Here is a 55,913-nt window from a genome sequence, read left to right on the forward strand (position 1 = left end):
CACGTCCCCATGTCCCATCCCCCAAGTCCCTCTATCCACATGTCTACTTGGCTGTTCCTGTGCCAGGTGTGCGGCGCCGCCGAGCGGGAACGCGCCCGCGGCCGACGAGGCCCCGGCGCGCTCCGCTGCCCGAAGGGGCGTCACCCTCCGGTCGCAGGAACCCACTTCGGCCGACCCCTTCACCTCGCCCGCGCCCCCACCCTCGGCAAAGCCGCCGACGATTAGATCACCGGCGCGTCCGGCGGGACAGACCGAGCCCGGGGACTTTGCGAAGTCTCTGCCCAGGACCCGCGACCGAGGCGGCGGGGGACCAGGGGCCGATGTGCGGGGGCCGGGCGCTCCGTAAGGTTCCGGGACGAGCGGTGCCCCGCGACCGAGCACGGTGACCCGCGTCCCTCCAGGAGGTTCCCCCGATGCCGGCAGACGCCGCGGCCCACGTACGCATCGCCCGCCCGTCGCTCGACCTCGAAGCGGCCGAACGCTTCTGGGTCGCCGGGCTCGGGCTCGCCGTCCAGTACCGGCACGAGGCGGACGGCACACCGGGCCGCCACTCGCTGCTCATGGTGGGGTGGCCCGGCGCCGGCTGGCACCTGGAGCTGGTCCACGACCCGGCGGCACCCGTCGTACCGCGCCCGACACCCGAGGACCTGCTCGTCGTCTACCTCGGCGAAGAGGTACCCGGCGCACTCGTGCGGCGGCTCGAAGAGCACGGCGGCACACGGATGCCCGCGCACAACCCGTACTGGGACACGTGGGGCGTCACCGTCCAGGACCCCGACGGCTATCCGCTGGTGCTCTCCACCCGGACGTGGCCGTGATCCGCCGCCTCGGGGCGCGCACCCGCCTGACCCGCCTCACCCGCCCACCCGTACGTCGGCCCGCCGGACCGCCGCCCCTGACCGAGGCGGAGGCCGCCGAGGCCGAGGCGCAACTCGGCATCGTCCTCCCGCCGGAGTACCGCCGTCACCTGCTGGAGGTGAGCGCGGGCGGTGAGACCTTCGTACGGCTGGAGAGGACGGCGGACGGCTGGTGGTGGACCCACAACACCGCCACGCGGCGCGATCTGCTGGCCCTGCCCTTCCCGCACCCCGACTCCTACAAGGAGGCCGACGAGGCTCTGGCCCGGCGCGAACCCCGCATCGAGGACCACCCGGACGACGAGGCGTACGCCCGCGCCATGACCGCCTGGGACGACGAAGCCGGTGAGTTCGAGGACCGCAAGACGGCCGGGGCCGTCGTCATCAAGGAACACGGCTGCGGCTTCGCCACGCTCCTGGCCGTCACCGGCCCGCTGGCCGGCACCGTCTGGTGGGACGGCCGGGCCACCTGCGACCTGATCCTCCCGCTCTCCCTGAACCACGCGACGGGCGCCCGCCCCGTCACCTTCGGCGAGTGGCTGGAGCACGGCTCCTGGAACCTGCTGCCACCGGGCTGGTGACGGGTACCCGGCTCGGTCGTGCCGCTACGCCGAGGTGTGGACGGGGCAGCGGACCGGGGCGCATGGCCGGGTGAGTGTGGCGCTCCGTTCCCTCGCCTGGCTCGTCGCCGTTCCCCCGGTCGCGGCGGCGGTGCTCAGTCTCCGGTGATGCGGCCTTACGCCCCCGTCCACGTCTCCGGAGCCCACACCCCCGACCGCTTCAGCGAGGCCGGGCAGTGGCGGTAGATCTCCTCGATCCGCACGATCAGGGCGAGCTTCGGGCGCTGGCCCTTCACCGTCATCGCGTCGAAGAACGGCCCGTCCGTGACGATGTGGGCGCGGCCGTTGACGCGCAGGACGTCCATCGCGCCCGGTATCAGGTAGAGCAGGCCCACGCGCGGGTTCGCCAGGATGTTGTGGAAGCTGTCCGCGCGGCGGTTTCCCGGCCGGTCCGGCAGCGCGATCGTGGACCGGTCCAGGACGTGGGTGAAGCCCGGGGCGTCGCCGCGCGGGGTCGCGTCGCAGTTGCCGTCCGCGTCGGACGTGGCCATCGTGCAGAACGGCGAGCGGGCCAGCATCGCCACGTCGTCGTCGGTGAGCCGGTCGTGGACCTTGTCGATCACGATCGGGTGCGGGGTCCCGAGGAGTTCGCGCAGTTCCTCCGCCGAGCCGAGGGGCACGGTCCCGGCCAGCGGATCGGCGGCGGGGGCGGTGGGTTCGGCGGCGTACGACAAGGAAAAGCTCCGGAGCTCGTGGGGTGCGGGCAGCGCAGGTCGGGCGGGCGCTGTTAGGGTGACCTTACTTTGAGCCCCCTTGTGTTCTCCCTCCGGGGTGGGCCGGTCATGCGCCCTGCCGGGGTGCGTCGGCCGCTCTTCCGGAGGTGGCGCTTCCGGGACGGACAGGGCGGATGGGCCCGGCCCGTCCGGCCGCGAGGGCGTTTCCCCTGCCGGGAGGCGTTCCCCGGAGCCGAGCGCGCCTCCCGTACCGGAGGCGTTCCCGGAGCCGAGCACATCTCCCGTACCGGAGGCGTCTCCCGTGTCCGAGGGGGCCGGCGCCGACGAACCAGCGTGAGGAACGAACAGTGCACCACCGCATTCCGGCTGCCCCGGCGGCCGGGTCGTGAGCGGCTCCGCCGTCCTGGCGAAGACGAAACCGGCCGGCGGCAAGGAGACTCGGCGCAAGCGCAGCCGGCCCGTCCTCGCCCTCGGGCTGCTCGCCGCCCTCGCCGTACTCTTCCTCACCGTCGTCGCCAGCCTCGCCGTCGGCTCCGGCGACGTGCCGTTCCGCGACGTGGTGGACGGGGTCCTCGACCCGGACACGGCCGTCAAGGGCCAGCTCATCGTCCAGGAGGTCCGCATCCCGCGCACCGTCGCCGGGCTGCTGGCCGGCGCCGCGCTCGGCCTCGCCGGCACGGTGATGCAGGGCGTCGCCCGCAACCCCCTCGCCGACCCCCAGTTGCTCGGCATCAACGCGGGCGCGTCCGTCGCCGTCGTCTGCTCGATCACCCTGCTCGGGATCACCGTCGCCAGCCAGTTCATCTGGTTCGGCTTCCTCGGCGCGCTGCTCGCCGCCCTCCTCGTGTACGGGGTCGGTTCGCTCGGCCGCGAGGGCGCGACACCGGTCAAGCTGGCCCTCGCCGGAGCCGCGACCGCCGCCGTCCTCACCTCGATCACCAGCGCCATCCTGCTCCAGGACCGCGGCAGCTACGACCAGTTCCGGTTCTGGCAGCTCGGCGCACTGACCGCACGCGGCCCCGAGGTGCTGTGGCAGGCGTCGCCGTTCATCCTCGTCGGCGCCGTCCTCGCGCTGGCCCTCGGCCCCCAGCTCAACGCCCTCTCGCTCGGCGACGACCTCGCCCGGGGCCTCGGCCAGCGCGTCGGGGCGATCCGCATGGTCTCCGCCCTCGCCGTGGTGATCCTCTGCGGCGCGGCCACGGTCGTCGCCGGGCCCATCGGCTTCGTCGGGCTCGCCGTGCCGCACGCCGCCCGCCTGATCACCGGCCCCGACTACCGCTGGGTCCTCCCGTACAGCATGGTGCTCGCCCCGATCATGCTGCTGCTCGCGGACATCGTCGGCCGGGTCATCGCCCAGCCCGGCGAGGTGCAGGTCGGCGTGGTCACGGCCGCCCTCGGCTGCATCCCGTTCATCTGGCTCGTACGGCGCAGGAAGCTGGTGGAACTGTGAGCGGGGCACCCGTCGTCGCCGAGAACGCCGCGCACCCGGACGGGGAGCGCCTCGCCGACGCCGTACGCCAGATCTCCGCCGTACGCTCCCGGGGGCTGCGGCGCTCCCTCCTCGTCAGCACCGGACTGCTGGCCGCCGTCGTCGTCGTGTTCGGCGTCTCGCTCAGCGTCGGCGACATGGTCATGCCGATCGGGAAGGTCGTGGAGACCCTGTTCGGCGGCGGCGACGGGGGATCGCGGTTCGTCGTGCTGGAACTGCGGCTGCCCCGCGCCCTCCTCGCGATCCTCATCGGCACGGGCTTCGGCCTCTCCGGAGCCGTCTTCCAGACCGTCCTGCGCAACCCGCTCGCCAGCCCTGACCTCATCGGCATCAGCGCGGGCGCCAGCGCCGTCGCCGTCACCGCCGCCCTGCTGTTCCAGGTCAGCGGGCTCGCCCTCTCGGCGGGTGCCCTCACCGGCTCCCTCGTCGCCGGGACGGCCATCTACCTGCTCGCCTGGCGGCAGGGCGTCGCCGGGCAGCGCCTGGTCCTCGTCGGGATCGGCGTCGGCATGGGCCTGTCCAGCGTCGTCTGGTACGTCATGGCCCGCTCCGACGTCACCGACGCGCAGGAGGCGTTCCGCTGGCTCGCGGGCAGTCTCAACGGCCGCTCCTGGAGCCAGGTGTGGCCGCTGCTCATCGCTCTCGGCCTGCTCGTCCCGCTGACCGTCCTCGCCGCCCACGCGCTGCGCCCCCTCCAGCTCGGGGACGACGCCGCCGCCGGGCTCGGCGCGAAGGTCGAACGCGGCCGGCTCGCGCTGCTGCTCTGCGCGACCGCCCTCGCCGGGGTCGCGACCGCCGCCGCCGGACCGGTCGGGTTCGTGGCATTCGTCGCCGCCCCCATCGCCCGCCGCCTGGTCCCCGGCCGGGGAGCGGCCCTGCCGCAGGCGGCCCTGACCGGGGCGCTCCTGGTCCTGGTCGCGGACTTCGCTGCGCAGCACGCCCTGCCGTCCGTGCAGCTCCCGGTGGGCGTGGTCACCAGCATCATCGGCGCCCCGTACCTGCTCCTCCTCCTGGCCCGCGCCAACCGCGTCGGCAGCGGGGGCTGAGATGGAGAGAACCCCGGACGTGGCGACCTACCGAGAAGACGACGAAAGGCATGGCCCTGTCGTGGCCGAACACACCGCCGAACACACTCTGGAAGCCCGGGACGTCCGGCTCGGCTACGGCGAACGCGAGATCGTCCCCGGTCTGAGCGTGGCCGTGCCGCCCGGGAAGATCACCGTCATCGTGGGCCCCAACGCCTGCGGAAAGTCGACGCTGCTGCGCGCCATGGCCCGGCTGCTCGCCCCCTCCGCCGGGGCGGTGCTCCTGGACGGCCGGTCCATCCAGGAGATGCCGACCAAGGAGGTCGCCTCCGTACTCGGCATCCTCCCGCAGAGCCCCACGGCCCCCGAGGGCATCACCGTCTCCGACCTGGTCGGACGCGGCCGCTACCCGCACCAGGGCTGGTTCCGCCGCTGGAGCGCCGAGGACGACGAGGCGGTGGCGCGGGCCCTGCTGTCGACCGACGTCCTGGAACTGGCCGACCGGCCGGTGGACGAGTTGTCCGGCGGCCAGCGCCAGCGGGTGTGGATCGCGATGGCGCTCGCCCAGCGCACGGACATCCTGCTGCTCGACGAGCCGACCACGTTCCTGGACGCCAGCCACCAGCTCGACGTCCTGGACCTGCTCACCGATCTCAACCGCGAGCGGGGCGTCACGATGGTGGCCGTGCTCCACGACCTGAACCTGGCCTGCCGGTACGCGGACCACATGATCGCGATGCGGGCGGGGCGGATCGTCGCGGAGGGCCGGCCGGTCGACATCGTGACGGAGGAACTGGTCAACGAGGTCTTCGGCATGCGCTGCTCGGTGATCGAGGACCCGGCGTCGGCGACCCCGATGGTCGTGCCGCTGGGCCGCCACCACATCAAGGACCCGGCCGCCTGAGCCGCGTACGGTCGGAGAGGTGCCGGTCGCGGGCCACGTGCGCGGACCCGTACGCCGCCACGGGTTCACCGGAACCGATACGGGCACGGACCCGTACGGGCCGCCCCGGCGACACCGTTGCCATTAGGTGAGGCTAACCTAAAGGCATGAACGCTTCCGCTCCCCGCACCCGACGCCCCCGCCGCACCCCCGTCCTCGCGGCCGGCGCCGTGGCCGCCCTGCTCCTCGGCCTCTCGGCCTGCGGCTCGTCGGACGACTCCGACAGCCCCGCGTCCGCCGCCTCGGACGGGGCGTCGGCGGGCGCCTTCCCCGCCAAGGTCGGGACGAAGTTCGGCGAGGTCACCGTCGACAAGCAGCCCAAGCGCATCGTCGCGCTCGGCTGGGGCGACGCCGAGACCGTGCTCGCGCTCGGCGGCCAGCCGGTCGGGGCGAGCGACTGGCTGCCGTTCGGCGGCGAGGGCGTCGGCCCGTGGGCCAAGGGCATGTACGACAAGAAGCCCGAGCTGATCGGCACGATGGAGCCGGAGTTCGAGAAGATCGCCTCGCTCCAGCCCGACCTGATCCTGGACACCAAGTCCAGCGGCGACCAGACCCGCTACGACACGTTGAAGAAGATCGCCCCGACCGTGGGCGTGCCCAAGGGCGGCGACCAGTACAAGATCTCGTGGGAGCAGCAGACCACGATGATCGCCGCCGCCATGGGCGTACCGGAGAAGGGCGAGAAGCTCATCGCGGAGACCGAGAAGAAGTTCGAGGCCGCCGCGAAGGCCCACCCCGAGTTCAAGGACAAGACCATCACCATCGGCTCGCGCACGTCCGAGGGCTTCGGCGTCTACGTCGGCGGCACCGGGCGCATCGACTTCGTCGAGCGGCTCGGCTTCAAGAACAACCCGAAGGCCGAGGCCCAGGCCGGCGAGGGCTTCTCCGTCTCCGTCTCCAAGGAGAACCTGGACCTGCTCGACGCCGATCTGACGGTGATGACCCCGATCGGCATCCCCGCCACGGACATCAGCGGCGACGCGCTGTACAAGGCGGTCCCGTCGGTGAAGGCGGGCCACTCCATCGTCTTCGACGACAAGGACATCTCGCAGGCGTTCGCCACGGACTCGATCCTGTCCGTCTCGTACGCGCTGGAGAAGGTCGTCCCGCTCTTCGCGGAGAAGGTCGCGAAGTAGCAGCGCCCTCGCGCACGGCGCGGAGTGCCCCCGCCCCGCGTCCGCACGACACGACACGGCACAGCGCCCCGTCCCCGGGAGAACCGGGTGCGGGGCGCTGTCGTGTGCGTGCGAGGGGCGCGAGGCGTCAGGCCGCCGGGGCCGCCGCCTTGATCGCGGAGATGTCGAAGGTCAGCTTCACCTTGTCGCTGACCATCACGCCACCGGTCTCCAGTGCCGCGTTCCAGGTCAGGCCCCAGTCGGAGCGCAGGATGTCGGCGCTGCCCTCGAAGCCGACGCGCTCGTTGCCGTAGACGTCGGTGGCGGAGCCGTTGAACTCCAGGTCGATGGAGAGCGGGCGCGTGACGTCCTTGATGGTGAGGTCGCCGGTGATCCGGTACGCCTCGCCGCCCAGCTGCTCGGCCCTGGTCGAGCGGAACGTCATGAGCGGGAACTTCTCCGCGTCGAAGAAGTCGCCGCTGACCAGGTGGCCGTCGCGATCGCCGATGCCGGTGTCCACGCTGGCGATCTTCACGTCGATGGAGGCGGAGGAGTTCGCCGGGTCCGTGCCGTCCAGCACCAGGGTGCCCTCGTGCTCGCCGAAGGAGCCGCGCACGTTGGTGACCATGGCGTGGCGCACGGTGAAGCCGATGCTGCTGTGCGCCGGGTCGACGGTGTACGTACCGGTCAGGGCGGCGAGCGCGGGGTCCACGGCGGGGGTCTCGGTGACGGCGGCGGTGGCCGGCTTGCGGTTGAACAGAGCCATGGCTCCTCCTCGGGGATGTGCTGCGGGGGACGGGGGTCAGCGGTGCCGAAGGCCGCTTTCGTTCAACCTTCAACGAGATTGACTGTAGCGCGATCTAGTTCAATGTTCAACATCTACTGGTGGGGTTCCCTGATCGGGCGCGGTCCGGCACGGTCGGGTCCCCCTCGATCGAGCGTCGTGCGTCCCCGGCGCGTTCGCCCGCATCGGCCCCCGGGGCGACGGCGCCCGCCGGTACCGGTCCGGCTCCGGCGACATCTGCGCGGACGAGGGCAACCACTGGGACGTGACCTACTGCAACTGCGGCGGCTGCTGACGGCAGTGCCCGAAGGGGCCGTCCCGTGCCGGGACGGCCCCTTCCCGCGTACGCCTACGGAATCGGGTCGGCGTCCGGGCCCTCCTGCTCCAGCAGCTCCTTGGCGAAGTCCTCCCACTGCGCGTACCGGCCCGGATGCGCCGACCGCTGGACGGCCTGGCAGGCGGCGCCCGGCTCCATCGACTCCCAGCCGTCGATCTGGAGGAGCCCCGGGTTGGCGCTCGGCGAGGGCAGCCCGTAGAAGGACTTGGACGCGGTCGGGACGTGCGTGATCTGCGCCGGAGTGCCCCAGCCCATGCTCGGGCGCTGCTGGAAGACGCCGAGCGAGTCGTTGTCGACCGGGGACGTGTAGTTGACGAACGTCGACTCCTGCATGGCCGTCATCAGGGCGATGACCTGCGCCTCCTCGGAGAGCTCCGCCCCCTTGCCGACGCCGATGACCGTACGGGCGTTGGCGAGCTGCTCCCGGCCGAGATCGGACGGCGCGGCGAAGAACGTGCGCAGCTCACCCTCCGGGGCGGTCTTGAGCAGGTGCGCGGTGGTGATGTCCACCCTGCCGGTCGCGGGCAGGCCGTAGCTCTGCTGGAAGGCGCGCAGGCCGTGCGCGCCGGCGGCCTGCGGGGCGGGGGAGCCCGCCGGGGGAGCGGGGTCCGCCTGGGCGGCGGGAGCGGCGGTCAGCAGGAGCCCGGCGGCGATCGCGGTGAGCAGTCGGCGGGGGAGTCGGTTCATTCGCATACGGCACCGTCGCGGGGCGGCCGGGCGAAGTCAAGAACGCCACACATGATGGCAATTGATGAGGTATCGGATGCCGGAACGCTTCCCGGTGACGGCGGGCCGAGTGCTCGTGTGGCCCCCCTCGGGACGCGCGTGTGCCCCCGCCGGCCGGGGCGGGGGCACACACGGGCCTGCCGGCGGGTGCGCATGCGCCTGCCGGAAGGCGTACACGGGCCTGCCGGCGGGCATGCGCGTGCCTGCCGGTGATGGCACACACGCGCCTGCCGGAAGGCGTACGCGGGCCTGCTGAAGGGCGCAGGCGCCTACCGGACGGGCGTCACGACCCCACGCTCACCGTGAAGCGGCGCGGGTTCCCATCGTGCGCCGCGCCCGAGACGTCCGGCTCGCCGTCCGGGCGGACGTCGTCGTACGGGAACGCGTAGCCGATCGGGCTGTTCGCGTGGACCACCCGGGACCAGTGGTTGGTGACCGCGCTCCTGTAGTAGTCCGACGTGGACGTGCCGTTCGGCTGGCTGGGGTGGCTCAGCATGATCGAGCGGTTGAAGCCCGCCGCCAGCCGGGCCAGGATCGCCTTCTTGTCGTCGGAGTCCGCCGGGTCGTTGGTGAACGGTCCGTGGTTGCAGGTGAAGACGTCCTTCGTCACCGGCTTGGTGAAGGTGTGGCCGCCCTCGAAGGTCAGCGTGTCCCCGCTGACCCGGCCGGCCAGGGTGCCCCGGCCGCCCTGGAGGTCGATCCGCAGGTCCTCGGAGCGGTACTTCTCCCAGACCTCGTCGATCTGCGCCTCGAACAGGCCCCGGAACGGCATCTCGTCCGGCCGGTCGAAGTACGGGGCCATGATGTTCTGCGGCGAGACGACCCGCAGCACCCTGCCGTCGTCGCCCCGGGTGATCAGCTTGTCCCACGGCTGCCCGTCGGCCGCCGCCTGGGCGGTCAGGTCCTCCGCGATCTTCTCCACCGCGCCCTCGGGGTGCGGGGCCACGACGTGGGTGGCGTCCCCCTCCAGCGTGATGCCGATCGGGAGCGCGGTGATCAGGTCCACGTAGCTGATGTTGGAGTACAGCTGCTCGGTGTTGAAGGTGAACTCGGCGAACGCCCAGGTCCGCCCGTAGTTCGGGTCCGTCGGCGTCGCGAAGGCGGGCTCCACCAGGGACGGGCCCGGGTTGAGGAAGAAGTCGAGCTTGTCGTCGCGGACGAAGTAGACCCGCGCCCCGTACATCTGCGGCAGGGTCAGCACGACCGGCCCCGCGCCCGCCGCCTTCAGCGGGATCGCGCAGTCCACGGGCAGCGGGGTCTGCGGAGCGCCGGGGGAGTCGGGGCGATAGACGCCGCCGTCCGGCTTGAGCAGCACCCAGCGGTCGGTGCCCAGCTCGTGGCCGGTCACGTACGCGTGCACCGTGCCCGGCAGCGACTTGTTCTCCAGCGCCAGTTCGCAGGTCGCGGGGGCCGCCGACGCGCGCGGGCTCAGCGCGGTGCCCCAGGCGGGGTACGTGAGCGCCGCGGCCGATGCGGCGGCGCCGGTCAGGAACATTCGGCGTGAAATCACGAAAGAACTCCCGAGGTGGTGGGGGGCCGCAGGCGGTGGTGGGGGAGGTAAGGGACCGTGGGGGTGCCTGCGGTGCGCACCACTCTCGCCAGGCCCCGCAGAAGCGTCAATAGATAGAACTGAGAGCGCTCTCACAACCTCCGAGTCTTCACAACTCGACGCCTCGAAGCGGTACTTGCCGGAACCGAGCGGGTGCGAGCCGTGACCGCACCGCCGCTCCGCCCGCCAAGAGGTGAACGTGACGCCCCCGGCGGCTTCCCCGCCACCCCCGGTGGCCCCCTCGCCACCCGCACCCGGCCGACTTGGACTAACGCACCGGGGTTGTTGGACGGAGGCGGCCCCCGGCGCCGATGTTCGTTGACGGTGTCCGGACACGGCGACTACTCAAGGGGCCATGTCGTCAAGATTCCCTCGCCCCGGCCTGGTCGCCGCGGCCTCCGCAGCCGTCCTGGCGCTCGTGGGGACAGCCCTCCCCGCCGCAGCCGCCGACCCGTCGCCCCCCGCCCCGGCCGGGACGGCGAAGGCCGCCGCATCGGCCGTCATCGGCTCCGACCGGCTCTCCGTCGCCGTCGCCGACGACTTCCCGCGCGTCCTGTCGTACACCGACCAGGCGAGCGGCGAGCAGCTGCTCGGCAGCGTCCGCCCGGTCACCGAGGTCACCCTCAACGGGACGGCCCGCCCGGTGAAGCTCAAGGGCAAGCCGAAGTTCAGCCGCTCCACCGCCCGCTACACCCTCGTCTTCGACTCCCTGCCGGGCGTCGAGCTCGACGCCTCGCTGACGGTCTCCGGCCGGACCACCACCTTCAAGGTGACCGCCGTGCGGGACACCGACGCGTTCCGGGTCGGCACCATCGACATCCCCGGCCACGACCTGATCTCCGTCGGCTCCGCCGAGCGCGGGGCCGCCACCGCGTTCACCACGCTCGACCCGGACTCCACCCGGACCGCCGACCGGTTCGCGAAGGTCACCCCCGAGACCAAGCCCGACTCCGCGCCCGTCGGGGCCAGTTACGCGATCCTCAACACCGGTTCGCTGGCCGCCGCCATCGAGTCCAACTCCTCGTACGACAAGCCCTCCGGGGCCACCGGCGGCGACGACGCCCGCTTCTGGCACCAGGCGCGGACCGAGGACGGCGGCGGCGTCCGCGTCGGCGTCTGGTCCGGCCAGTGGACCTACCGGGGCGAGGGCGCGCCGAAGCCCGAGAGCGGCGAGAACCTGCCGTGGGCCAAGGTCGTCGTCACCCCCGACGCCAACGGCGACAAGGCCGTCGACTGGCAGGACGGGGCCGTAGCCTTCCGCTCGATCGGCGTCACCGCCCCCGGCAGCGAGGACACCCCCGACCGGGTCGTCACCCACATCCCGTTCAACTTCGCCAGCCAGGCCACCCACCCCTTCCTGCGCACGCTGGACGACGTCAAGCGGATCTCGCAGGCAACCGACGGCCTCGGCCAGCTCGCCGTCCTCAAGGGGTACGGCTCCGAGGGTCACGACTCCGCCCACCCGGACTACGGCGGCAACTACAACAAGCGGGCGGGCGGACTGAAGGACCTCAACACCCTGCTCAAGCAGGGCAAGAAGTGGGGCGCGGACTTCGGCGTCCACGTCAACGCCACCGAGTCCTACCCGGAGGCCAACGCCTTCTCCGAGAAGCTCGTCGACAAGACCAAGCCCGGCTGGAACTGGCTCAACCAGAGCTACTACATCGACCAGCGCCGCGACATCAACAGCGGCGATCTGGCCAAGCGCTTCCAGCAACTGCGCGACGAGACCGACAAGAACCTCGACTTCCTCTACATCGACGTCTACTACAGCCACGGCTGGATCGCCGACAAGACCATCCAGGCCGTGCAGAAGCAGGGCTGGACCGTCGGCACCGAGTGGGCCGACAAGTTCGAGCGCGCCTCGCTCTGGTCGCACTGGGCCAACGACCTCAACTACGGCGGAGCCACCAACAAGGGCCTGAACTCGCAGATCATCCGGTTCATCCGCAACGGCGAGAAGGACGTCTGGAACAACCACCCGGTCCTCGGCCAGAGCGCCCTGGAGGACTTCGAGGGCTGGACCGGCGAGACCGACTGGAACGCCTTCACCGCCAACATCTGGCAGAAGAACCTCCCCGCCAAGTACCTCCAGCAGCAGCGGATCACCCGCTGGGACGGCAACGACATCACCTTCACCGGCGGGGTGCGCGGCACGGTCGAGAACGGCGAACGGACTTTCTACGACCACGGCCGCAAGGTGCTCAGCGGCACCGACTACCTGCTCCCGTGGGACGGCGGGAAGAAGCTCTACCACTACAGCGAGACCGGCGGCACCAGCACGTGGGAGGTGCCCGGCAAGGGCGCGTACACCCTCTACAGGCTGAGCGACAACGGCCGCGAGAAGGTCGCCACCGTCCGCCCCGCGAACGGGAAGATCACGCTGACCGCCGAGGCCGGGCAGGCGTACGTCCTGTACGCCGACCGCGCGGCCAAGGAGACCCGGGCCGACTGGGGCCACGGCACCGGCGTCGAGGACCCCGGCTTCAACGACCGCGGCCTCAAGGGATGGACGAAGACCGGCACGGTCGTCCGCGACACCGACGACCAGGGCCGCAACAGCGCGGAACTCTCGGGCACGGCCACGGCCGCGATCTCCCAGACCGTCACCGGCCTCAGGCCCGGCAAGCGGTACACCGCCTCCGCCCTGATCGAGGTCGAGCCCGGCGCGAGCCGCCGCACCACCCTCGGCATCGGCGGGAAGTCGGTCGCCGTCGAACGCTCCACGGCGAAGGACTACGTCGCCGCCTCCGACTGGCACGGCACCCACTTCCAGCGCGCCAAGGTGAACTTCACCGCCCCCGCGAACGGCCGCACCACCCTGCGCGTCGAGGCGGCGGCGGGCTCCGCGGCGAAGGTCCGCGTCGATGACGTACGGATCGTCGAGAACGCCCCCGCCACCCGGGCCGGCACCGTGGCGTACGAGGACTTCGAAGCCGTCGACCAGGGCTGGGGCCCCTTCCTCAAGGGCGACGCGGGCGGCTCCACCGACCCCCGCACCAGCATCTCCCAGCTCCACGCCCCGTACACCCAGGCCGGCTGGAACAGGAAGCTGATCGACGACGTGCTCGGGGGCAAGGAGTCCCTGAAGTCCCACGAGGAGAACACCGGGCTTGTCTACCGCACCGCCCCCTGGACCGTCCCGATGAAGGACGGCCACCGGTACCAGGTCGCGTTCGACTACCAGTCCAGCCACGCGGGCGCCTACAGCTGGGTCGAGGGCTACGACCGGGTCGCCGGCGGCAAGGCCGTCTCCACCGAGACCCGGGCCACCCCGATCGGGCAGCAGCGCACCACCGGGCAGTTCAGCCGGACCGTCACGGCGGGCTGCGGCGACACCTGGACCGGGCTGCGCAAGCTCTCCGGCGCACCCGACGGCGCGGACTTCGTGCTCGACGGCTTCACCGTCACCGACCTCGGGCCCGCCCCCGCCGGGGAGGAGGCCGTCTGCGGCACGCTCGGTGTGAGCGCCGGGGCCGAGACCCTGGAGCCGGGCGCGCCGAACACCGTGAAGGCGACCTTCGGCAACGACGAGGCGGGCCCCGCCACCGGCGTGAAGCTCGCGCTGACCGTGCCCGAGGGCTGGCAGGCCGAGCCGGCCGGCCCGGTCGCCTTCGACTCGGTCGCCCCGGGCGCGAAGGTCACCGGAAGCTGGCGGGTCACTCCGCCGGTGGACGCCCCGTACGGCACCTACGCGCTGGAGGCGAAGGCCGCGTACACCGTCGGAGGAGCCGGGCGCACGCTCGGCGCGAGCGCCTCGGTCCGCACGCTCCCGCCGCCGCCCACCCAGGACAGCTGGGCCAGTGACCTGGACTGGACCGCGTCGCAGAACGGCTGGGGCCCGGTCGAGCGCGACCGGTCCAACGGGGAGGCCGGCTCCGGCGACGGCGGCCCGCTGAAGATCGGCGGCACCGCCTACGACAAGGGCCTGGGCACCCACGCCCCGGCGAAGATCCGCTACTACCTGGGCGGGAAGTGCACCTCCTTCACCGCCGAGGTCGGCGTGGACGACGTCCAGACCAGCCGGGGCAGCGTCCGGTTCGCGGTCACCGCCGACGGTACGGAGAAGGTCGCGTCCCCCGTGCTCGGGGCGGCCGACCCCGCCTGGAAGCTCACCGCCGACGTCACCGGAGCGAAGTACGTCGAGCTGATCGTCCAGGACGGCGGCGACGGCAATGGGAACGACCACGCCGACTGGGGCAACGCCCGCTTCCACTGCGGTAGTTGAACCTCCGCGGAACGGATTCCGCAGCGCGGTGGAGCCCGGCTGAACAGTGCTGGGCCATACTGAGGGGGCCTTCGGGCCCCCTCAGTGTCGTGTGGCCCACCGCACATCCGCTCGTTTGTGGGGTCTCCACAACCAGAGGCAGCGTTTCGCTGGTGGATCGCCTGCATGGCGTCGCGGTTCTGTTGACTCCCACCACGAATCCGGGCAGGAGACTGTACGGAACCGACGGCGCGGTTTCCGGGTCGGGGTTCGTAGGGTCGATACATGACCGTTGTGGACGAAACCCAGGGCGAGCCGACCGACGCCCGTGGCCGGGTGGCCGAACTGCTGGCCCTGCGCGAGCAGGCGCGGCGCGGACCGAGCGAGCGGGCGACCGAGGCGCAGCACGCCAAGGGCAAGCTGACCGCACGGGAGCGGATCGAGCTGCTGCTGGACGCGGGTTCGTTCAAGGAGGTCGAGCAGCTGCGTCGGCACCGGGCGACCGGCTTCGGCCTGGAGGCGAAGAAGCCCTACACCGACGGCGTCATCACCGGCTGGGGCACGGTCGAGGGCCGCACGGTCTTCGTCTACGCGCACGACTTCCGGATCTTCGGCGGCGCGCTGGGCGAGGCCCACGCCACGAAGATCCACAAGATCATGGACATGGCCATCTCGGCCGGCGCCCCGCTGGTCTCCCTGAACGACGGCGCCGGCGCCCGTATCCAGGAGGGCGTCTCGGCGCTCGCCGGATACGGCGGCATCTTCCAGCGCAACACGCGCGCCTCGGGCGTCATTCCGCAGATCAGCGTGATGCTCGGCCCGTGCGCGGGCGGCGCGGCCTACAGCCCCGCCCTCACCGACTTCGTCTTCATGGTCCGCGAGACCTCGCAGATGTTCATCACCGGCCCGGACGTCGTCAAGGCGGTCACCGGCGAGGAGATCACCCAGAACGGCCTCGGCGGCGCGGACGTGCACGCCGAGACCTCCGGCGTCGCGCACTTCGCGTACGACGACGAGGAGACCTGCATCGCGGAGGTCCGCTACCTCATCGGGATGCTGCCCTCCAACAACCGCGAGAACCCGCCGACGGTGGAGAGCGACGACCCCGCCGACCGGCGCGGCGACGTCCTGCTGGACCTGGTCCCGGCCGACGGCAACCGCCCGTACGACATGCACAAGGTGATCGAGGAGCTCGTCGACGACGGCGACTACCTGGAGATCCACGAGCGCTGGGCCCGCAACATCATCTGCGCGCTGGCCCGCCTCGACGGCCAGGTCGTCGGCATCGTCGCCAACCAGCCGCAGGCGCTGGCCGGGGTCCTCGACATCGAGGCGTCCGAGAAGGCCGCGCGCTTCGTCCAGATGTGCGACGCCTTCAACATCCCGATCATCACCCTTCTGGACGTCCCCGGCTTCCTCCCGGGCGTCGACCAGGAGCACGGTGGGATCATCCGCCACGGCGCCAAGCTCCTGTACGCCTACTGCAACGCCACCGTGCCGCGGATCTCGCTGATCCTGCGGAAGGCCTACGGAGGCGCGTACATCGTCATGGACAGCCAGTCCATCGGGGCCGACCTCACCTACGCCTGGCCCACCAACGAGATCGCCGTGATGGGCGCGGAGGGCGCGGCCAACGTCATCTTCCGCCGCCAGATCGCCGACGCCGAGGACCCCGAGGCCATGCGCACCCGCATGGTCAAGGAGTACAAGGCCGAGCTGATGCACCCCTACTATGCGGCCGAGCGCGGTCTCGTCGACGACGTCATCGACCCCGCCGAGACCCGCGAGGTGCTCATCGCCTCGCTCGCCATGCTCCGCACCAAGCACGCCGACCTGCCGTCCCGCAAGCACGGCAACCCCCCGCAGTAGTCGCACCCGGGCGGCGCGATCCGCCGCACGGTCCACGACAGCCTGCCGAGAAGACGGAGAAACCCCACCATGAGCGTCACCCCCGCCGAGTCCGTCCTGCGCGTCGAGAAGGGCCACGCGGCGCCCGAGGAGCTGGCGGCCATCACCGCCGTCCTGATGGCCCGCGCCGCCGCCCAGCCCGCCGCCCCCGCCCGCCGGGGCCGCGACACCGCCGGCTGGCGCCGCCTGGAGCGCACCCCGGGCTTCCGCGCCCCGCACAGCTGGCAGGGCTGAGACTCCCCGCCCCGTACGGAGAAGGGCCCCGCACTCACGAGGAGTGCGGGGCCCTTCCGCGTACGGCCGGTACCCTCGGCCCGCAGGCCGGTGTGGTCGGGCCGGTTCGGGGCGCACCCTCAGGGTCCGCCCCGAACCGAACCGAGAACACCTCTCAGCGCAGGCGTGCCATCAGGGCGTGCTCGACCAGCGTGATCAGCGCGCTCTTGGCGTCCGCGCGGTGGCGGGCGTCCGTCGTCAGGATCGGGGTGTCCGGTCCGATCTGGAGCGCTTCGCGCACCTCGTCGGGGGTGTAGGGCTGGTGTCCGTCGAAGCCGTTGAGGGCGATGACGAAGGGGAGTCCGCTGTTCTCGAAGTAGTCGACGGCGGGGAAGCAGTCGGCGAGACGGCGGGTGTCGACCAGGACGACGGCGCCGATGGCGCCGCGGACCAGGTCGTCCCACATGAACCAGAAGCGGTCCTGGCCCGGCGTACCGAAGAGGTACAGGATCAGGTCCTGGTCGAGCGTGATGCGGCCGAAGTCCATGGCCACCGTCGTGGTGGTCTTGTCCCCGGTGTGGGTCAGGTCGTCGATGCCCGCCGAGGCGGACGTCATCACGGCTTCGGTGCGCAGCGGGTTGATCTCCGACACGGCCCCGACGAACGTGGTCTTGCCCACGCCGAAGCCGCCCGCCACCACGATCTTCGCCGAGGTGGTGGCGCGGCCCGAGCCGCCGTTAGAGCTTGCGAAGTCCACTGAGCACCCTTTCGAGCAGTGTCACATCCGGCGCGCCGCCGGCCTCTCCGTTGCCCGGCTGGTGGATGGCCACCATGCCGGCTTCCGCCAGGTCCGCCACCAGGATCCGCGCGACGCCGAGCGGCATCGACAGCAGCGCCGAGACCTCGGCCACCGACTTGACCTCGCGGCAGAGGTGGCAGATCCGCTGGTGCTCGGGGAGCAGGGTCCCCAGGTGGGCGGGGTCTGCCGTCGTGCTGACCAGTGCCTCTATCGCGAGCTGGTAACGCGGCCGGGTCCGGCCGCCGGTCATGGCGTAGGGGCGAACCAGCGGCTGGTCGCCTTCACCGTCGTACGACGCGTGGTGCAGAGCGCCGTACGGATCGGGTGAGGCGGGTGGCGGGGTCATGAATCCTCCGGGCGTGACAGCAGGTTCTCGGCTTGCCGTCTGCAAGGGCCGGTGACGGGACTAAAGCGGCCTGTCGGGTGAGGGTTGTGGGCATTACCTGGGGGGATCGTGTCGGGAATCCGCTGCGAGGCCGTCTAGTGGAGCAGACTGCCTTGGAGCTCGGCGCGCAGATCGGGCGTGAGCACGGTTCCCGCACGGTCGACCAGGAGGGCCATCTCGTATCCGACCAGACCGATGTCGGCGTCCGGGTGGGCGAGAACGGCCAGTGACGAACCGTCGGAGATGGACATGAGGAAGAGGAATCCCCGCTCCATCTCCACAACCGTCTGACTGACGGCGCCGCCCTCGAAGATGCGGGACGCACCCGCGGTCAGCGAGGTGAGGCCCGACGCCACGGCGGCGAGCTGGTCGGCGCGGTCGCGCGGGAAACCTTCGGACATCGCCAGCAGCAGGCCATCCGCGGAGACCACGACCGTGTGGGACACCCCTGGGGTGTTGTCCACGAAGTTGGTGATCAGCCAGTTCAGATTCTGCGCGGCCTGACTCATGGGGCTCAACTAACGCTCCTGCTGGTGAGTGGGGCCGAGTTGGAAACTGCCGGTCTGCGAGCCGTTGTTGTTGGCCTGCCGACCCTGCTGGATGCCCCGGCGGAGATTGGTCAGACGACCGCGTACGTCATCGGGCGCACGCGACACCTGGGGTCCGGACTGGTGATTCTGCTGCTGAGCGGTCCCCGGGACCAAATTGGCGCGGGGAACGCGGCGGGGCAGCCCGGAAGTGGTGACCCCGCCGGCAGCAGGCTTCTTGACCCGTTCGGCCTGGCGTACGAGTTCGTCGTTGGGCGAGGCCCGCCAGGAACTGGTGACCGAGGGGTCGTTCTCGCCGCGCTGCGGCAGCGGCGGGACCGGCGTACCGGGCGCCTCCGGAGCCACCGGCTCCGGCGTCTGCGGTGCGGCGGGCTGCTGCTGACCGCCCTGCCCGGGACCATGGAACCAGTTGGTCTCCAGGGTGTCGTACAGCGGCGTACGACCGTCCCCGGGCCCGGCCGACGGCAGCGGGTCCGGCTGCTGCTGGGACTGCTGCGGCAGCGCGGGCCGGAACGGGGCCTCGCCCGCCGGGGAGGCGGGCGGACGCGGCGCACCGAAGTCGTTGCCGCCCTCCGGGCCGCGCGGGCGCGGCGCGGGCAGCTGCCGGCCCTGGTCGTACGCGTCGTGACCCTGCTGGCCCTGCTGGTACGGGTCCGGCTGCTGGGGAGCGCCGAAGTCCGGGCGGGCGAACTGCGCGGTGCTCGCCGGGTCCTGGCCCTGCGCGGGGCCCTGCGGGAACGAGGCGTTCTGCGGTGCCTGCGGCGCGGAGAAGTCGGGCCGGGCGAACTCGGCCGTCGCGGCGGGACCCTGCTGGTCGCCGGTCGGCCAGTCGTCGGCCGGCCGCTGGTTCCGCGGGGCGTCGAGCGGGTTCTGGCCGAGGCCGGCCGGGCGGGCGAACTGCCCGGTCGCCTCGTGCTCCTCGTGACCGCGCGGGGTCTCGCCGCCCCAGCTCGGGGTCGCGGGCCGCTGCGGCTGGGGGGTGCCCCCGGGCAGTTCGGCGCGCGGGCCGCCGGGCGGCGGGAGCTGACGGCCGGGGCCGCCGGGCTGCTGGAAACCGCCCTGCGCGGGGCCGCCGTGGGGCTGCTGTGCCCCGGGACCCTGCTGGTTCGAGGGACCCTGCTGCTGGTTCTGCCAGCCGGACGGGCCCTGCTGGTTCTGCGGTGCGAACGGAGCGTTGCGACCGTTCTGCCCGGGGGAGGCCGGAGCGCCGTGGCCGAACAGGTTCGTCTGGCCGGCCCCGTCGTTCTGGCCGCCCTGGCCACCGCGGGCGCCGAGGCGCGCGCCGTTGCCGAAGGCGCCGGCGAGACCGCCGCCGCCCTGGCGCTGGGGAGCCGGGCCCGGGAAGTCCTGGCCGGGGCCGTTGTCGGGCTGCCCGCCCTGCGGCCGGCCCGCTCCGCCGTCCCGGGACGGCAGCGCCGCCCGGGGGCCGGAACCGGCGCCGACCTGGCCGCGCTGGGCGCCGGGTCCGCCGCCGAGGCTCTTGGCGCCGGGGCCGCCCGGTCCGCCGCCCAGGCCCGCGCGCTGGCCGTTGCCCGCGCCGTTCCCGTTGCCGGCGAGGAGGCCGCCCGGAGCGCCGCCGGGCTGCTGGCCGGGGCCCTGCTTGGACGGGGGCTGCTTGCCGCCGTGGGCGACGTCGACGGGCAGCATGACCAGCGCGGTCGTGCCACCGGAGTCGGAGGGGCGCAGCTGGATGCGGATGCCGTGACGCAGCGAGAGCCGGCCGACCACGAAGAGGCCCATGCGGCGGGAGACGGAGACGTCCACCGTCGGCGGCTGCGCGAGCCGCTCGTTGATCGCGGCGAGGTCCTCGGGGGAGAGGCCGATGCCGGTGTCGTGGATCTCGACGAGGACACGGCCGTCGGGCAGCGCGTGACCGGTGACCTTGACCTTCGTCTGCGGCGAGGAGAACGAGGTGGCGTTCTCCAGCAGCTCGGCGAGGAGGTGCACGAGGTCGTTGACGACCCGGCCGGCGACCTCGGTGGCGGGCACCGCGGAGAGTTCGATGCGCTCGTACTGCTCCACCTCGGAGGCGGCGGCGCGGAGCACGTCGACCAGCGGCACGGGCCGCGTCCACCGGCGTCCCGGCTCCTCACCCGCGAGGACGAGGAGGTTCTCGCCGTTACGGCGCATACGGGTCGCGAGGTGGTCGAGCTTGAAGAGCGAGGAGAGCTGGTCCGGGTCGGCCTCGCGCGACTCCAGCTCGGAGATGAGCGAGAGCTGGCGCTGGATGAGGCCCTGCGAACGCCGCGAGAGGTTGGTGAACATCGCGTTGACGTTGCCCCGGAGGAGGGCCTGCTCGGCGGCGAGGCGGACGGCCTCGCGGTGCACGTCGTCGAAGGCCGCAGCCACCTGGCCGATCTCGTCCCGGGAGTGCACGCCGACGGACTCGACGGAGGTGTCGACGTCCTGCGGGTCGGTCTCGGAGAGCTGCTTGACGAGCTCGGGCAGCCGGTCCTGGGCGACGCGGGTGGCGGTGTCCTGGAGGCGGCGCAGCGAGCGGATCATGGAGCGGGCCACCACGAAGGCGCCGACGAGCGAGACGCCGAGCACGATGAGGATGACCGCACCGTTGACGATCGCCTCGCGCTGGGACGCCTGGCGCAGCTCGCGCGCCTTGGCCTCCATGTCGCTGAGGAGGGTGGCCTCGATCGTCTCCATGGCCTTGATCTTGATGGTGCTCTGGTCGTACCAGTCCAGGTACGACCGGACCTGCTTGCCCTCGATCCCGTTCGTGGTGTCCAGGATGCGCTTGGCGTACATGTTCCCGGCGTTGATCTCCGGGTTGCCGTTGTCCAGGGGCGCCATGAGCTCCTCGGCGCTCTCCCCGGTCGTCGCGTAGATCTGCTTGAACGAGGTGAGGGCGCGCGACTCCTTGGCGAGCGCGTTGGAGCCGAACTGCCGGTCGTTCGGGTTGAGGTGCGGCTCCTTGACCGAACCGCCGGGCAGCGCCGCGGCGATGATCGCGCGCTGGACCGAGGCGTACTCCTTGGCGGAGGAGAACGCCGCCAGGGCCCGGGTCCGCTTGATCATGTCGGGGTTGCTGGTCGCCTGCGCCATGTCCTGCGAGAGGCTCAGCAGCGAGGTGATCAGCTGGTTGTACTGGTCGATCGTGTTGAGACTCGGCGAGCCCTCCTCGTACGCCGTCTTGCGGATCGTACGGATGGTGCCGAGCTGGGACGCGATCGACGAGATGCTCGCGTGGATGCTCTCCAGGGACTCGTCGCCCTCGGAGTCACCGATCGTGTCGGTCTCCTTGAGGAAGGCGTCCTTGGCGCGGTCGGTCTTGTCCCGGGGCCCGGCGACCTTGTAGTCGGTGGGCTTGGACTTGTTCGACAGCGGACCGGCCGACTGGTCGCGCTCCACCTGGAGCGCCTGGGCGAGCGAGGTCGCCTGCTTGGTCATCTTGGTCAGCAGCTGCATGTGCTCCAGCTGCTGCATGTCGGTCATGGACTCGTTGATCCGGAGCCCGCCGAGGGTGGTCGCGGCGACCACGGGGAGGGCGAGGAGCGAGACCAGTCGCGTGCTGATGCGCCAGTTACGGAGCGCTATGCGCGAGCCGGTGTCGGACGGCCCGCGGGTCGGCGCCGGCGTTCCGGCCTCCGGCGCCTCGGCCGTCGGGGAGCCCGGGCGCTGCGCACGGTCGCTGTTGTCGCCGGCTGCGGCCGGCCCGGGGTTCTGGGCGTGCTGGGGCGAGGAACCGCGGTCGGTCCCGCCGCGCGGCTCCTGTTCCGCCGGAGCGCTGCCATCCCTCTTGAAACGTCCCTGCACTAGCGTCGCAACCTCTGGACCAGGCGTTCCGCCCGCGTGTGCGGACGGGAACGGTGTCGGCGTAGTGGAGCGCTGGACGCGCCCCATGGTGGTCGTGTGAACGACCGGCGTACTTCCCCTCCCGCCGCTACTCGGCGCTGCTCTGCGCCCCTGCGCGCCGGTCTGAAACCGCGGCGGTGCGTGGAATTCCAGCACAGTGGCGGATCTCCAACAAGGGCCGTGTGCGGGGCCGTGATCCGAGTGACGCGATGTGACGGCCGAGTGACAAGCGGTGCAACTCGATCATGGGCAAAACGGGCAGGAGTGAATCATTCGCCAGGGTGTCATGGGTGTCCCAGTCGCGATGATCGGGAGCGGAATGGTGGATTCAGTGATGCAATGTCCGTTTTCTGGATCAAGGTCGGAGGTCCGATCTGGGTGAATTGTCGAATAGTTCGTGAGCAAACTCACATGATGATCGTCGACTCTTCCCCCCTTCGGTGGGGAATCGGATGTTTAGCCTGGCGCTTTACAGGGATGGCGCATCCGACAAGCCGGCGCCGCGACGAGCGACGCCCTCACCGACAGGGTCCTGACCGCACATGAAGACGACGACGATGTTCCGCAACACCGCCAACCCCCGGCGCACCACGCTGGCGCACCTCACGGACGCCGCGGAGCTGCAGACGCCGCCCCGGCCGGAGCACGCCGCCGAACTGCCGAACGTCACGGCCAACCCGCGCCGCACCATCCTCATGGAAGCCCCGGTCACGACCGCCCCGTAGCGCGCCGCGGCACCCCGCGATGCGCACGGCGGCACCCCTCGTCCGAGCCGGGCGAAGCGCTAGCCTGGAGCGTCAGTCTTCAGCCAGCAAGCAAGTGAGGGGCGACAGCATCCCGTGCGCATCGCCAGGTTCTCCATCGACGGCAATGTCGCCTTCGGCGCCGTCGAGGGGCAGGGCACCGTGGAATCCGGTGACCTCGTCCTCGACATCATCAAGGGCATCCCGTACGCCGACTTCGAGCTCTCGGGCACCAAGGTCCCGCTGAACAAGGTCCGGCTGCTGCCCCCGGTGCTCCCCAACAAGGTCGTGGCCGTGGGCCGCAACTACGCGGAGCACGCGGCCGAACTCGGCCACGAGGTCCCCGAGGCGCCGATCACCTTCTTCAAGCCCACCACCTCGGTGATCGGCTCCGGCGACGCGATCGAGTACCCCTCCTTCTCCGAAGAGCTGCACCACGAGGCCGAGCTGGCCGTGGTCATCGGCCGCATGTGCCGCGAGGTGCCCCGCGAGCGCGTGCGTGACGTCGTCCTCGGCTACACCTGCGCCAACGACGTCACCGCCCGCGACGTGCAGCGGCGCGAGAAGCAGTGGGCCCGCGCCAAGGGCTTCGACACCGCCTGCCCGCTGGGCCCCTGGGTGGAGACCGACGTGGACCCCCACGACCTCACCATCCAGGCGACGGTCAACGGCGAACAGCGCCAGCTCGGCCGTACGAGCGACATGATCCGCTCCGTCGAGGACCTGGTCGTCCACATCTCGGAGGCGATGACGCTGCTCCCGGGCGACGTCATCCTCACCGGCACCCCCGCAGGGGTCGGGCCCCTGCACGTCGGCGACGAGGTCGCCGTCACCATCGAAGGCATCGGCACTCTCACCAACAAGGTGATCAAGCGTGGCTAACGCACCCGTACGCGTCCGTTTCTGTCCCTCCCCGACCGGCAACCCCCACGTGGGCCTGGTCCGGACGGCGCTGTTCAACTGGGCCTTCGCCCGGCACCACCAGGGCACCCTGGTCTTCCGGATCGAGGACACCGACGCGGCGCGCGACTCGGAGGAGTCCTACCAGCAGCTGCTCGACTCGATGCGCTGGCTCGGCCTGGACTGGGACGAGGGCCCCGAGATCGGCGGCCCGCACGCCCCCTACCGCCAGTCGCAGCGGATGGACCTGTACAAGGACGTCGCCGAGAAGCTCCTCGCCGCCGGGTACGCCTACCCCTGCTACTGCACCACCGAGGAGCTGGACACCCGCCGCGACGCCGCCCGCGCCGCCGGGAAGCCGTCCGGCTACGACGGCCACTGCCGCGACCTCACCGCCGAGCGGAAGGCCGCGTACGAGGCCGAGGGCCGCACCTCGATCATCCGCTTCCGGATGCCCGACGAGGCCATCACCTTCACCGACCTGGTCCGCGGCGAGATCACCGTCCAGCCGGAGAACGTCCCCGACTACGGCATCGTCCGCGCCAACGGGGCCCCGCTCTACACGCTGGTCAACCCGGTCGACGACGCGCTGATGGAGATCACCCACGTCCTGCGCGGCGAGGACCTGCTCTCCTCCACCCCGCGCCAGATCGCCCTGTACCGGGCGCTCATCGAGCTGGGCGTCGCCAAGGACACCCCGGCCTTCGGCCACCTCCCGTACGTCATGGGCGAGGGCAACAAGAAGCTCTCCAAGCGCGACCCGCAGGCATCCCTCAACCTCTACCGCGAGCGCGGCTTCCTCCCCGAGGGGCTGCTCAACTACCTCTCGCTGCTGGGCTGGTCGATCGCCGAGGACCGGGACATCTTCTCGATGGACGAGCTGGTCGCCGCGTTCGACATCGAGGACGTCAACGCCAACCCCGCCCGCTTCGACCTCAAGAAGTGCGAGCACATCAACGCCGAGCACATCCGCATGCTCGACGTGAAGACCTTCACCGAGGCGTGCGGCCCCTGGCTGAAGGCCCCCTTCGCCCCCTGGGCCCCCGAGGCGTTCGACGCGGAGAAGTGGACCCGCATCGCCCCGTACGCCCAGACCCGGGTCACGGTCCTCTCCGACATCACCGACAACGTCGACTTCCTCTTCCTCGACGAGCCGGTGGAGGACGAGGCGTCCTGGGCCAAGGCGATGAAGGGCGAGCCGGCGGCCCTGCTGACCACGGCCCGCGCCCATCTGGAGGCGGCCGACTGGAGCGACCCGGAGTCGCTGAAGAACGCCGTCCTCACCGCCGGCGAGGCCCACGGCCTCAAGCTCGGCAAGGCCCAGGCCCCGGTCCGCGTCGCCGTCACGGGCCGCACCGTCGGCCTGCCGCTCTTCGAGTCCCTGGAGATCCTGGGCCGCGACAAGAGCCTGGCCCGCATCGACGCGGCCCTCGCCAAGCTGGCCGCGTAACCGCACGGGACGCCCCTGAGAAGGGCCGCAGCCGACCGGCTGCGGCCCTTCTCGGCGTTCGCCCTCCAGGGGCTCCCCGGCCCGGCTAGCGTGAGGCCCATGCCGATCCGCGCAGTGCTCTGGGACATCGACGACACGATCTTCGACTACGCGGGCGCCGCCCGCACCGGGATGCGGCAGCACCTGGAGCGCGAGGGCTTCCCCGGGACGTACGTCTCGATGGAAGGGGCCCTCGACGCCTGGACGGAGCTGAGCGTCCGGCACTGGGAGCGCCTGGCCGCCGGGGAGACGGACTTCGCCGGGCAGCGCCGGGACCGGGTGCGGGAGTTCCTCTCGCGGGACCTCCGGGACGCCGAGGCCGACGAGTGGTTCGATCGCCACGCGGCCCACTACGAGGCGGCCTGGGCGCTCTTCCCGGACGTGCTGCCCGTGCTCGACCTGCTGTCCCGCGACTACCGGCACGGGATCCTGTCCAACGCGAACACCGACCACCAGCACCACAAGCTGACCGCGCTCGGCGTCCGGGACCGCTTCGAGGTGATGGTCTGCGCGGTCGAGCTGGGGGTCTCCAAGCCGGAGGCCGGAGCCTTCCACGCGGCGTGCGAGGCGCTGGCGCTGGACCCGCGCGAGGTGGCGTACGTGGGCAACGAGCCCGACATCGATGCGAGCGGGGCCGTCGCCGCCGGCCTGACGGGCATCTGGCTCGACCGGCTGGGGAGAGGCGGCAGGCCCGATCTCGTGACGATCACGGGGCTCGACCAGCTCCCCGGCCTGCTGGCGGGCGATACCCGTTTTGGAGCGCCGGAGACCTTCGGGTAATGTTCTTTCTGCGCCGCCCGAGCGGGCCGAAAGATCCGGCCGGGAAGCGCAGACAGAAGTGAAGCCCCCACCAGGGGTTGCATTTCAGTGGGCTATGGTGTAATTGGCAACACTACGGTTTCTGGTACCGTCATTCTAGGTTCGAGTCCTGGTAGCCCAGCGCAGTACAAGCAAGACCAGCAGGACAAGCCCCCGTTGTGTAGCGGCCTAGCACGCTGCCCTCTCACGGCAGTAGCGCCGGTTCGAATCCGGTCGGGGGTACAGATCCTTCCCGCGAGAACATCTGGGTCGCACCCACGTTCTCGATGCAGGATCGCTAGGGCCCCCGTTGTGTAGCGGCCTAGCACGCTGCCCTCTCACGGCAGTAGCGCCGGTTCGAATCCGGTCGGGGGTACTTGTCTCACCATGGGCTATGGTGTAATTGGCAACACTACGGTTTCTGGTACCGTCATTCTAGGTTCGAGTCCTGGTAGCCCAGCGCAAGTCAGCAGTAACCACGCCCCCGTTGTGTAGCGGCCTAGCACGCTGCCCTCTCACGGCAGTAGCGCCGGTTCGAATCCGGTCGGGGGTACCACAGCAGGACGGAAAGGCCCTCCACCCCGGTGGAGGGCCTTTCCGCTGCTCCGGCGTCTCACAGGCCGTACCGGCGGGCGGACTCCTCGCTCTGCGCCAGCCTCCGCAGCGACATCAGCAGCGGTTCGTACAACACCGCCGACGCCACCGCCTTCTCGACCTGCTCGGCCTCCGACCCGTACGTCTCCATCTCGTCCAGATCGTGCACGGCCGCCTGCTCCATGATCCGCGCCTGACGCGTCAAGTAGCCGATGTCACACGGGTATCCGAGCCGCACCAGCGAGGCGACCGACGCGACCAGGGACCGGTGCACGGGGGAGAGGTCGCCGAGCTCCAGCGCGGTCGACCACCCCAACTCCGTGAGGAGCGCCGCCACATGGGCGCGTGCCTCGGCGGTCTCCGGGGCGTCCTCGTCGGGCGAGGGGCCGTGCGGCAGAGCCCACAGCGCCGCCCCCAGCCGGATCGTGCGGCCCAGCGACTCGTCGTCGACATGCGTGAGCACTTCGCGGGCCGTGGCCACCGGGAGGCGCCCCACCTGGATCAGCGCCCGCACCAGCCGCAGTCGCCGTAGGTGCCCCTCGTCGTACTCCGCCTGCGTGGCGCTGACCCGCAGCCCGGCCGGGATCAGCCCTTCCCGCAGGTAGTACTTGATCGTCGCCGTCGAGACGCCGCTCCGCTCACTGAGTTCCGAGAGTCGCATGCCGTGCCTTCCCTTGCGCCCCGTCTTGGACAGTGCCACTATCCCACCATTGGATAGCGCAACTCTCCAACCAAACGGGGGTTATGACGTGTTCGCGAAACCTGTACCGGGCCGGATGACGGCGGCGGCCGAGGGCGATGTGGTCATCCTGCTCATCGGGATGCGCATCAACCACTTCCGGGGCGTGCACCACTGGCTGCCGGTTCTCGCCGCGATGCCGCGCATGCTGCGGGAGTTGGGGCGGTACAAGGACCGCGGGCTGCTCGGCCACGTCCTGCTCACCGGTTCGCCCCGCACGTACTACGTCGTCCAGTACTGGGAGTCGAAGGAGAAGCTGTACGCCTACGCGGCCGCTCCCGACATGTTCCACCGCCGGGCCTGGGCGATCATCAACCGCAAGGAGAAGAAGTCCCGGCAGCACGTGGGGCTGTGGCACGAGACCTATGTCGTGCCCGAGGGTGGCTACGAGTCCATCTACGCCGACATGCCGCCGTTCGGCCTGGGCGCGGCCACCGGCGTGCTGCCGATCGCGTCGCGCGGCCGCCGTGCGGCGGACCGGCTCGCCCACCGGTCGTCCGGGAAGAAGAAGACGGCCGCCACGACACTGGGGCGGCCTGCGGAAGGGGCGGGGGAGTAGCGAGAGGGGAAGGGGCGGCGCGCCCGCCCGTACGGGAGCGGCGCGTCGTGCCGTACGCCGGGGAGGTCAGCCGCTGCGGCGCAGGGCCTCGCTGAGTCGGGCCGCCGAGTCGATGACCGCCTGGGCGTGCATCCGGCCAGGGTGACGCGTCAGCCGCTCGATCGGTCCGGAGACCGAGACCGCGGCGACCACCCGGTTCGACGGCCCGCGCACCGGGGCGGAGACCGAGGCGACGCCCGGTTCCCGCTCGCCGATCGACTGGGCCCAGCCCCGCCGCCGTACGCCGGAGAGCGCCGTCGCCGTGAACCGGGCGCCCTGGAGGCCCCGGTGCAGGCGCTCCGGCTCCTCCCAGGCCATCAGGATCTGCGCGGAGGAGCCCGCCTTCATCGTGAGCGTGGAGCCGACCGGCACCGTGTCCCGGAGTCCGGACAGCCGTTCCGCCGCCGCCACGCAGATGCGCATGTCGCCCTGCCGGCGGTAGAGCTGCGCGCTCTCGCCGGTGATGTCGCGCAGGTGGGTGAGCACCGGTCCGGCCGTGGCCAGCAGGCGGTCCTCGCCCGCCGCCGCCGCCAGCTCCGACAGCCGGGGGCCGAGGATGAACCGGCCCTGCATGTCCCTCGCCACCATCCGGTGGTGTTCCAGTGCCACGGCCAGTCGATGGGCCGTGGGCCGTGCGAGCCCGGTCGCCGCGACCAGCCCGGCGAGGGTGGCCGGACCGGACTCCAGGGCGCTCAATACCAGAGCCGCCTTGTCGAGAACGCCGACGCCGCTAGAGTTGTCCATACGACGATACTCCCGTCTCACTCTGTGAAACGCAAGTTCAATTTTCCGAGGAAGTTGCGAACCTGTACCGGCGGCCGCACAACGGCCCGCGGCCACCGCCCCGCACGGGGGTCCGGACGGAGGCGCACCGAATCTCTAGTTGGGCCGGCGACGACGCCGGCCGGAGGGAAAGCGATGGGTAGGACACTCGCGGAAAAGGTCTGGGACGACCACGTCGTCCGGCGCGCGGAGGGCGAGCCCGACCTTCTCTTCATCGATCTGCACCTGCTGCACGAGGTGACCAGCCCGCAGGCGTTCGACGGACTGCGCCAGGCCGGACGGCAGGTACGCCGCCTCGACCTCACCATCGCCACCGAGGACCACAACACCCCGACCCTCGACATCGACAAGCCGATCGCCGACCCGGTCTCGCGCGCCCAGCTGGAGACCCTGCGCAAGAACTGCGCGGACTTCGGCGTCCGGCTGCACCCGCTGGGCGACGTCGAGCAGGGCGTCGTGCACGTGGTCGGCCCGCAGCTGGGCCTGACCCAGCCCGGCACCACCGTGGTCTGCGGCGACTCCCACACCTCCACCCACGGCGCGTTCGGCGCGCTGGCGTTCGGCATCGGCACCAGCCAGGTGGAGCACGTCCTGGCCACCCAGACGCTGCCGCTGGCCCGCCCGAAGACCATGGCCATCACCGTCGAGGGCGAACTGCCCGACGAGGTCACCGCGAAGGACCTGATCCTGGCGATCATCGCCCGGATCGGCACCGGCGGAGGCCAGGGCTACATCCTCGAATACCGCGGCCCCGCCATCGAGAAGCTCTCGATGGAGGCCCGGATGACCATCTGCAACATGTCGATCGAGGCCGGCGCCCGCGCCGGCATGATCGCCCCGGACGCCACCACCTTCGACTACCTCCGGGGCCGCGACCACGCCCCCGAGGGCGAGGACTGGGACGCCGCCGTCGCGTACTGGAAGACCCTGCGCTCCGACGACGACGCCGTGTTCGACGCCGAGGTCGTCATCGACGCCGCCGAACTCGCCCCGTTCGTCACCTGGGGCACCAACCCCGGCCAGGGCGCCCCCCTGTCGGCCAGCGTCCCCGATCCCGCCTCGTACGAGGACGCCTCGGAGCGCCACGCCGCCGAAAAGGCCCTGGAGTACATGGGGTTGACCGCCGGCCAGCCGCTGCGCGAGATCAACGTGGACACCGTCTTCGTAGGTTCGTGCACCAACGGCCGCATCGAGGACCTGCGCAACGCCGCCTCCGTGCTGGACGGCCGCAAAGTCGCCGACGGCGTACGGATGCTGGTCGTCCCCGGCTCCGTCCGGGTCGCCCTCCAGGCCGTCGCCGAGGGCCTGGACAAGGTCTTCACCGAGGCCGGCGCCGAATGGCGGCACGCGGGCTGCTCGATGTGCCTCGGGATGAACCCCGACCAACTGGCCCCCGGCGAGCGCTCCGCCTCCACCTCGAACCGCAACTTCGAGGGGCGGCAGGGCAAGGGCGGCCGCACCCACCTGGTCTCGCCCCAGGTCGCCGCGGCCACCGCGGTGCTGGGCCGTCTGGCCTCGCCCGCCGACCTGTCCGACACCCGTACCCCCGCCGGAGTGCGATAGCCATGGAAGCGTTCACCACCCACACCGGCCGGGCCGTTCCGCTGCGCCGCAGCAACGTCGACACCGACCAGATCATCCCCGCCCACTGGCTGAAGAAGGTCACCCGCGACGGGTTCGAGGACGGCCTCTTCGAAGCCTGGCGCAAGGACGAGAACTTCGTCCTCAACCGCCCCGAGCGCCAGGGCGCCTCGGTCCTGGTCGCCGGTCCCGACTTCGGTACGGGCTCCTCCCGCGAACACGCGGTCTGGGCCCTGCAGAACTTCGGCTTCAAGGCCGTGATCTCCTCCCGGTTCGCCGACATCTTCCGCGGCAACTCGCTCAAGAACGGCCTGCTCACCGTGGTCCTGGAGCAGCCGGTCGTCGACGCCCTGTGGGAGCTGACGGAGGCCGACCCGACCGCCGAGGTGACCGTCGACCTGGAGGCGCGCCAGGTCCGCGCCGAGGGCGTCACCGCCGACTTCGAGCTGGACGAGAACGCCCGCTGGCGGCTGCTCAACGGGCTCGACGACATCAGCCTCACCCTCCAGAACGAAGCGGACATCGCCGCGTACGAGGCGGCTCGGTCGGCCTTCAAGCCGCGTACCATTACGGCCTGAGCAGCACGTTTCCAGGACTGCGCCCCCTGCCTCCCGGCAGGGGGCGCAGTCGCTTGTTGAGACCCCGTCGGGCGACAACTCGCCCCAGATGGCACAATCGGTGCATGGAACGCGACAGCCAACTCAAGCTCTACGGCAAAGTCGCCGACCAACTGAAAGAAGCGCACGCGAAGGTGCGTGCACTGCAAGTCCCGGAGAGCGTACGGATGGCGCTGAACCGGAAGCTGCTGGTCGTCACGGCCGCGGCGAAGCACGATCTCCCGGACGCGGCAAGGCGTCTGGACCGGTTGATGAAGGACCTCGATGAGGGCCGATTCCCCGAAGGTGACTGACACGTGGAACTGCGCATCGGTCGACTTCGTTGCGGCACTAGGGTGATTAGCCCGTTTCGTGTTTGATTTGCGGTATATATCTGCCTAACGTGCGAAAAAGCTTGAACACTTTCGTTCTGGCAATGTCTCCGAAGGGGAAGACGTGAACAAGGCGCAGCTCGTAGAAGCGATTGCCGACAAGGTCGGCGGCCGTCAGCAGGCCGCGGACGCGGTCGACGCGGTGCTCGACGCGATCGTGCGTGCCGTGGTCGCCGGGGACCGTGTCTCGGTCACCGGCTTCGGCTCGTTCGAGAAGGTCGACCGCCCGGCCCGGTACGCCCGCAACCCGCAGACGGGTGAGCGCGTCCGGGTCAAGAAGACCTCGGTGCCCCGCTTCCGCGCGGGTCAGGGCTTCAAGGACCTGGTGAGCGGCTCGAAGAAGCTCCCCAAGAACGACGTGGCCGTCAAGAAGGCCCCCAAGGGCAGCCTCTCGGGCGGGTCTTCCGCCGCCCGTACGACGGTGAAGGCCGCCGCCGCCAAGAAGTCGGCCGCCAAGAAGGCCACGGCGAAGAAGACCACCGCCAAGAAGGCGACCCCGGCGAAGACCGCGGCCGCCAAGAAGGCCACCGCCAAGAAGACGACCGCGACGGCGAAGAAGACGTCCGCGGCCGCGAAGAAGGCGACCCCGGCCAAGAAGACCGCCACGAAGGCCGTCGCCGGCAAGACCGCGCCCGCCAAGAAGGCCACGGCGAAGAAGGCGCCCGCGAAGAAGACCACCGCGCGCAAGACCACGGCCAAGAAGGCCACCGCACGCAAGAAGTGAGAACCGGGCACCCGCCCGCTCCTCACGACGCGCCGGGCCGGGCTCCCCTCCGGGGGAGCCCGGCCCGCGGGCTGTCCGGGCCCGTTCGGCCCAGCGGCGGCGCACCCGGTTCGGGCCGGTCGCCCCATCAGTTCGCCGGCACCACCACCGGCAGACCGCGACCTCGGCGCCGGCGCCCGTCGGACGGGCGCCCCGGCGGGGCCGGTCGCCGGATCAGAACGTCTGCAGCGTCACCAGCGAGATCCGCAGGGCCGCGCCCTCGCCCGTACCCTCGATCCGCACCCGCTGCCCCGGCCGCAGGAGCAGCAGACCGCCCGCGTCGAAGGCCGCGGCGTCGAACTCCACCGGCGTGCCGTCGTCCAGCAGCACACTGCCGCACCGGGTCACGGGGTCGTACGTGTACGAGGTCGCCTGCATGGGCGGCAGCCTATCGGTCGCCCGCGCAGGCGGCGGCGGCCGCGATCCGCGCCGTGCGCGGACCCACCCCCAGGGCCAGGGCGGCCCGCAGGTCCTCGCCCGTGTCCACGTCCCGGCGCACCGAGTCGACGCCCGACAGCGGTATTTCGACCGCCCCCGACGCCAGGTGCCGGGACCCGGACGGCCCACCGAAAGCCGGACGGAATTCCGCACCGGCGGCAGCGGACAGAAATGTCGTACCGATTCCGGCCGCGTCCCGGAGAAAAGCGCTGGGAAAAGCGGAGGCGAATTCGAGCACGCGCGCCAATTCGCCGGTGCGCAGCGCGGGCAGATCCGCGTTGAGCGCCGCCACCGGTGCGGCCGCCCGCAGCGCCCGCGCGGAGCGCGCCCCGTGCGCCAGCGCCGCGTTGAGCCCGGCCCCCGGAGCGTCCGGCACGATCCGGGCTCCGAGCTCCGCGAGAGCCGCCGCGGCCACCGGGTCGTCCGTGACGACCACCACATCCCGCACCCGGGCGCAGTCCAGCGCCGCCGCCACCGTGTCCTGGGCGAACGCCAGCGCCAGCCGGGGCCGCGCGTCCTCGCCCGCCGCCCGTCCCAGGCGGCTCTTGGCCCGCGCGAGCGGCTTCAGGGGGACGACCAGGGACCAGCCCCCGGCCGGATCGGTGTTCGTGGCGGTCTCCCTCTCCGTGCGCATGAGGACCTATTGTCGCCTGCCGGTACGACAACCCGGGGGACCGCTACCGAACGTGAGGCGTACGGTGTTCTCGACAGTGCAGGGGTCCGGGGCGGGACGCGACCGTCCGCGGCCCGGCCGGCCAGCCCACATGCCTAAGGAAGGTGTCCGAGTGCCCCGCCGCAGAATCGGCTTCTGGTACCGCCTGGCGGCGGTCATCACCAAGCCGCCGCTGGTGGTTCTGTTCAAGCGCGACTGGCGGGGGGCGGAACACATTCCGGCCGACGGCGGATTCATCACCGCCGTCAATCACAACTCCTACCTGGACCCGCTCGCCTACGGCCACTTCCAGTACAACACCGGCCGGGTGCCCAGGTTCCTGGCGAAGGCGGGCCTCTTCCGCACCCCGTTCGTCGGGATGATGCTGCGAGGCACCGGCCAGATCCCCGTCTACCGCGAGACCAGGAACGCCCTGGACGCCTTCCGGGCCGCCGTGGACGCCATCGAGCGCGGCGAGTGCGTCGCCTTCTACCCCGAGGGCACCCTCACCCGCGACCCGGAGATGTGGCCGATGGCCGGCAAGACCGGGGCCGCCCGGGTGGCGTTGAAGACCAGGGCGCCCGTGGTCCCCGTCGCGCAGTGGGGCGCGAACGAGGCGATGCCGCCGTACGCCAAGGAGAACAAGTTCCGCCTGTTCCCGCGCAAGACGCTGCGGGTGCAGGCCGGGCCGCCCGTCGACCTCAGCCGCTTCTACGGGCTGGATCCGACCCCCGAGGTGCTGCGCGAGGCGACCGAGGCCATCATGGCGGCCGTCACCCGTGAGCTGGAGGAGCTGCGCGGCGCGAAGGCGCCCGCCGAGCTCTACGATCACCGCACAGCCCGTGCCGAACAACAGCGCAGGGCCCAGGGAAAGGGATCCACGTGACGCACCCCGCAAAAGTGGCCGTCTTCGGAACCGGCTCGTGGGGTACGGCCTTCGCCGTGATCCTCGCCGACGCGGGCTGCGAGGTCACCCTCTGGGGCCGCCGCCCCGAGCTCGCCGAGGCCGTCAACACCACGCACACCAACCCGGACTACCTCCCGGGCATCGCGCTCCCCGAGACGATCCGCGCCACCACCGACGCCGCCGAGGCCCTGCGCGGCGCGGAGTTCGCCTTCCTCGTCGTGCCCTCCCAGACGCTGCGCGCCAACCTCGCCGACTGGGCCCCGCACCTGGAGCCGGAGACCGTCCTGGTGTCCCTCATGAAGGGCGTCGAGCTGGGCACCGCCGAGCTGATGAGCGAGGTGATCGCGGACGTCACCGGGGTCTCCGCCGACCGCATCGCCGTCGTCTCCGGACCCAACCTCGCCAAGGAGATCGCCGAGCGCCGCCCCGCCGCCGCCGTCGTCGCCTGCGCCGACGAGTCCGTCGCCCAGCGCCTCCAGGCCGCCTGCCACACCGCGTACTTCCGCCCGTACACCAACACCGACGTGGTCGGCTGCGAACTCGGCGGAGCCGTCAAGAACGTCATCGGCCTCGCCGTCGGCATCGCGGACGGCATGGGGCTCGGCGACAACACCAAGGGCTCCCTCATCACCCGGGGCCTCGCCGAGACCACCCGACTGGGCGTCGCCATGGGCGCGGACCCGCTGACGTTCTCCGGACTCGCGGGCCTGGGCGACCTGGTGGCCACCTGCTCCTCGCCGCTCTCGCGGAACCACACGTTCGGGACCAACCTCGGGCGCGGGATGACGCTCCAGGAGACGATCGCCGTCACCAAGCAGACCGCCGAGGGCGTCAAGTCCTGCGAATCGGTCCTCGCCCTGGCGCGCAGGCACGGTGTCGACATGCCCATCACGGAAACCGTCGTCTCCATCGTCCACGAGGGCAAGTCCCCGGTCGTCGCGGTCAAGGAGCTGATGTCGCGCAGCGCCAAGGCCGAGCGACGCTGACGCCGCTCTTACCAGCAGGTACGCTCATCGCGATATGAGCAGCGAGAACCTCCCCCAGAGCCCTGAGCGCGCCGAGAGCACGCGGCCGCAGCGTTCCAAGCCCCGTGTGGCTGTCGTGTTCGGCGGCCGCAGCTCCGAGCACGGCATCTCGGTCGTCACGGCCGGCGCCGTCATGAAGGCCATCGACCGGACGAAGTACGACGTCCTGCCGATCGGCATCACGACGGACGGCCGCTGGGCGCTCACCGCCGACGAGCCCGAACGCATGGCCATCACCGACCGCCGGGTCCCCGACGTGGACGGGCTCGCCGAGTCGGCCGAGGGCAGCGTCGTGCTCTCCGTGGACCCGGGCAGCCGCGAGGTCGTCCACACGGAGCCCGGTTCGGTGCCCAAGGCGCTGGGCGAGGTCGACGTCGTCTTCCCCGTGCTGCACGGCCCGTACGGCGAGGACGGCACGCTCCAGGGGCTGCTCGAACTCTCCGGCGTGCCCTACGTCGGCGCGGGCGTCCTCGCCTCGGCCGTCGGCCAGGACAAGGAGTACATGAAGCGCGTCTTCATCTCCTTCGGCCTGCCGGTCGGACCCTACGAGGTCGTCCGGCCCCGCGAGTGGGACCACGACCCCTCCGCCGTACGCAAGCGGATCGTGGACTTCGCCGGGGAGCACGGCTGGCCGCTGTTCGTGAAGCCCGCCCGGGGCGGTTCCTCCATGGGCATCACCAAGGTCGACGACCTCTCCGGCCTCGACGCGGCGATCGAGGAGGCCCGCCGCCACGACCCCAAGTTCCTCGTGGAGTCGCTGCTGCGCGGCCGGGAGATCGAGTGCGGCGTGCTGGAGTTCGAGGACGGACCGCGCGCCAGCGTGCCCGCCGAGATCCCGCCGGTCACCGCCCACGACTTCTACGACTTCGAGGCCAAGTACATCGACTCGGCCACCGGTCTGGTGCCGGCCCCGCTCACCGAGGAGCAGACCGCCGAGGTGCAGCGCCTCGCCGTCGCCGCGTTCGACGCGGTCTCCTGCGAGGGGCTGGTGCGCGCCGACTTCTTCCTCACCGAGGACGGCACGTTCGTCATCAACGAGATCAACACCCTGCCGGGCTTCACCCCGATCTCCATGTACCCGCGCATGTGGCAGGAGAGCGGCGTCAGCTACCCGGAGCTGGTCGACCGGCTCATCCAGGCGGCGCTGACCCGCTCCACCGGACTGCGCTGACGAAGCCCGCGGCCGGGTTCAGAACTTGCCGGGCACCGTCTTCTCGACGGGTCCTGCGAACGCGGCCAGCGGCGTGATGTCGTGGGCGTACGCCGAGGAGAGCGTGACCTCGACGTACGCCTTGCGGTACGTGGTGGTGAACCGCGGACCGGAGCCCTCGGACTCCTCCAGCATCCACTGCACCCCGTCCGCCTCGACCCCCTGGGCCTGTGGGTCGTCCATCTTCGCGGGCCGGGGGACCCCGCAGCGCAGTACGATCGCCCCGTCCCCCCAGCCGGCGGTCAGCTCCGAGTCCGGGGAGGGGTCGCTGCGTTCCTGGTCGAGGACGGTCTCCGGAAGCTCCTCGTGCAGGGACGCGCAGTACGCGGCCGCCTCCGACGACGGTGTCGGCACCGGGACCGGGGGCTGCGCGTCGCTGAGGGAACAGCCCGCCGCGGCCAGCACGAGCACGGCAGCGGACGGACCGAGGAACATCGAGCGGGGGGACCGGCGGGCGGATGACGTCACCGGCCCAGCCTAGACGGGGGTCAGAGGTGGACGATCGGGCAGGTCAGCGTCCGTGTGATGCCGTCCACCTGCTGGACCTTGGCGACCACCATGCGGCCGAGTTCGTCGACCGTGTCCGCCTGGGCGCGCACGATCACGTCGTACGGGCCGGTGACGTCCTCCGCCTGGATGACTCCCGGAATCTTGGAGATGGTCTCGGCGACGATCGACGCCTTGCCCACCTCGGTCTGGATGAGGATGTACGCCTGTACCACGGAACCTCCAGAGCGGCCACGAGGATCATGTGGGGGAAAGGGACGCCACGTTATCGCGTCGCCGAGGGTCACGGGGAGACCTTCGGCCCGTACGACGTCCGCAGCGTGGCGTACCGGGCGCGGAAGTTGACGTATCTCTTGACGGTACCGACAGCACAGACGGCTCGCGACCGGGGGCCCGGACGGGTGTCCGGGGCGATAAAGGAGAGGTGAGACTCGGTGAAGGGAACCGTGGGCGAGTTGGGGGAGTTCGGGCTCATCAGAGAGCTCACGTCCCGGCTCACCACCACTCCGGCGGTACGGCTGGGACCCGGCGACGACGCCGCGGTCGTGGCAGCCCCCGACCGCAGGGTCGTGGCCAGTACGGACATCCTGCTGGAAGGGCGGCACTTCCGCCGCGACTGGTCGACGGCGTACGACGTCGGCCGCAAGGCCGCCGCGCAGAACCTCGCCGACATCGCGGCGATGGGGGCCGTGCCCACCGCGCTGCTCCTCGGCCTGGTCGTCCCCGCCGACCTGCCCGTCACCTGGGCCGCCGAGCTGATGGACGGGCTGCGCGACGAGTGCCAGGTGGCCGGGGCGGCCGTGGTGGGCGGCGACGTGGTGGGCGGCGACACCATCACCGTCTCCATCACCGCCCTCGGCGACCTGCGCAACCACGAACCCGTCACCCGGGCCGGCGCCCGCCCCGGGGACGTCGTCGCGGTCACCGGCTGGCTCGGCTGGTCCGCCGCCGGATACGCCGTGCTCTCCCGCGGCTTCCGCTCGCCCCGCGCCTTCGTCGAGGCCCACCGCCGCCCCGAACCGCCGTACCACGCGGGCCCCGCGGCCGCCGGGCTCGGCGCGACCGCGATGACCGACGTCAGCGACGGCCTCGTCGCGGACCTCGGCCACATCGCGGAGGCCAGCAGCGTCCGCATCGACCTGCGCTCCGGCCTCATCGACATCCCCACGCAGATGTCCGACATCGGCCAGGCCGTCGGCGTCGACCCGCTCCAGTGGGTGCTGACCGGGGGTGAGGACCACGCGATCGTCGCGACCTTCCCGCCCGACGCGAAGCTCCCCGCCCGCTGGAAGGTCATCGGCGAGGTCCTCAACCCCTCCGCCCTGCCCCAGGTCACCGTCGACGGGGCGCCCTGGACCAGCAAGGGCGGCTGGGACCACTTCGGCGCGATCGAGGACACCCACCCGCCCCGGTGACCGTTAGATTGCTCCGCATGCCCATACGTACCGCTGTACCGCCCCGCGTGCTCACCGTCGCCGGCTCCGACTCCGGCGGCGGTGCGGGGATCCAGGCCGACCTGAAGACCATGCTCGCCCTCGGCGTGCACGGCATGAGCGTGCTCACCGCCGTCACCGCGCAGAACTCCCTCGGCGTCCAGGGAGCGTGGGAACTCCCGGTGGACGCGGTACGCGCCCAGTACCGCAGCGTGGTCGACGACATCGGCGTCCAGGCCGTGAAGACCGGCATGCTCGCGTCGGCCGCCCTCGTGGAGACCGTCGCCGAACTCCTCGCCGCCACCGACGCCCCCGTCGTCGTCGACCCGGTCGGCGTCTCCAAGCACGGCGACGCCCTGCTCGCCGCCGAGGCCCTCGACTCGGTCCGCACGAAGCTCCTGCCCGTCGCGACCGTGGCCACCCCGAACCTGGACGAAGTGGCGCAGCTCACCGGCGTCGTGGTGACCGACGAGAGCGGAATGCGCCGGGCCGCCGAGGAGATCCTCGGCTTCGGGCCCCGGTGGGTGGTGATCAAGGGCGGTCATCTGCCGGGCGAGGCGGTGGACCTGCTCACCGACGGGAGCGCGGAGCACTGGCTGCGCGCCCCCCGGCACGACAACCGCCACACTCACGGCACCGGCTGCACCCTGGCCTCCGCCATCGCCTCCGGGCTCGCGCTGGGCCAGGACGTGCCCACGGCGGTACGGGGCGCGAAGACGTACGTCACCGGCGCGATCGAGGCGGGCTTCCCGCTCGGCGGCGGCATCGGACCGGTCGACCACGGCTGGCTGACCCGGCCGCCGCGCTGACGGACGGCTTCTGAGCGCGGGGACTCCCGCGCTCAGGGGCTACCGGGCGCCGGGGGCCCCGGGGCCCGACCGCTCCCGAGCACAGCAAAAAGCCGGTCCACCGAGGTGGACCGGCTTTTTGGGCAACCGGAAGGCTGCGCTACGACGGGGACGTCAGCGCGCGACCTTGCCGGCCTTGATGCACGAGGTGCAGACGTTGAGCCGCTTCGGCGTCCGACCGACCACGGCACGCACGCGCTGGATGTTGGGATTCCAGCGACGGGACGTACGGCGGTGCGAGTGCGAAATGCTGTTGCCGAAGCTCGGCCCCTTGCCGCAAACGTCGCAGTTGGCAGCCACGGGTCACTCCAAAGACTTCAGATGCACTTACAGTGAATTCCGGCGCGCCGGAATCAGCGGACTGAAGTGGCGGTACCGGAGGATTGGCCCGACTTTCATCGGGCAACCGGAGCAGCATACAACGCCTGCTTCGGAGATACGAAACTACCATGGGACGGACCCCCGCTCTCCCGCCCCCGGTCCGGGCCGGGACCCCGACGAGCGGGCTAACCTGCGGTACAGCCCGTCGCCACGGCCGACCAGGAGGACCATCGGTGCCGCAGCTCCCCGACGATCTGGACGCCGTCGCGGTACGCACATGGTGCTCACTGGCCCTGGAGGCCCTCGGGCGGGAGCGCGCGGAGATCGACGCGATCAACGTCTATCCCGTCGCGGACGGTGACACCGGCACCAACCTCTATCTGACCTTCGAGTCCGCGGCCGCCGCCGTCGAAGCCGTCTTCGCCGCCCACGAGACCGGCACCACCGCACCCGCCACCGCCGACGCCGTACGCGCCATGGCGCACGGAGCCCTGATCGGCGCGCGCGGCAACTCCGGCACGATCCTGGCCCAACTGCTGCGCGGCATGGCCGGGGTGCTCGCCGACGGGGGCGGGGCGGACCGGCTGCGCCTCGCCCTCGCGAGCGCCGCCGACGCCGCCCGGCAGGCCGTCGCCCACCCCGTCGACGGCACGGTCCTCACCGTCGCCGCGGCCGCCGCCGACGCCGCCCGCGACGCGGGCCCCGGCCTGCGGGCCGTGGTCACCGCCGCCTACGACGGGGCGCTCGCCGCCCTCGTACGGACCCCGGAACAGCTCGCCGTCCTCGGCCGGGCGGGCGTGGTCGACGCCGGGGGCCGGGGGCTGGTGGCCGTCCTGGGCGCCCTGGTGGAGACCGCGACCGGGCAGGCGCCGGTACGGAGTCGCGGCACCGGACCCGGGAAGGCGCCCGTACCCGTGGACGGGGGGTCCGTGGTGGGGCTGCCGGTCGGCGGGACGCCGGTGCCGGACGCGCTCGACTGCCCCGAGGGCGGCGGCGGGCCCGCGTTCGAGGTGATCTACCTCCTGGAGGCCGGCGACGCGGAGGTCGCCCGGCTGCGCACCCGCCTCGACGCCCTCGGCGACTCCCTCGTCGTGGTGGGCGGCGACGGCCTCTTCCACGTCCACGTGCACGTCGACGACGCCGGAGCGGCCGTGGAGGCGGGTGTCGAGGCCGGGCGGCCGTACCGCATCCGGATCACCCACTTCGCCACCGAGAGCGGCCACGACGTCCGCGTCCAGGCCGAACCCGCGCGGCGCGCCGTCGTCGTCGTGGTCCCCGGCGACGGACTGGCCGGCCTCTGCACCGAGGCCGGGGCCACCACGGTGATCGCCCGCCCCGGCGAACCGCCCGCCAGCGGCGAACTGGTCGACGCCATCCGCCGCGCCCACGCCCGGGAGGTGGTGCTGCTGCCCAACGACGCGGCCCTGCGCCACACCGCTGCCGCCGCCGCCGAGCAGGCCAGAACCGAGGGGGTCCGGGTCGCCCTCGTCCCCACCCGCGCGGCCGTCCAGGGCATCGCCGCCCTGGCCGTCCACGAGCCCGACCGCGGCTTCGACGAGGACGTGGTCGCGATGACCGCCGCCGCCGGGGCCACCCGCTACGCCGAACTGGCCGTCGCCGAGCACCGGTCGTGGACCACGGCCGGGGTCTGCCAGGCCGGGGACGTCCTCGGGCTGATCGACGGCGACGTCGCGGTGATCGGCTCCGACGTCCCGGCCACCGCCCGCACCGTGCTCGACCGCATGCTGGCGGCCGGCGGCGAACTGGTCACCCTCGTCCTCGGCGAGGACGTCCCCGACACGCTCGCCGACGCCCTGGAGGAGCACGTACGGGAGGGGCACCTCGCCGTGGACACCGTGGTCTACCGGGGCGGACACCAGCGGGCCCCGCTGCTGATCGGCGTCGAGTAGCCGCGCGGACCGCGCGTGCCCACCGGAGGGCTGTCAGTGCCGTGGTGTGCAATGGAGGGCGTGTCCTCGCTCGATGAACCTCTCAAGAAGCTGCTCGGCGGAGCCACCGCGAAGGTGATGGCCGAACACCTCGACCTGCACACGGTCGGGGATCTGCTGCACCACTACCCGCGGCGGTACGAGGAGCGCGGCAAGCTGACCGCGCTCACCGACCTGCCGCTGGACGAGCACGTCACGGTCGTCGCCCAGGTCGCCGACGCCCGGATCCTGACGTTCAACAACGGCCGGGGCAAACGCCTGGAGGTCACCCTGACCGACGGCAGCGGCCGCCTCCAGCTGGTCTTCTTCGGCCACGGAGTCCACAAGCCGCACAAGGAGCTGCTCCCGGGCCGCCAGGCGATGTTCGCGGGCAAGGTCTCCGTCTTCAACCGCAAGATGCAGCTGGCCCACCCCACGTACCAACTGCTCGACGCCTCCGACGCCGACGAGGCGTCCGAGGCAGTGGACGCCTTCGCGGGCCGGCTGCTGCCCATCTACCCGGCCTGCAAGCAGCTCGACTCCTGGCGGATCGCCAAGGCCGTCGACGCCGTGCTGCCCAGCGCCCGGGACGCGGTGGACCCGCTGCCCGCCTCCCTGCGCGAGGGACGCGGCTTCACACCGCTGCCCGAGGCGCTGCTCAAGGTGCACCGGCCGCAGACCCGAGCGGACATCGAGGACGCCAAGGCCCGGCTGAAGTGGGACGAGGCGTTCGTGCTCCAGGTCGCCCTGGCCCGCCGCCGCTACGCCGACACCCAGCTCCCCGCCGCCGCCCGCCGGCGCGTGGCGGACGGCCTGCTGGACGCGTTCGACGCCAAGCTCCCCTTCACCCTCACCGAGGGCCAGGAGAAGGTCAGCAAGGAGATCTTCGACGACCTGGCCACCGAGCACCCGATGCACCGCCTCCTCCAGGGCGAGGTGGGCAGCGGGAAGACCATGGTGGCCCTGCGTGCCATGCTCGCCGTGGTCGACGCGGGCGGACAGGCCGCGATGCTCGCCCCCACCGAGGTCCTCGCCCAGCAGCACCACCGCTCGATCACCGAGATGATGGGGGAGCTGGCGGAGGGCGGCATGCTCGGCGGCTCGGACCGGGGCACCAAGGTCGTCCTGCTCACCGGCTCGATGGGCGCGGCCGCCCGCAGGCAGGCCCTGCTCGACCTGGTCACCGGCGAGGCCGGGATCGTCATCGGCACCCACGCCCTCATCGAGGACAAGGTCCGGTTCCACGACCTGGGCCTGGTCGTCGTGGACGAGCAGCACCGCTTCGGCGTCGAACAGCGCGACGCCCTGCGGTCCAAGGGCAAGCAGCCGCCCCACCTCCTCGTCATGACCGCCACCCCCATCCCCCGTACGGTCGCGATGACGGTCTTCGGCGACCTGGAGACCTCCGTCCTGGACCAGCTCCCGGCCGGCCGCTCCCCGATCGCCAGCCACGTCGTGCCCGCCAAGGACAAGCCGCACTTCCTCGCCCGCGCCTGGGAACGCGTCGCCGAGGAGGTGGAGAACGGCCACCAGGCGTACGTGGTCTGCCCCCGCATCGGCGACGACGCCGAGGAGGCGGAGGGCCGGGGCGGCAAGAAGGCGAAGGCCAAGAAGGCGGCCCCCGAGGAGGACGGCGAGAAGCGGCCGCCGCTCGCCGTCCTGGAGATCGCCGACCAACTGCGCGGGGGCGCGCTCTCCGGGCTGAGCGTCGAGGTGCTGCACGGGCGGATGCACCCCGACGAGAAGGACGACGTCATGCGCCGGTTCGCCGCCGGGGACGTCGACGTCCTGGTCGCCACCACCGTCATCGAGGTCGGGGTCAACGTCCCCAACGCCACCGCCATGGTGATCATGGACGCGGACCGCTTCGGCGTCTCCCAGCTCCACCAGCTCCGCGGCCGCGTCGGCCGCGGCTCCGCGCCCGGCCTCTGCCTGCTGGTCAGCGAGGCCCACGAGGCGAGCCCCGCCCGCGCCCGGCTCTCCGCCGTCGCCGCCACCCTCGACGGCTTCGAGCTCTCCCGGATCGACCTCGAACAGCGCCGCGAGGGCGATGTGCTCGGCCAGGCCCAGTCCGGGGTGCGCTCCTCCCTGCGGATGCTCACCGTCATCGACGACGAGGAGGTCATCGCCGCCGCCCGCGAGGAGGCCGTGGCGATCGTCGCCGCCGACCCGGAGCTGGAGCGCCTGCCGGAGCTGCGGACGGTGCTGGCGGCGCTGCTGGACAAGGAGCGCGAGGAGTACCTGGACAAGGGGTGAGCCCCGGGGCCGCCCTGCCGGTGCTCGCCGTACGCCATATCGTGGACGCACGGCGCGCGCCCGTGCGCACGCGCCCGACGGACGCCCCGCCCCCGACCCCGAGGACCTCACACCCATGACCCGCGTGATCGCCGGCTCGGCCGGCGGACGCCGCCTGGCCGTCCCGCCCGGCACCGGCACCCGCCCCACCTCCGACCGTGCGCGCGAGGGCCTCTTCTCCACCTGGCAGGCGCTCCTCGGCACGCTGGAGGACGTCCGGGTCGCCGACCTCTACGCCGGCTCCGGGGCCGTCGGCCTCGAAGCGCTCTCCCGGGGAGCCGCCCACGCCCTGCTCGTCGAGGCCGACCCCAAGGCGGTCCGGACCGTCCGCGACAACGTCCGCACCCTCGGCCTCCCCGGCGCCGAGGTACGGGCCGGCAGAGCGGAGCAGATCGTGACGGGACCGGCCCCCGCCGACCCGTACGACATCGTCTTCCTGGATCCGCCGTACGCCGTCACCGACGACGATCTTCGCGAGATCCTGCTCACACTCCGTGCTCAGGGGTGGATCGGCGACGATGCGCTCGTCACCGTGGAACGCGGCACGCGGGGCGGGGAATTCGGCTGGCCCGCCGGATTCGAGCCACTGCGCTCCCGTCGCTACGGCGAAGGGACGCTTTGGTACGGTCGCGCCGCCGCTACGTGCGAAGACGCACGATGACCGGACCGGAGAGCGAGGGAATCACAGTGCGCCGCGCCGTCTGTCCGGGGTCGTTCGACCCCATCACCAACGGACATCTCGACATCATCGGACGAGCCTCGAAGCTGTACGACGTGGTGCACGTCGCGGTGATGATCAACCAGTCCAAGAAGGGGCTGTTCACCGTGGACGAGCGGATCGAGCTGATCCGCGAGGTCACCGCCGGCTTCGGCAACGTCGAGGTCGAGTCCTTCCACGGCCTGCTGGTCGACTTCTGCAAGCAGCGGGAGATCCCGGCGATCGTGAAGGGCCTGCGGGCCGTCAGCGACTTCGACTACGAGCTGCAGATGGCCCAGATGAACAACGGCCTCTCCGGCGTCGAGACGCTCTTCGTGCCGACCAACCCGACGTACAGCTTCCTGTCGTCCTCGCTGGTCAAGGAGGTGGCGACCTGGGGAGGCGACGTCTCCCACCTGCTGCCGCCTACCGTCCACGCGGCCCTCGTGAAGCGGCTCGGCGAGCGCTGAGCCGCTGACGGGACGTCACCCGGTGTCGGGCGGCGGCCGACTGGCCTTACAGTCGTCCCGTCCGTCTCCAACGGAGCAGCAGCTTCAACAGAGCAGCAGAGAGTGGCGAGCACACGGTGGACGTGCAGAAGAAGCTCGACGAGATCGTCGAAGCGGTCGGGACCGCCCGATCCATGCCCATGTCGGCCTCGTGCGTGGTCAACCGCGCCGAGCTGCTCGCCATGCTGGAAGAGGTGCGCCAGGCCCTGCCCGGCTCCCTCGCCCAGGCCCAGGAGCTGCTCGGCGGCCAGGAGCAGTTCGCCGAGCAGGCCCGGCAGGAGGCCGGACGGATCATCGAGTCCGCCCACGCCCAGCGCGCCACGCTGATCTCCGAGACCGAGGTCGCCCGCCAGTCCCAGGCCGAGGCCGACCGGATCCTGTCCGAGGCCCGCCGCGAGGCCGACGAGGTCCGGGCCGAGGCCGACGACTACGTCGACAGCAAGCTCGCCAACTTCGAGGTCGTCCTCACCAAGACCATCGGCTCCGTGGACCGGGGCCGCGAGAAGCTCCTCGGCCGCGGCCAGGGCCTCGACGAGCAGGGCTACGAGGACCCTGACTACACCGAGGCCCCCGAACGCAGCGCCGACCCGGAGACCCTGCGGCAGCGGGCGGACGCGTACGTCGACGCCAAGTTCGGCGCCTTCGAGGCCGTGCTCGCCAAGACGCTGGAGGCGGTCGGCCGCGGCCGGCAGAAGCTGCACGGCCGGGTCGCCACCGACGACCTCGGCGCGCACATCGCCGCCCAGGACGCCGCGGGCAGCCAGGGCCACACCAGCGACGCCGACTACCTCGCCGGCCTCGCCGAGCTCGCCACCCCGGAACCGCGGCAGGCGCCCCAGCCGCCCGCCCAGCCCGCCTACCCGGCCCAGCCGCAGGCCGAGCCGGACTACGCGCAGCCGGCGTACGGCTACCAGGAGCAGCCGCTCCACCAGGGCGTCCAGGACGCGTACGGCTACCAGCAGCAGCCCGACCCGTACGCCGCCTACCCGCAGCAGGGCGGCTACGACCCGAACGGCTACCCGCCCCAGCCGACCGGGCAGCCCGACTACGGCTGGCCCCAGCAGTCCCCTCAGCCCCAACAGTCCCAGGCGTCCGACCAGCACGGCGGTGGAGCGCTGGACGAGACCAGCCTCTTCGACACCAGCATGATCGACCTGGAGCAGCTGCGCCGGTACGAGCAGGGCCGCTGACCGAGGGGGCCCGCGGCCCGACTGCCCCGATTGGGTGCTCAGCGGTCCGTCAAGTATCCTGAATCCTCGGTCGCACATGGATCCGCAGTTCCGGCTGCCCGTTTCGCCCACGAATCGGGGCCATGTGACTCCGGACCGCAGACGGCCACTCCCTCGCCGTACGACACCCATGATTCGAAAGCAGGAAAAGCCCTGAACGGCCACCTCGACCACCGCAACCCCCTCGTGTTCGATACGCACGAGCTGGGCCGGCGTCCCGGTGCCATGAAGCGGCTGTCCCGCTCGGTGGAAGCACCCGGTTCACCGGTCCTGGGCATCGACGGCGTCATCGGCGTACCGGAAGGCGCGCCCGTGGAGCTGGACCTCCGCCTCGAATCGGTCATGGAAGGGGTGCTTGTCACAGGCACCGCCCGTGCCACCGCCGAGGGGGAGTGCGTAAGGTGTCTGGAGCCGCTGACCGTAGAGGTCGACGCGGACTTCCAGGAGATGTTCTCGTACCCTGACGCCGATGACCGGGGCCGCCCCACAGCGGAACCGGCCGACGACGCCGAGGACGACGAGGACATGTTCTTTCTCGAGGACGGCCTGTTCGACCTCGAGTCAGTGCTGCGTGACGCGGTAGTGCTCGCACTGCCCATGCAGCCGGTGTGCAAGGAGACCTGCGCCGGTCTGTGTTCCGAGTGCGGAATCAGGCTGGACGAGAATCCCGATCACCACCACGACGCCGTCGACATCCGTTGGGCGGCACTGCAAGGACTCGCCGAGACCGTTCAGGACGGCGAGAAGGACAACATGGGCGGCGCCGAACCTGGCGTCGACGAGAAGCAGGAGAAGTAGCCGTGGCTGTTCCGAAGCGGAAGATGTCGCGCAGCAACACGCGCCACCGCCGGTCGCAGTGGAAGGCTGCGGTCCCCACCCTGGTTTCGTGCGAGCGTTGCCAGGAGCCCAAGCTCCAGCACATTGCGTGCCCGAGCTGCGGCACCTACAACAAACGCCAGGTCCTCGAGGTCTGAGCGGCTGGTGAGAGGCCCGATGTCTGAGTTGTCCAGCGCCAAGAAGCAGGCAGACAACGTCAACACAGCCTCGTCCCACACGCTTCTGGAAGGGCGGCTCGGGTATCACCTCGAGTCCGCCCTTCTGGTGCGTGCGCTGACCCACCGTTCGTACGCGTACGAGAACGGCGGTCTGCCCACCAACGAGCGGCTCGAATTCCTCGGGGATTCGGTGCTCGGCCTGGTGGTCACGGACACGCTGTACCGCACCCACCCCGACCTGCCCGAAGGCCAGCTGGCCAAGTTGCGGGCCGCGGTGGTCAACTCGCGTGCGCTTGCGGAAGTGGGCCGCGGCCTCGAACTCGGCTCCTTCATCCGGCTCGGCCGCGGTGAAGAGGGCACGGGAGGCCGGGACAAGGCGTCCATCCTCGCCGACACACTGGAAGCAGTGATCGGCGCGGTCTATCTCGACCAGGGCCTCGGCGCGGCCTCGGAGCTGGTCCACCGGCTCTTCGACCCGCTGATCGACAGGTCCTCCAACCTCGGTGCCGGCCTGGACTGGAAGACCAGCCTCCAGGAGCTCACCGCGAGCGAGAGCCTCGGAGTCCCCGAGTACATCGTCACGGAGACCGGCCCGGACCACGAGAAGACCTTCACTGCTGCCGCCCGCGTCGGTGGTGTCTCGTACGGCACCGGCACCGGCCGTAGCAAGAAGGAAGCGGAGCAGCAGGCGGCCGAGTCCGCCTGGCGCGAGATCAGCGCCGCCGCAGAGGCACGGCAGGCCGCGGAGAAGTCCGCGGCCGACGGAGGGGCCGCCGACACCCCTGCCGAACCGTCGCCGAGCACGGACGCCGCTCCGGCCTGACGCGACAGAGGAACCCCTCGGTGCCACGCGCGCCGGGGGGTTCTCCCTGTCCCGGGAGCGGCCGGCCGCGGCCTCCGCGCCTCAGCTCCCGCCCCCGCCCCTACTGCCGTCGACGTGTCTGGAGTGGTCCACCGTGCCCGAGCTGCCCGAGGTCGAAGTCGTCCGCCGGGGCCTGGAACGCTGGGTCGGCGGCCGTACCGTCACCGAGGTCGAGGTCCTGCACCCGCGCTCGGTCCGCCGCCACCTCGCGGGCGGCCCGGACTTCGCTGCCCGGCTCCGCGGCGCCCGCTTCGGTACGGCGATGCGGCGCGGCAAGTACCTCTGGCTGCCGATCGAGGAGGCATCCGCCTCGCTGCTCGGCCACCTCGGCATGAGCGGCCAGCTCCTGGTGCAGCCGGCGGACGCGCCCGACGAGAAGCACCTGCGGATCCGCATGCGGTTCGACGACGCGCTCGGCACGGAACTGCGCTTCGTCGACCAGCGGACCTTCGGCGGGCTCTCGCTGCACGACAACACCCCCGACGGCCTGCCCGACACGATCGCACACATCGCCCGGGACCCGCTCGACCCGCTCTTCGACGACGCCGCGTTCCACACCGCGCTGCGCCTGCGCCGTACGACGGTCAAGCGCGCCCTGCTCGACCAGTCGCTGATCAGCGGGGTCGGCAACATCTACGCGGACGAGGCGCTCTGGCGGTCCAAGCTCCACTACGACCGGCCGACCGCGACACTGACCCGCCCCAAGTCGGCCGAACTGCTCGGCCACGCCCGCGACGTCATGAACGCCGCGCTCGCCCAGGGCGGCACCAGCTTCGACAGCCTGTACGTCAACGTGAACGGGGAGTCCGGCTACTTCGACCGGTCGCTCGACGCGTACGGCCGGGAAGGCGAGCCCTGCCACCGCTGCGGCACCCCGATGCGCCGCCGCGCCTGGATGAACCGCTCCAGCTACTTCTGCCCGCGCTGTCAGCGCCCGCCGCGCGCCTCGTCGTAACGGGACCGAGCGGCCAGGACCTCGTCCATCCGCCCCTCGACGCAGTGGATCAGCCCGAGCAGCTTCTCCGCGACCTCGCGGCCGAACGGCGTGAGCTCGTAGTCCACCCGGGGCGGATTGACCGGCTGCGCCTCCCGCAGGACGAGCCCGTCCCGCTCCAGGGCGTGCAGGGTCTGGGAGAGCATCTTCTCGCTGACCCCGTCGACCCGCCGGCGCAGCTCGTTGAACCGCAGACTCTCCTCGTACAGCGCGCCGAGCGTCAGACCGCCCCACCGCCCGGTGACATGCTCCAGCGTCGAACGCGAGGGGCACTCCCGGGAGAACACGTCGAACGCGAGCCTGTCGAAGCTGTCCGTATCGGCCATACCACCAGCTTACTCCCGCACAGCGCTCGCCCAGGGGGAGCGCTGTGCGGGAGCGTGCGCTGCTGTCGAGCGCGCCCCCGCGGGGTCAGAAGCCGAAGTTCTGGACCCACCAGGGGCCGCCCGAGCCCTCGTGGATGCCGATGCCGATCGTCTTGTAGTCGCAGTTGAGAATGTTCGTGCGGTGGCCCTCGCTGTTCATCCAGGCGTCCATCACCGCCTGGGCGTCGGACTGGCCGCGGGCGATGTTCTCCGCGCCGAGGCCCTGGATGCCCGCTTCCGCCGCGCGGTCCCAGGGGGTGTCGCCGTCCGGGTCCGTGTGGTCGAAGAAGCCGCGGGCCGCCATGTCCTCGCTGTAGTTCTGGGCGAGCGAGGTCAGCGGGGCGCTGGTGGAGAGCGGGGAGCAGCCGACCTTGGCGCGCTCCTGGTTCACCAGGGCCAGGACTTCCGAGCGTGCGGAGGCATCGGTCGGGGAGGGCATCGGCTTCTTGGTCGGCGTCGGGGCGGCGGAGGTCTTCGTCGGGGCCGGCGCCTTGCTCGCCGGGGGCCTGCTCGTCTTCGGGGCGGTGGGCGCCTTGGCCTTCTCGGACGTCCGGGACGGAGTGCCGACCGGCTTCTCCGAGGCTGTTTCGGACGGCGAGGCCGACTTCGCGGAGGTCTTCGACGGGCTCGCGGAGGGAGCCGCGCTCTTGGACGGCGCCTTGCCCGGCGCCTCCGGACGCTCGCTGCCCCGGCTGGTGGGGGCGGTGGACCGGTCGGCGGGCGCGGTGGAGCTGCCGCCCTGCGTCAGCAGATCGGGGGCGGCGCCGCCGGAGCGCACCTGGTCGGAGGCGGTGGTGTTGCCGGAGGAGGAGTCGCCGCCGGGAAGCAGTCCCGAGGCGACCGCGACCGCGCCGACGGCCACAGCGGCCGAGACGCCGAGGAGTCCGGTGCGGATCGGCACGGAGGACTTCTTCCGGCGCGTGCCCCGGTGCCGGGACGCGGCGCCGGCCGCCGGTTCGCGGGATGCGGTGCCGGACGCCGGTTCGTCAGCGGCGGGGCCTGCGGCGGATCGTCGATGGCGTCCCATGCGCTGTGCCTTCCTCGTGCTTCGGACGCCCTGACGGCGTCGATCGATTCCCCCTGTTGCCGCCCATTGATCGAATTCGGCCGTTCGCGGATCGCGTCCCGCTTGATCGACTTTCCGGCGATCTCCGTCCGATACTCACCCGATCGAGTGAGGCTGCTGCGACGGGACTGTAGCCGATGGGGAATGGGGCCGACGTGCTTCACGCGTAATGGGCCGGTTAGCGTTCGGGCATGGATGAAGAAGCGCGTCTCGTCGTGTGGGTACGCGGCCGAGTACAGCAAGTAGGGTTCCGCTGGTTCACCAGGGCAAATGCCCTGGAGATCGGCGGGCTCATCGGGTTCGCCCTCAATCTCGACGACGGCCGGGTGCAGATCGTGGCCGAGGGGCCACGTGACAATTGCCACCGTCTGCTGGAGTGGCTGCGGTCCGACGACACACCCGGACGCGTGGACGGAGTCACTGAGATCTGGGACACCCCGCGCGGCGGCTACGACGGTTTCGTCATCCGCTGATACGGCCGGGCCGCGCCCCTGCCGCTCCGCCCGCCTGCCGGTCCGCTCCCCACCGTCACGGTGTCGCCGGCCCGAACCGCGCACCCGAAGTGACCTGCGACGGGAGCGTCGGCGATGGATGGTTGCCAGATTCCGCGTGTCGTGCAAGGCTGCGGGATCGACGAAGATCCGCACACCCCTCGGGGTCCCGCAGGAGAGCCGCGCCGCATGATCGTCCGGCCGCGCGCCCCCGGGACACCCGGGCCCACAGGGTGTGATCGTGTTGACCGTCAAACTTTTTGGTGAGACGCTGAAAACCCCGCGCACCTTAGCTGTTCGGTGGAGCTGTCAGCAGCAGAACCGCAGTGGTGACCATGCCCTGCCGAGCTCCGCGGGTGCGACCCCCTGACGACCCACACCGCATCGGTCGGTCACTCATTGTGGAGGACCATCCATCATGGCAAAGGCGCTTCTCGGTTACGTCGGCGGTTCCGACCCGCGACTCCTCGCCGAGATGCGACGGCTCCAGCAGCGCGTCCAGGACCTGGAATCCGAGCTCACCCGGATCCAGAGCGAGAACGACGCGCTCAACGCCGCCGCTCAGCACCAGGAGTCGCTGCTCGACAGCATCGACATCGACGTACCCCAGGGCGAGCCTGCGCTGACCTGACCGCGAGGCCCCTTCGGGGCCGGTCGGGCCGGGCACGCTCAGTAGCCTCGGAACATCTCTGATCCGTCCTGCGTCACGGATCGCCGCCCCCGGACACCGGGGTCCCCGCAGCGCCGGGGATGCCGTCGTCCGGTCTTCCGGCGATGCGTCCCGCAGGACCACCGCCGAATCCGCGTGAACACCGGCGCGGACCCACCGGCAAGATTCACAGGGACGCTTCGGCGTCCCTTTTTCTTTGTCGGGCCCCCACCCCCGGACGTACCGGCCTTCGCTTACCGTCTGATGTGCCCTGCACCTTCATCAGCGAAACCGAGAGGGAAAGGTAGAGTCCGGCGGCGTGCACCTCAAGGTCCTGACCCTGCGTGGTTTCAAATCGTTCGCGTCCGCCACCACCCTGCGGTTCGAACCGGGGATCACCTGCGTCGTCGGCCCCAATGGATCGGGAAAGTCCAATGTGGTGGACGCGCTCTCCTGGGTCATGGGGGAGCAGGGTGCGAAATCCCTGCGCGGCGGCAAGATGGAAGACGTGATCTTTGCCGGGACGACCGGGCGGCCTCCGCTCGGTCGCGCCGAAGTGTCGCTGACCATCGACAATTCCGACGGCGCACTGCCCATCGAGTACGCCGAAGTGACGATCACGCGGATCATGTTCCGCAATGGCGGCAGCGAGTACCAGATCAACGGCGACACCTGCCGGCTGCTGGACATCCAGGAACTCCTCTCCGACTCCGGCATCGGCCGCGAGATGCACGTCATCGTCGGCCAGGGCCAGTTGGACTCCGTGCTGCACGCCGACCCGATGGGCCGCCGGGCCTTCATCGAGGAGGCCGCGGGTGTGCTCAAGCACCGCAAGCGGAAGGAGAAGGCGGTCCGGAAGCTGGACGCGATGGGCGCCAACCTGGCCCGCGTACAGGACCTCACCGACGAACTGCGCCGCCAGCTCAAGCCGCTCGGCCGGCAGGCCGCCGTCGCCCGCCGGGCCGCCGTCATCCAGGCCGACCTCCGCGACGCCCGGCTCCGCCTCCTCGCGGACGACCTGGTGACCCTGCGGGACGCGCTGCGCGACGAGATCGCCGACGAGGCGGAGCTGAAGAAGCGCAAGGAGGCGGCGGAGGCCGAGCTGCGGACCGCGCTCGCCCGCGAGGCCGAGCTGGAGGGCGAGGTGCGCCGCCTCGCGCCCCGGCTCCAGCGTGCCCAGCAGACCTGGTACGAGCTGTCGCAACTGGCCGAGCGGGTCCGGGGCACGGTCTCGCTGGCCGACGCCCGGGTCCGCAGCGCGTCCGAGGCCCCCACCGAGGAACGTCGGGGCCGCGACCCCGAGGACATGGAGCGTGAGGCGGCCCGGATCCGCGAGCAGGAGGCGGAGCTGACGGCGGCCCTGGAGGCGGCGGAGCACGCGCTGGAGGACACCGTCGCCCACCGCGCCGACCTGGAACGCGAACTGGCCGTCGAGGAACGCCGTCTCAAGGACGTCGCCCGCGCCATCGCCGACCGCCGCGAGGGACTCGCCCGGCTGAACGGCCAGGTCAACGCGGCCCGCAGCCGGGCCGGTTCGGCGCAGGCGGAGATCGACCGGCTGGCCGCCGCCCGCGACGAGGCGCGGGAGCGGGCGGCGAGCGCCCAGGAGGAGTACGAGCGGCTCAAGGCGGAGGTGGATGGGCTCGACGCGGGCGACGAGGAGCTGGCCGCCCGCCACGAGGCCGCCAAGGAGGCGCTGGCCGAGGCGCGTTCGGCGCACAGCGAGGCCCGCGAGGAGGCCACCGCCGCCGAGCGCCGGCGTGCGGCGGTGGCGGCCCGGCACGAGGCGCTGGCCCTGGGGCTGCGCCGCAAGGACGGCACCGGCGCGCTGCTCGGGGCCCGGGACCGGCTCGCCGGACTCCTCGGCCCGGCCGCCGAACTGCTCACCGTCGAGCCCGGCTACGAGGTCCCGGTCGCCGCCGCCCTCGGCGCGGCGGCGGACGCGGTCGCCGTCACGGACCCGGCCACGGCCGCCGCCGCGATCCGGCTGCTGCGCGAGCGGGACGCGGGGCGTGCGGCCATGCTGCTGGGCGGCGCGGTGACCGACGGCCCGACCGTCGCGGACGCCCCGGGCGCGGAGGTGCCCGCGCCCGCCGGCCCTCCCGCGCCTGCGGAGTCGTCCGCGCCTGCCGGTCCTTCCGCGCCTGCGGAGTCGTCCGCGCCCGCCGGTCCTTCCGCGCCTGCGGAGTCGTCCGCGCCTGCCGGTCCTTCCGCGCCTGCGGAGTCGTCCGCGCCCGCCGTGGCGCCCGGCCCTGGCTCGGAGGTGCCCGCGCCCACGGAGCACGCCGCGCCCGCCGTACCCGCCCCCGGTGCGGAGGCGCCCGGACGCGCCGCGACGCCTTCGGACTACCGGCCCCGCCCCGTACCGGAGCAGCCCGGGGAACAGGTGCCCGTACGAGAAGGGGCCTCGTCCGCAGCGGGCGCCGGGGCGGCCGTACTGCCCGGCCAGGGCGGCGCCCCCGACGTGACCGCTTCCGCCACACGTCTCGGGATCGGGATCGCCACCGCCACCACGGCCACCGCCCTCGCCGCACCCGCCGTCGCCGGCCTGGTGCGCGGGCCCGCCGCGCTCGTCGGGGCCGTACGCCGTCTCGTACCGGACACGGTTGTCGTCCCGACCCTGGAGGACGCCGAGGCGCTGGTCGCCGCGCACCCCGGGCTGACCGCGGTGACCGCCGACGGGGACGTGCTCTCCGCCCACTTCGCGCACGGCGGGTCGGCCGGAGCGCCCAGCCTCCTGGAGGTGCAGGCGTCCGTCGACGAGGCCGCCGCCGAACTGGACGCCCTCGCCGTGCGGTGCGAGGAGCTGGCGGAGGCCCAGCGGCTGGCGGGGCAGCGGCGTACGGAGCAGACCGCGCTCGTCGAGGAGCTGGGGGAGCGCCGCCGGGCGGCCGACCGGGAGAAGTCCGGCTTCGCCCAGCAGCTCGGGCGGCTCGCCGGGCAGGCCCGGGGGGCGGCAGGGGAGGCCGCGCGCATGACCGCCTCCGCCGCCCGCGCCCAAGAGGCCCTGGAGCGGGCGACGGAAGAGGCCGAGGAGCTGGCGGAGCGGCTGCTGGTCGCCGAGGAGGCCCCCGCCGACGAGGAGCCCGACACGTCCGTACGGGACCGGCTCGCCGCCGACGGGGCCAACGCCCGCCAGACCGAGATGGAGGCCCGGCTCCAGGCCCGTACGCACGAGGAGCGGGTCAAGGCGCTGGCCGGGCGGGCCGACGGGCTGGACCGGGCCGCCCGCGCCGAACGGGAGGCGCGCGCCCGTGCCGAGCGGCGCCGGGCCCGGCTGCGGTACGAGGCCGAGGTCGCCTCCGCCGTCGCATCGGGCGCCCGTCAGCTCCTGGCGCACGTGGAGGTGTCCCTCGTACGGGCCGACCAGGAGCGGACAGCGGCCGAGGCGGCGAAGGGCGAACGCGAGCGCGACCTGGCCGTCGAACGCGACCGGGGGCGGGGGCTCAAGGGCGACCTGGACAAGCTCACCGACTCGGTCCACCGGGGCGAGGTGCTGGGGGCGGAGAAGCGGCTGCGGATCGAGCAGGTGGAGACGAAGGCCCTGGAGGAGCTGGGCGTGGAGCCGGCCGGGCTGGTCGCCGAGTACGGGCCGGACCAGCTCGTGCCGCCGTCGCCCGCCGCGGAGGGCGAGGTGCTGCCCGAGGACCCGGAGGACCCGCGCAACCAGCCGAAGCCCTACCGGCGGCCCGAGCAGGAGAAGCGGCTGCGGTCCGCCGAACGGGCGTACCAGCAACTCGGGAAGGTGAATCCGCTCGCCCTGGAGGAGTTCTCGGCGCTGGAGGAACGGCACAAGTTCCTGTCCGAGCAGCTTGAAGACCTGAAGAAGACCCGGGCCGATCTGCTCCAGGTGATCAAGGAGGTCGACGAGCGGGTCGAGCAGGTCTTCACGGAGGCGTACCACGACACCGCCCGGCAGTTCGAGGGCGTCTTCTCGCGCCTCTTCCCGGGCGGCGAGGGGCGGCTCGTCCTGACCGACCCGGACAACATGCTCACCACCGGCGTGGACGTGGAGGCGCGTCCGCCGGGCAAGAAGGTGAAGCGGCTCTCCCTGCTGTCGGGCGGCGAGCGGTCCCTGACGGCGGTGGCGCTGCTGGTCTCGATCTTCAAGGCCCGGCCCAGCCCGTTCTACGTGATGGACGAGGTCGAGGCCGCCCTCGACGACACCAACCTGCAGCGGCTGATCCGGATCATGGAGGAACTCCAGGAGAGCTCCCAGCTGATCGTCATCACCCACCAGAAGCGCACGATGGAGGTCGCCGACGCGCTGTACGGCGTGTCCATGCAGGGCGACGGGGTCTCGAAGGTCATCAGCCAGCGGCTGCGCTGACCCCCGGCCGGAAGCCGGCGCCTACGCTGACCCCCGGCCGGAAGCCGCCGGCTGCGCTGACCCCCGGCCGGAAGTCGGCGGCCGCGCTGACCCCTTCCGGCCGGAAAGGAGCGCGCCGACCACCTGCCGGAAGCCGGCGTCTGCGCTGTCCCCGGCCGGAAGCCGGCGCCGACCAGCCGCAGGTCCGCACCGACCGCAGG

Annotated in this window: 52 protein-coding genes and 5 tRNA genes; 40 read left to right on the forward strand and 17 right to left on the reverse strand. The window is 71.9% G+C overall.

Going from position 1 to position 55,913, the window contains the following annotated elements:
- The first annotated feature begins 413 nt into the window (after positions 1-413).
- Positions 414-818 (forward strand): VOC family protein, encoded by a 405-nt coding sequence (locus IF19_RS0122845; protein ID WP_030117130.1) that lies wholly within the window; start codon positions 414-416, stop codon positions 816-818.
- Positions 809-1,438, forward strand: a complete 630-nt coding sequence (locus tag IF19_RS0122850) for an SMI1/KNR4 family protein (RefSeq protein ID WP_234310682.1) — start codon at positions 809-811, stop codon at positions 1,436-1,438. Before IF19_RS0122845 ends, IF19_RS0122850 begins: the two co-directional genes overlap by 10 nt.
- 155 nt (positions 1,439-1,593) lie before the next feature.
- Here the strand turns inward: IF19_RS0122850 and IF19_RS0122855 are convergent, their stop codons facing one another.
- Positions 1,594-2,151, reverse strand: a complete 558-nt coding sequence (locus IF19_RS0122855) for an MSMEG_1061 family FMN-dependent PPOX-type flavoprotein (protein ID WP_030117128.1) — start codon at positions 2,149-2,151, stop codon at positions 1,594-1,596.
- A gap of 385 nt (positions 2,152-2,536) precedes the next feature.
- Here IF19_RS0122855 and IF19_RS0122860 point away from each other — a divergent pair, with 385 nt between their 5' ends.
- From IF19_RS0122860 to IF19_RS0122875, 4 genes are all read left to right on the forward strand, one after another.
- Positions 2,537-3,601: a FecCD family ABC transporter permease gene (locus tag IF19_RS0122860; RefSeq protein WP_030117127.1), complete on the forward strand. Its 1,065-nt coding sequence runs from the start codon at positions 2,537-2,539 to the stop codon at positions 3,599-3,601.
- The gene (locus IF19_RS0122865) at positions 3,598-4,686 is read left to right on the forward strand and encodes a FecCD family ABC transporter permease (protein WP_030117126.1); all 1,089 of its coding nucleotides are present in this window, start codon (positions 3,598-3,600) and stop codon (positions 4,684-4,686) included. Before IF19_RS0122860 ends, IF19_RS0122865 begins: the two co-directional genes overlap by 4 nt.
- Before the next feature lie 19 nt (positions 4,687-4,705).
- Positions 4,706-5,569, forward strand: coding sequence for an ABC transporter ATP-binding protein (locus tag IF19_RS0122870; protein ID WP_030117125.1), 864 nt, complete (start codon positions 4,706-4,708; stop codon positions 5,567-5,569).
- Positions 5,570-5,715: 146 nt separating this feature from the next.
- Positions 5,716-6,744 (forward strand): iron-siderophore ABC transporter substrate-binding protein, encoded by a 1,029-nt coding sequence (locus IF19_RS0122875; protein ID WP_030278072.1) that lies wholly within the window; start codon positions 5,716-5,718, stop codon positions 6,742-6,744.
- A 127-nt stretch (positions 6,745-6,871) separates the two neighbouring features.
- Here the strand turns inward: IF19_RS0122875 and IF19_RS0122880 are convergent, their stop codons facing one another.
- The 3 genes from IF19_RS0122880 to IF19_RS0122890 form a co-directional block, all read right to left on the reverse strand.
- The gene (locus tag IF19_RS0122880; RefSeq protein ID WP_030117122.1) at positions 6,872-7,489 is read right to left on the reverse strand and encodes a YceI family protein; all 618 of its coding nucleotides are present in this window, start codon (positions 7,487-7,489) and stop codon (positions 6,872-6,874) included.
- Between the two features lie 367 nt (positions 7,490-7,856).
- Entirely contained in the window at positions 7,857-8,537 is a 681-nt protein-coding gene (locus IF19_RS0122885; RefSeq protein ID WP_030117121.1) for a peptidoglycan-binding domain-containing protein, read from the reverse strand.
- 316 nt (positions 8,538-8,853) lie between these two features.
- Complete coding sequence (locus IF19_RS0122890; RefSeq protein ID WP_030117120.1) at positions 8,854-10,065, reverse strand: glycoside hydrolase family 64 protein; 1,212 nt, start codon at positions 10,063-10,065, stop codon at positions 8,854-8,856.
- Positions 10,066-10,474: 409 nt separating this feature from the next.
- Here IF19_RS0122890 and IF19_RS0122900 point away from each other — a divergent pair, with 409 nt between their 5' ends.
- From IF19_RS0122900 to IF19_RS0122910, 3 genes are all read left to right on the forward strand, one after another.
- On the forward strand, positions 10,475-14,347 hold the full coding sequence (locus tag IF19_RS0122900) for an endo-alpha-N-acetylgalactosaminidase family protein (protein ID WP_030278071.1): 3,873 nt from the start codon (positions 10,475-10,477) through the stop codon (positions 14,345-14,347).
- A gap of 264 nt (positions 14,348-14,611) precedes the next feature.
- Positions 14,612-16,195, forward strand: coding sequence for an acyl-CoA carboxylase subunit beta (locus IF19_RS0122905; protein ID WP_030117117.1), 1,584 nt, complete (start codon positions 14,612-14,614; stop codon positions 16,193-16,195).
- Between the two features lie 69 nt (positions 16,196-16,264).
- The gene (locus IF19_RS0122910; protein ID WP_030117116.1) at positions 16,265-16,468 is read left to right on the forward strand and encodes an acyl-CoA carboxylase subunit epsilon; all 204 of its coding nucleotides are present in this window, start codon (positions 16,265-16,267) and stop codon (positions 16,466-16,468) included.
- Positions 16,469-16,622: 154 nt separating this feature from the next.
- Here the strand turns inward: IF19_RS0122910 and IF19_RS0122915 are convergent, their stop codons facing one another.
- The 4 genes from IF19_RS0122915 to IF19_RS0122930 form a co-directional block, all read right to left on the reverse strand.
- The gene (locus tag IF19_RS0122915) at positions 16,623-17,204 is read right to left on the reverse strand and encodes a GTP-binding protein (protein ID WP_030290082.1); all 582 of its coding nucleotides are present in this window, start codon (positions 17,202-17,204) and stop codon (positions 16,623-16,625) included.
- Entirely contained in the window at positions 17,185-17,592 is a 408-nt protein-coding gene (locus IF19_RS0122920; RefSeq protein WP_003966010.1) for a DUF742 domain-containing protein, read from the reverse strand. The genes IF19_RS0122915 and IF19_RS0122920 overlap by 20 nt, the downstream gene beginning before the upstream one ends.
- Before the next feature lie 134 nt (positions 17,593-17,726).
- Positions 17,727-18,140 (reverse strand): roadblock/LC7 domain-containing protein, encoded by a 414-nt coding sequence (locus IF19_RS0122925; RefSeq protein WP_006127850.1) that lies wholly within the window; start codon positions 18,138-18,140, stop codon positions 17,727-17,729.
- 9 nt (positions 18,141-18,149) lie between these two features.
- Complete coding sequence (locus IF19_RS0122930; RefSeq protein WP_030277555.1) at positions 18,150-21,947, reverse strand: sensor histidine kinase; 3,798 nt, start codon at positions 21,945-21,947, stop codon at positions 18,150-18,152.
- A gap of 581 nt (positions 21,948-22,528) precedes the next feature.
- Here IF19_RS0122930 and IF19_RS0122935 point away from each other — a divergent pair.
- From IF19_RS0122935 to IF19_RS0122975, 9 genes are all read left to right on the forward strand, one after another.
- Positions 22,529-22,711 carry a hypothetical protein gene (locus IF19_RS0122935; RefSeq protein ID WP_030117112.1) on the forward strand — a complete coding sequence of 61 codons (183 nt, stop codon included), beginning with the start codon at positions 22,529-22,531 and terminating at the stop codon, positions 22,709-22,711.
- Between the two features lie 114 nt (positions 22,712-22,825).
- Entirely contained in the window at positions 22,826-23,611 is a 786-nt protein-coding gene (locus IF19_RS0122940; protein ID WP_030117111.1) for a fumarylacetoacetate hydrolase family protein, read from the forward strand.
- Positions 23,604-25,079: a glutamate--tRNA ligase gene (gene gltX / locus IF19_RS0122945; protein ID WP_050493954.1), complete on the forward strand. Its 1,476-nt coding sequence runs from the start codon at positions 23,604-23,606 to the stop codon at positions 25,077-25,079. The genes IF19_RS0122940 and gltX overlap by 8 nt, the downstream gene beginning before the upstream one ends.
- A gap of 99 nt (positions 25,080-25,178) precedes the next feature.
- On the forward strand, positions 25,179-25,898 hold the full coding sequence (locus IF19_RS0122950) for an HAD family hydrolase (RefSeq protein ID WP_030117109.1): 720 nt from the start codon (positions 25,179-25,181) through the stop codon (positions 25,896-25,898).
- 88 nt (positions 25,899-25,986) lie between these two features.
- Positions 25,987-26,058, forward strand: a tRNA-Gln gene (locus tag IF19_RS0122955).
- A gap of 28 nt (positions 26,059-26,086) precedes the next feature.
- Positions 26,087-26,159 (forward strand) — tRNA-Glu (locus IF19_RS0122960).
- Between the two features lie 60 nt (positions 26,160-26,219).
- A tRNA-Glu gene (locus IF19_RS0122965) sits at positions 26,220-26,292 on the forward strand.
- Between the two features lie 12 nt (positions 26,293-26,304).
- Positions 26,305-26,376, forward strand: a tRNA-Gln gene (locus IF19_RS0122970).
- 20 nt (positions 26,377-26,396) lie between these two features.
- Positions 26,397-26,472: transfer RNA gene (locus IF19_RS0122975), tRNA-Glu, on the forward strand.
- A gap of 57 nt (positions 26,473-26,529) precedes the next feature.
- Here IF19_RS0122975 and IF19_RS0122980 read toward each other — a convergent pair.
- Positions 26,530-27,171: a MerR family transcriptional regulator gene (locus IF19_RS0122980; protein WP_030117697.1), complete on the reverse strand. Its 642-nt coding sequence runs from the start codon at positions 27,169-27,171 to the stop codon at positions 26,530-26,532.
- Positions 27,172-27,259: 88 nt separating this feature from the next.
- On the opposite strand from IF19_RS0122980, the gene IF19_RS0122985 reads away from it, so the two are divergent.
- On the forward strand, positions 27,260-27,808 hold the full coding sequence (locus IF19_RS0122985) for a DUF4188 domain-containing protein (RefSeq protein ID WP_050493953.1): 549 nt from the start codon (positions 27,260-27,262) through the stop codon (positions 27,806-27,808).
- 66 nt (positions 27,809-27,874) lie between these two features.
- Here IF19_RS0122985 and ndgR read toward each other — a convergent pair whose 3' ends face one another.
- Complete coding sequence (ndgR, locus tag IF19_RS0122990; RefSeq protein WP_026237628.1) at positions 27,875-28,591, reverse strand: IclR family transcriptional regulator NdgR; 717 nt, start codon at positions 28,589-28,591, stop codon at positions 27,875-27,877.
- Positions 28,592-28,765: 174 nt separating this feature from the next.
- Here ndgR and leuC point away from each other — a divergent pair, with 174 nt between their 5' ends.
- From leuC to IF19_RS0123010, 4 genes are all read left to right on the forward strand, one after another.
- On the forward strand, positions 28,766-30,193 hold the full coding sequence (gene leuC, locus IF19_RS0122995; RefSeq protein ID WP_030117699.1) for a 3-isopropylmalate dehydratase large subunit: 1,428 nt from the start codon (positions 28,766-28,768) through the stop codon (positions 30,191-30,193).
- Positions 30,194-30,195: 2 nt separating this feature from the next.
- On the forward strand, positions 30,196-30,789 hold the full coding sequence (gene leuD / locus IF19_RS0123000) for a 3-isopropylmalate dehydratase small subunit (RefSeq protein ID WP_030117700.1): 594 nt from the start codon (positions 30,196-30,198) through the stop codon (positions 30,787-30,789).
- Positions 30,790-30,893: 104 nt separating this feature from the next.
- The gene (locus IF19_RS0123005; RefSeq protein WP_030117701.1) at positions 30,894-31,121 is read left to right on the forward strand and encodes an SCO5555 family protein; all 228 of its coding nucleotides are present in this window, start codon (positions 30,894-30,896) and stop codon (positions 31,119-31,121) included.
- Between the two features lie 142 nt (positions 31,122-31,263).
- Entirely contained in the window at positions 31,264-31,923 is a 660-nt protein-coding gene (locus IF19_RS0123010; protein ID WP_030117702.1) for an HU family DNA-binding protein, read from the forward strand.
- Between the two features lie 213 nt (positions 31,924-32,136).
- Here the strand turns inward: IF19_RS0123010 and IF19_RS0123015 are convergent, their stop codons facing one another.
- Both IF19_RS0123015 and cofC read right to left on the reverse strand, forming a co-directional pair.
- On the reverse strand, positions 32,137-32,340 hold the full coding sequence (locus IF19_RS0123015; protein ID WP_030117703.1) for a hypothetical protein: 204 nt from the start codon (positions 32,338-32,340) through the stop codon (positions 32,137-32,139).
- Positions 32,341-32,350: 10 nt separating this feature from the next.
- Positions 32,351-33,034: a 2-phospho-L-lactate guanylyltransferase gene (gene cofC / locus IF19_RS0123020; RefSeq protein ID WP_030117704.1), complete on the reverse strand. Its 684-nt coding sequence runs from the start codon at positions 33,032-33,034 to the stop codon at positions 32,351-32,353.
- A gap of 151 nt (positions 33,035-33,185) precedes the next feature.
- Between cofC and IF19_RS0123025 the strand changes: the two genes are divergently transcribed.
- The 3 genes from IF19_RS0123025 to IF19_RS0123035 are packed head-to-tail and all read left to right on the forward strand — an operon-like array spanning position 33,186 to position 36,155.
- Positions 33,186-33,938 carry a lysophospholipid acyltransferase family protein gene (locus IF19_RS0123025; protein WP_030117705.1) on the forward strand — a complete coding sequence of 251 codons (753 nt, stop codon included), beginning with the start codon at positions 33,186-33,188 and terminating at the stop codon, positions 33,936-33,938.
- On the forward strand, positions 33,935-34,945 hold the full coding sequence (locus IF19_RS0123030; RefSeq protein ID WP_030117706.1) for an NAD(P)H-dependent glycerol-3-phosphate dehydrogenase: 1,011 nt from the start codon (positions 33,935-33,937) through the stop codon (positions 34,943-34,945). Before IF19_RS0123025 ends, IF19_RS0123030 begins: the two co-directional genes overlap by 4 nt.
- 34 nt (positions 34,946-34,979) lie before the next feature.
- Positions 34,980-36,155 (forward strand): D-alanine--D-alanine ligase family protein, encoded by a 1,176-nt coding sequence (locus tag IF19_RS0123035; protein ID WP_030117707.1) that lies wholly within the window; start codon positions 34,980-34,982, stop codon positions 36,153-36,155.
- Positions 36,156-36,173: 18 nt separating this feature from the next.
- On the opposite strand, the gene IF19_RS0123040 is transcribed toward IF19_RS0123035, so the two are convergent.
- Together IF19_RS0123040 and IF19_RS0123045 are read right to left on the reverse strand one after the other, a co-directional pair.
- Entirely contained in the window at positions 36,174-36,662 is a 489-nt protein-coding gene (locus IF19_RS0123040) for a DUF3515 domain-containing protein (protein WP_078580747.1), read from the reverse strand.
- Positions 36,663-36,682: 20 nt separating this feature from the next.
- Complete coding sequence (locus IF19_RS0123045) at positions 36,683-36,916, reverse strand: Lrp/AsnC family transcriptional regulator (RefSeq protein WP_030117709.1); 234 nt, start codon at positions 36,914-36,916, stop codon at positions 36,683-36,685.
- 219 nt (positions 36,917-37,135) lie between these two features.
- Here IF19_RS0123045 and IF19_RS0123050 point away from each other — a divergent pair, with 219 nt between their 5' ends.
- Positions 37,136-38,116 carry a thiamine-phosphate kinase gene (locus IF19_RS0123050; RefSeq protein WP_030117710.1) on the forward strand — a complete coding sequence of 327 codons (981 nt, stop codon included), beginning with the start codon at positions 37,136-37,138 and terminating at the stop codon, positions 38,114-38,116.
- 17 nt (positions 38,117-38,133) lie between these two features.
- The gene (thiD, locus tag IF19_RS0123055; RefSeq protein ID WP_030277559.1) at positions 38,134-38,943 is read left to right on the forward strand and encodes a bifunctional hydroxymethylpyrimidine kinase/phosphomethylpyrimidine kinase; all 810 of its coding nucleotides are present in this window, start codon (positions 38,134-38,136) and stop codon (positions 38,941-38,943) included.
- 153 nt (positions 38,944-39,096) lie between these two features.
- Here the strand turns inward: thiD and rpmB are convergent, their stop codons facing one another.
- On the reverse strand, positions 39,097-39,282 hold the full coding sequence (gene rpmB, locus IF19_RS0123060) for a 50S ribosomal protein L28 (RefSeq protein ID WP_003965989.1): 186 nt from the start codon (positions 39,280-39,282) through the stop codon (positions 39,097-39,099).
- Positions 39,283-39,536: 254 nt separating this feature from the next.
- Between rpmB and IF19_RS0123065 the strand changes: the two genes are divergently transcribed.
- From IF19_RS0123065 to mutM, 9 genes are all read left to right on the forward strand, one after another.
- Positions 39,537-41,213 (forward strand): DAK2 domain-containing protein, encoded by a 1,677-nt coding sequence (locus tag IF19_RS0123065; RefSeq protein WP_030277561.1) that lies wholly within the window; start codon positions 39,537-39,539, stop codon positions 41,211-41,213.
- 51 nt (positions 41,214-41,264) lie between these two features.
- The gene (gene recG, locus IF19_RS0123070; protein WP_030117714.1) at positions 41,265-43,487 is read left to right on the forward strand and encodes an ATP-dependent DNA helicase RecG; all 2,223 of its coding nucleotides are present in this window, start codon (positions 41,265-41,267) and stop codon (positions 43,485-43,487) included.
- A gap of 115 nt (positions 43,488-43,602) precedes the next feature.
- Entirely contained in the window at positions 43,603-44,187 is a 585-nt protein-coding gene (rsmD, locus tag IF19_RS0123075; RefSeq protein ID WP_030121783.1) for a 16S rRNA (guanine(966)-N(2))-methyltransferase RsmD, read from the forward strand.
- Positions 44,188-44,213: 26 nt separating this feature from the next.
- Positions 44,214-44,693 carry a pantetheine-phosphate adenylyltransferase gene (gene coaD, locus IF19_RS0123080; RefSeq protein ID WP_170757444.1) on the forward strand — a complete coding sequence of 160 codons (480 nt, stop codon included), beginning with the start codon at positions 44,214-44,216 and terminating at the stop codon, positions 44,691-44,693.
- Between the two features lie 116 nt (positions 44,694-44,809).
- The gene (locus IF19_RS0123085) at positions 44,810-45,922 is read left to right on the forward strand and encodes a F0F1 ATP synthase subunit B (protein ID WP_030117716.1); all 1,113 of its coding nucleotides are present in this window, start codon (positions 44,810-44,812) and stop codon (positions 45,920-45,922) included.
- A gap of 225 nt (positions 45,923-46,147) precedes the next feature.
- On the forward strand, positions 46,148-46,759 hold the full coding sequence (locus IF19_RS0123090) for a YceD family protein (RefSeq protein ID WP_050490988.1): 612 nt from the start codon (positions 46,148-46,150) through the stop codon (positions 46,757-46,759).
- 2 nt (positions 46,760-46,761) lie between these two features.
- A complete protein-coding gene (gene rpmF, locus IF19_RS0123095; protein WP_003965982.1) occupies positions 46,762-46,935 on the forward strand; it encodes a 50S ribosomal protein L32 in 174 nt (57 codons plus the stop codon).
- A 19-nt stretch (positions 46,936-46,954) separates the two neighbouring features.
- Positions 46,955-47,779: a ribonuclease III gene (gene rnc / locus IF19_RS0123100; RefSeq protein WP_030197549.1), complete on the forward strand. Its 825-nt coding sequence runs from the start codon at positions 46,955-46,957 to the stop codon at positions 47,777-47,779.
- 133 nt (positions 47,780-47,912) lie between these two features.
- A complete protein-coding gene (gene mutM, locus IF19_RS0123105) occupies positions 47,913-48,773 on the forward strand; it encodes a bifunctional DNA-formamidopyrimidine glycosylase/DNA-(apurinic or apyrimidinic site) lyase (RefSeq protein ID WP_030117720.1) in 861 nt (286 codons plus the stop codon).
- Here mutM and IF19_RS0123110 read toward each other — a convergent pair.
- Both IF19_RS0123110 and IF19_RS0123115 read right to left on the reverse strand, forming a co-directional pair.
- Positions 48,746-49,138 carry a winged helix-turn-helix transcriptional regulator gene (locus IF19_RS0123110; RefSeq protein ID WP_030117721.1) on the reverse strand — a complete coding sequence of 131 codons (393 nt, stop codon included), beginning with the start codon at positions 49,136-49,138 and terminating at the stop codon, positions 48,746-48,748. The genes mutM and IF19_RS0123110 overlap by 28 nt on opposite strands.
- A gap of 85 nt (positions 49,139-49,223) precedes the next feature.
- A complete protein-coding gene (locus IF19_RS0123115) occupies positions 49,224-50,204 on the reverse strand; it encodes a CAP domain-containing protein (RefSeq protein ID WP_030117722.1) in 981 nt (326 codons plus the stop codon).
- A gap of 230 nt (positions 50,205-50,434) precedes the next feature.
- On the opposite strand from IF19_RS0123115, the gene IF19_RS0123120 reads away from it, so the two are divergent.
- The 3 genes from IF19_RS0123120 (at position 50,435) to IF19_RS0123130 (ending at position 55,713) form a co-directional block, all read left to right on the forward strand.
- The gene (locus tag IF19_RS0123120) at positions 50,435-50,716 is read left to right on the forward strand and encodes an acylphosphatase (protein ID WP_030117723.1); all 282 of its coding nucleotides are present in this window, start codon (positions 50,435-50,437) and stop codon (positions 50,714-50,716) included.
- 436 nt (positions 50,717-51,152) lie between these two features.
- Positions 51,153-51,365, forward strand: coding sequence for a hypothetical protein (locus IF19_RS0123125; RefSeq protein WP_030117724.1), 213 nt, complete (start codon positions 51,153-51,155; stop codon positions 51,363-51,365).
- Between the two features lie 337 nt (positions 51,366-51,702).
- A complete protein-coding gene (locus IF19_RS0123130) occupies positions 51,703-55,713 on the forward strand; it encodes an AAA family ATPase (RefSeq protein WP_030277563.1) in 4,011 nt (1,336 codons plus the stop codon).
- Positions 55,714-55,913 lie beyond the last annotated feature (200 nt).

This window comes from Streptomyces californicus, from assembly GCF_000717645.1.
GTDB classification, from domain to species: domain Bacteria; phylum Actinomycetota; class Actinomycetes; order Streptomycetales; family Streptomycetaceae; genus Streptomyces; species Streptomyces californicus.

What these genes read in the sequence shown, in the direction of transcription:
- IF19_RS0122845 (WP_030117130.1), top strand. Translation starts at nt 414, where the DNA reads ATGCCGGCAGACGCCGCGGCCCACGTACGCATCGCCCGCCCGTCGCTC.
- IF19_RS0122875 (WP_030278072.1), top strand. Translation starts at nt 5,716, where the DNA reads ATGAACGCTTCCGCTCCCCGCACCCGACGCCCCCGCCGCACCCCCGTC.
- IF19_RS0122880 (WP_030117122.1), bottom strand. Translation starts at nt 7,489, where the DNA reads ATGGCTCTGTTCAACCGCAAGCCGGCCACCGCCGCCGTCACCGAGACC.
- IF19_RS0122885 (WP_030117121.1), bottom strand. Translation starts at nt 8,537, where the DNA reads ATGCGAATGAACCGACTCCCCCGCCGACTGCTCACCGCGATCGCCGCC.
- IF19_RS0122890 (WP_030117120.1), bottom strand. Translation starts at nt 10,065, where the DNA reads ATGTTCCTGACCGGCGCCGCCGCATCGGCCGCGGCGCTCACGTACCCC.
- IF19_RS0122900 (WP_030278071.1), top strand. Translation starts at nt 10,475, where the DNA reads ATGTCGTCAAGATTCCCTCGCCCCGGCCTGGTCGCCGCGGCCTCCGCA.
- IF19_RS0122905 (WP_030117117.1), top strand. Translation starts at nt 14,612, where the DNA reads ATGACCGTTGTGGACGAAACCCAGGGCGAGCCGACCGACGCCCGTGGC.
- IF19_RS0122910 (WP_030117116.1), top strand. Translation starts at nt 16,265, where the DNA reads ATGAGCGTCACCCCCGCCGAGTCCGTCCTGCGCGTCGAGAAGGGCCAC.
- IF19_RS0122920 (WP_003966010.1), bottom strand. Translation starts at nt 17,592, where the DNA reads ATGACCCCGCCACCCGCCTCACCCGATCCGTACGGCGCTCTGCACCAC.
- IF19_RS0122925 (WP_006127850.1), bottom strand. Translation starts at nt 18,140, where the DNA reads ATGAGTCAGGCCGCGCAGAATCTGAACTGGCTGATCACCAACTTCGTG.
- IF19_RS0122935 (WP_030117112.1), top strand. Translation starts at nt 22,529, where the DNA reads ATGAAGACGACGACGATGTTCCGCAACACCGCCAACCCCCGGCGCACC.
- IF19_RS0122950 (WP_030117109.1), top strand. Translation starts at nt 25,179, where the DNA reads ATGCCGATCCGCGCAGTGCTCTGGGACATCGACGACACGATCTTCGAC.
- IF19_RS0122980 (WP_030117697.1), bottom strand. Translation starts at nt 27,171, where the DNA reads ATGCGACTCTCGGAACTCAGTGAGCGGAGCGGCGTCTCGACGGCGACG.
- ndgR (WP_026237628.1), bottom strand. Translation starts at nt 28,591, where the DNA reads ATGGACAACTCTAGCGGCGTCGGCGTTCTCGACAAGGCGGCTCTGGTA.
- leuC (WP_030117699.1), top strand. Translation starts at nt 28,766, where the DNA reads ATGGGTAGGACACTCGCGGAAAAGGTCTGGGACGACCACGTCGTCCGG.
- leuD (WP_030117700.1), top strand. Translation starts at nt 30,196, where the DNA reads ATGGAAGCGTTCACCACCCACACCGGCCGGGCCGTTCCGCTGCGCCGC.
- IF19_RS0123005 (WP_030117701.1), top strand. Translation starts at nt 30,894, where the DNA reads ATGGAACGCGACAGCCAACTCAAGCTCTACGGCAAAGTCGCCGACCAA.
- IF19_RS0123015 (WP_030117703.1), bottom strand. Translation starts at nt 32,340, where the DNA reads ATGCAGGCGACCTCGTACACGTACGACCCCGTGACCCGGTGCGGCAGT.
- cofC (WP_030117704.1), bottom strand. Translation starts at nt 33,034, where the DNA reads ATGCGCACGGAGAGGGAGACCGCCACGAACACCGATCCGGCCGGGGGC.
- IF19_RS0123035 (WP_030117707.1), top strand. Translation starts at nt 34,980, where the DNA reads ATGAGCAGCGAGAACCTCCCCCAGAGCCCTGAGCGCGCCGAGAGCACG.
- thiD (WP_030277559.1), top strand. Translation starts at nt 38,134, where the DNA reads ATGCCCATACGTACCGCTGTACCGCCCCGCGTGCTCACCGTCGCCGGC.
- recG (WP_030117714.1), top strand. Translation starts at nt 41,265, where the DNA reads ATGGAGGGCGTGTCCTCGCTCGATGAACCTCTCAAGAAGCTGCTCGGC.
- rsmD (WP_030121783.1), top strand. Translation starts at nt 43,603, where the DNA reads ATGACCCGCGTGATCGCCGGCTCGGCCGGCGGACGCCGCCTGGCCGTC.
- rnc (WP_030197549.1), top strand. Translation starts at nt 46,955, where the DNA reads ATGTCTGAGTTGTCCAGCGCCAAGAAGCAGGCAGACAACGTCAACACA.
- IF19_RS0123110 (WP_030117721.1), bottom strand. Translation starts at nt 49,138, where the DNA reads ATGGCCGATACGGACAGCTTCGACAGGCTCGCGTTCGACGTGTTCTCC.
- IF19_RS0123115 (WP_030117722.1), bottom strand. Translation starts at nt 50,204, where the DNA reads ATGGGACGCCATCGACGATCCGCCGCAGGCCCCGCCGCTGACGAACCG.
- IF19_RS0123120 (WP_030117723.1), top strand. Translation starts at nt 50,435, where the DNA reads ATGGATGAAGAAGCGCGTCTCGTCGTGTGGGTACGCGGCCGAGTACAG.
- IF19_RS0123125 (WP_030117724.1), top strand. Translation starts at nt 51,153, where the DNA reads ATGGCAAAGGCGCTTCTCGGTTACGTCGGCGGTTCCGACCCGCGACTC.